Origin of the sequence: Streptomyces sp. NPDC015125, assembly GCF_043080045.1 — a bacterium.
In the GTDB taxonomy this organism is placed as follows: Bacteria; Actinomycetota; Actinomycetes; order Streptomycetales; family Streptomycetaceae; genus Streptomyces.
Genome location: NZ_JBIBVF010000011.1, coordinates 1 through 56,624 on the forward strand (window position 1 = coordinate 1; position 56,624 = coordinate 56,624).

At 71.1% G+C, this 56,624-nt stretch carries 49 protein-coding genes and 1 pseudogene (1 of these 50 running past the window's edge); 27 read left to right on the forward strand and 23 right to left on the reverse strand.

From position 1 onward, the window contains the following. Positions 1-220 precede the first annotated feature (220 nt). Together ACF088_RS22755 and ACF088_RS22760 are read right to left on the reverse strand one after the other, a co-directional pair. Positions 221-1,246, reverse strand: a complete 1,026-nt coding sequence (locus tag ACF088_RS22755) for an NUDIX domain-containing protein (protein ID WP_392377606.1) — start codon at positions 1,244-1,246, stop codon at positions 221-223. A 719-nt stretch (positions 1,247-1,965) separates the two neighbouring features. Then, positions 1,966-2,429, reverse strand: a pseudogene (locus tag ACF088_RS22760) (sugar ABC transporter permease); the annotation flags it as partial. A 352-nt stretch (positions 2,430-2,781) separates the two neighbouring features. Here ACF088_RS22760 and ACF088_RS22765 point away from each other — a divergent pair. Continuing rightward, positions 2,782-4,839, forward strand: a complete 2,058-nt coding sequence (locus ACF088_RS22765) for an NPCBM/NEW2 domain-containing protein (RefSeq protein WP_392377607.1) — start codon at positions 2,782-2,784, stop codon at positions 4,837-4,839. 239 nt (positions 4,840-5,078) lie between these two features. Here the strand turns inward: ACF088_RS22765 and ACF088_RS22770 are convergent, their stop codons facing one another. Then, complete coding sequence (locus tag ACF088_RS22770) at positions 5,079-6,035, reverse strand: ROK family protein (protein ID WP_392377608.1); 957 nt, start codon at positions 6,033-6,035, stop codon at positions 5,079-5,081. A gap of 141 nt (positions 6,036-6,176) precedes the next feature. Here ACF088_RS22770 and ACF088_RS22775 point away from each other — a divergent pair, with 141 nt between their 5' ends. Beyond that, positions 6,177-7,217, forward strand: coding sequence for a LacI family DNA-binding transcriptional regulator (locus ACF088_RS22775; protein WP_392377609.1), 1,041 nt, complete (start codon positions 6,177-6,179; stop codon positions 7,215-7,217). A gap of 268 nt (positions 7,218-7,485) precedes the next feature. Here ACF088_RS22775 and ACF088_RS22780 read toward each other — a convergent pair whose 3' ends face one another. Next, complete coding sequence (locus ACF088_RS22780) at positions 7,486-8,796, reverse strand: DUF6986 family protein (protein ID WP_392377610.1); 1,311 nt, start codon at positions 8,794-8,796, stop codon at positions 7,486-7,488. Positions 8,797-8,991: 195 nt separating this feature from the next. On the opposite strand from ACF088_RS22780, the gene ACF088_RS22785 reads away from it, so the two are divergent. After that, positions 8,992-9,510: a DinB family protein gene (locus tag ACF088_RS22785; RefSeq protein ID WP_392377611.1), complete on the forward strand. Its 519-nt coding sequence runs from the start codon at positions 8,992-8,994 to the stop codon at positions 9,508-9,510. A gap of 109 nt (positions 9,511-9,619) precedes the next feature. On the opposite strand, the gene ACF088_RS22790 is transcribed toward ACF088_RS22785, so the two are convergent. From ACF088_RS22790 to ACF088_RS22805, 4 genes are all read right to left on the reverse strand, one after another. Further along, on the reverse strand, positions 9,620-10,582 hold the full coding sequence (locus tag ACF088_RS22790) for an electron transfer flavoprotein subunit alpha/FixB family protein (RefSeq protein WP_392377612.1): 963 nt from the start codon (positions 10,580-10,582) through the stop codon (positions 9,620-9,622). Between the two features lie 49 nt (positions 10,583-10,631). Beyond that, a complete protein-coding gene (locus ACF088_RS22795; RefSeq protein WP_392377613.1) occupies positions 10,632-11,417 on the reverse strand; it encodes an electron transfer flavoprotein subunit beta/FixA family protein in 786 nt (261 codons plus the stop codon). A 212-nt stretch (positions 11,418-11,629) separates the two neighbouring features. Further along, a complete protein-coding gene (locus ACF088_RS22800; protein ID WP_392377614.1) occupies positions 11,630-12,136 on the reverse strand; it encodes a flavin reductase family protein in 507 nt (168 codons plus the stop codon). 225 nt (positions 12,137-12,361) lie between these two features. Continuing rightward, the gene (locus ACF088_RS22805; protein ID WP_392377615.1) at positions 12,362-12,781 is read right to left on the reverse strand and encodes a TlpA family protein disulfide reductase; all 420 of its coding nucleotides are present in this window, start codon (positions 12,779-12,781) and stop codon (positions 12,362-12,364) included. Positions 12,782-12,856: 75 nt separating this feature from the next. Between ACF088_RS22805 and ACF088_RS22810 the strand changes: the two genes are divergently transcribed. Together ACF088_RS22810 and ACF088_RS22815 are read left to right on the forward strand one after the other, a co-directional pair. After that, positions 12,857-13,273 (forward strand): DUF4395 domain-containing protein, encoded by a 417-nt coding sequence (locus tag ACF088_RS22810; protein ID WP_392377616.1) that lies wholly within the window; start codon positions 12,857-12,859, stop codon positions 13,271-13,273. Positions 13,274-13,431: 158 nt separating this feature from the next. Continuing rightward, positions 13,432-14,148 (forward strand): lysophospholipid acyltransferase family protein, encoded by a 717-nt coding sequence (locus ACF088_RS22815; RefSeq protein ID WP_392377617.1) that lies wholly within the window; start codon positions 13,432-13,434, stop codon positions 14,146-14,148. Positions 14,149-14,212: 64 nt separating this feature from the next. On the opposite strand, the gene ACF088_RS22820 is transcribed toward ACF088_RS22815, so the two are convergent. The 5 genes from ACF088_RS22820 to ACF088_RS22840 all read right to left on the reverse strand — a co-directional run bounded on the left by ACF088_RS22820 (position 14,213) and on the right by ACF088_RS22840 (position 18,905). Then, positions 14,213-14,938 (reverse strand): B3/4 domain-containing protein, encoded by a 726-nt coding sequence (locus tag ACF088_RS22820; protein WP_392377618.1) that lies wholly within the window; start codon positions 14,936-14,938, stop codon positions 14,213-14,215. A 12-nt stretch (positions 14,939-14,950) separates the two neighbouring features. Then, on the reverse strand, positions 14,951-15,529 hold the full coding sequence (locus ACF088_RS22825) for a transglutaminase family protein (protein ID WP_392377619.1): 579 nt from the start codon (positions 15,527-15,529) through the stop codon (positions 14,951-14,953). A gap of 90 nt (positions 15,530-15,619) precedes the next feature. Then, positions 15,620-16,708, reverse strand: coding sequence for a threonine aldolase family protein (locus tag ACF088_RS22830; RefSeq protein ID WP_392377620.1), 1,089 nt, complete (start codon positions 16,706-16,708; stop codon positions 15,620-15,622). Further along, positions 16,687-17,448: an SDR family NAD(P)-dependent oxidoreductase gene (locus tag ACF088_RS22835; RefSeq protein ID WP_392377781.1), complete on the reverse strand. Its 762-nt coding sequence runs from the start codon at positions 17,446-17,448 to the stop codon at positions 16,687-16,689. Before ACF088_RS22835 ends, ACF088_RS22830 begins: the two co-directional genes overlap by 22 nt. A gap of 59 nt (positions 17,449-17,507) precedes the next feature. Continuing rightward, positions 17,508-18,905, reverse strand: coding sequence for a DUF6421 family protein (locus ACF088_RS22840; protein WP_392377621.1), 1,398 nt, complete (start codon positions 18,903-18,905; stop codon positions 17,508-17,510). A gap of 489 nt (positions 18,906-19,394) precedes the next feature. On the opposite strand from ACF088_RS22840, the gene ACF088_RS22845 reads away from it, so the two are divergent. The 4 genes from ACF088_RS22845 (at position 19,395) to ACF088_RS22860 (ending at position 22,925) form a co-directional block, all read left to right on the forward strand. Continuing rightward, entirely contained in the window at positions 19,395-20,078 is a 684-nt protein-coding gene (locus tag ACF088_RS22845; protein WP_392377622.1) for a glycerophosphodiester phosphodiesterase, read from the forward strand. Positions 20,079-20,293: 215 nt separating this feature from the next. Next, positions 20,294-21,175, forward strand: coding sequence for an ABC transporter substrate-binding protein (locus ACF088_RS22850; protein ID WP_392377623.1), 882 nt, complete (start codon positions 20,294-20,296; stop codon positions 21,173-21,175). A gap of 50 nt (positions 21,176-21,225) precedes the next feature. After that, entirely contained in the window at positions 21,226-22,110 is an 885-nt protein-coding gene (locus tag ACF088_RS22855; protein ID WP_392377624.1) for an amino acid ABC transporter permease, read from the forward strand. Further along, positions 22,107-22,925: an amino acid ABC transporter ATP-binding protein gene (locus ACF088_RS22860; protein ID WP_392377625.1), complete on the forward strand. Its 819-nt coding sequence runs from the start codon at positions 22,107-22,109 to the stop codon at positions 22,923-22,925. The genes ACF088_RS22855 and ACF088_RS22860 overlap by 4 nt, the downstream gene beginning before the upstream one ends. A gap of 153 nt (positions 22,926-23,078) precedes the next feature. Here ACF088_RS22860 and ACF088_RS22865 read toward each other — a convergent pair whose 3' ends face one another. Next, on the reverse strand, positions 23,079-23,624 hold the full coding sequence (locus ACF088_RS22865; protein WP_392377626.1) for a GNAT family N-acetyltransferase: 546 nt from the start codon (positions 23,622-23,624) through the stop codon (positions 23,079-23,081). A 141-nt stretch (positions 23,625-23,765) separates the two neighbouring features. On the opposite strand from ACF088_RS22865, the gene ACF088_RS22870 reads away from it, so the two are divergent. From ACF088_RS22870 to ACF088_RS22890, 5 genes are all read left to right on the forward strand, one after another. Continuing rightward, positions 23,766-24,152: a VOC family protein gene (locus ACF088_RS22870; protein WP_392377627.1), complete on the forward strand. Its 387-nt coding sequence runs from the start codon at positions 23,766-23,768 to the stop codon at positions 24,150-24,152. 117 nt (positions 24,153-24,269) lie between these two features. Beyond that, entirely contained in the window at positions 24,270-24,962 is a 693-nt protein-coding gene (locus ACF088_RS22875) for a DUF5134 domain-containing protein (RefSeq protein WP_392377628.1), read from the forward strand. A 243-nt stretch (positions 24,963-25,205) separates the two neighbouring features. Continuing rightward, complete coding sequence (locus ACF088_RS22880; RefSeq protein WP_392377629.1) at positions 25,206-26,141, forward strand: M56 family metallopeptidase; 936 nt, start codon at positions 25,206-25,208, stop codon at positions 26,139-26,141. 47 nt (positions 26,142-26,188) lie between these two features. After that, positions 26,189-26,962 (forward strand): phosphatase PAP2 family protein, encoded by a 774-nt coding sequence (locus tag ACF088_RS22885; RefSeq protein ID WP_392377630.1) that lies wholly within the window; start codon positions 26,189-26,191, stop codon positions 26,960-26,962. Next, positions 26,959-27,666: an HAD family hydrolase gene (locus ACF088_RS22890; protein ID WP_392377631.1), complete on the forward strand. Its 708-nt coding sequence runs from the start codon at positions 26,959-26,961 to the stop codon at positions 27,664-27,666. Before ACF088_RS22885 ends, ACF088_RS22890 begins: the two co-directional genes overlap by 4 nt. 407 nt (positions 27,667-28,073) lie before the next feature. Here the strand turns inward: ACF088_RS22890 and ACF088_RS22895 are convergent, their stop codons facing one another. Then, complete coding sequence (locus ACF088_RS22895) at positions 28,074-30,293, reverse strand: NADP-dependent isocitrate dehydrogenase (RefSeq protein ID WP_392377632.1); 2,220 nt, start codon at positions 30,291-30,293, stop codon at positions 28,074-28,076. A gap of 505 nt (positions 30,294-30,798) precedes the next feature. On the opposite strand from ACF088_RS22895, the gene ACF088_RS22900 reads away from it, so the two are divergent. Then, positions 30,799-31,578 (forward strand): SDR family NAD(P)-dependent oxidoreductase, encoded by a 780-nt coding sequence (locus ACF088_RS22900; protein WP_392377633.1) that lies wholly within the window; start codon positions 30,799-30,801, stop codon positions 31,576-31,578. Positions 31,579-31,668: 90 nt separating this feature from the next. On the opposite strand, the gene ACF088_RS22905 is transcribed toward ACF088_RS22900, so the two are convergent. Next, the gene (locus ACF088_RS22905; protein ID WP_392377634.1) at positions 31,669-32,241 is read right to left on the reverse strand and encodes a hypothetical protein; all 573 of its coding nucleotides are present in this window, start codon (positions 32,239-32,241) and stop codon (positions 31,669-31,671) included. A 576-nt stretch (positions 32,242-32,817) separates the two neighbouring features. Here ACF088_RS22905 and ACF088_RS22910 point away from each other — a divergent pair. Both ACF088_RS22910 and ACF088_RS22915 read left to right on the forward strand, forming a co-directional pair. Next, positions 32,818-33,945, forward strand: a complete 1,128-nt coding sequence (locus ACF088_RS22910) for a sensor histidine kinase (RefSeq protein WP_392377635.1) — start codon at positions 32,818-32,820, stop codon at positions 33,943-33,945. Continuing rightward, positions 33,942-34,598 carry a response regulator gene (locus ACF088_RS22915; RefSeq protein WP_392377636.1) on the forward strand — a complete coding sequence of 219 codons (657 nt, stop codon included), beginning with the start codon at positions 33,942-33,944 and terminating at the stop codon, positions 34,596-34,598. Before ACF088_RS22910 ends, ACF088_RS22915 begins: the two co-directional genes overlap by 4 nt. A 2-nt stretch (positions 34,599-34,600) precedes the next feature. On the opposite strand, the gene ACF088_RS22920 is transcribed toward ACF088_RS22915, so the two are convergent. Continuing rightward, entirely contained in the window at positions 34,601-35,410 is an 810-nt protein-coding gene (locus ACF088_RS22920) for an ABC transporter permease (RefSeq protein WP_392377637.1), read from the reverse strand. 41 nt (positions 35,411-35,451) lie between these two features. Then, a complete protein-coding gene (locus tag ACF088_RS22925) occupies positions 35,452-36,369 on the reverse strand; it encodes an ABC transporter ATP-binding protein (RefSeq protein ID WP_392377782.1) in 918 nt (305 codons plus the stop codon). Positions 36,370-37,244: 875 nt separating this feature from the next. On the opposite strand from ACF088_RS22925, the gene ACF088_RS22930 reads away from it, so the two are divergent. Further along, the gene (locus tag ACF088_RS22930; protein WP_392377638.1) at positions 37,245-38,186 is read left to right on the forward strand and encodes a hypothetical protein; all 942 of its coding nucleotides are present in this window, start codon (positions 37,245-37,247) and stop codon (positions 38,184-38,186) included. A gap of 68 nt (positions 38,187-38,254) precedes the next feature. Next, complete coding sequence (locus ACF088_RS22935; protein WP_392377639.1) at positions 38,255-39,787, forward strand: amino acid permease; 1,533 nt, start codon at positions 38,255-38,257, stop codon at positions 39,785-39,787. Between the two features lie 203 nt (positions 39,788-39,990). Here ACF088_RS22935 and ACF088_RS22940 read toward each other — a convergent pair whose 3' ends face one another. The 3 genes from ACF088_RS22940 to ACF088_RS22950 form a co-directional block, all read right to left on the reverse strand. Then, the gene (locus ACF088_RS22940; RefSeq protein WP_392377640.1) at positions 39,991-40,533 is read right to left on the reverse strand and encodes a putative immunity protein; all 543 of its coding nucleotides are present in this window, start codon (positions 40,531-40,533) and stop codon (positions 39,991-39,993) included. A gap of 216 nt (positions 40,534-40,749) precedes the next feature. Further along, positions 40,750-40,986: a hypothetical protein gene (locus ACF088_RS22945; protein ID WP_392377641.1), complete on the reverse strand. Its 237-nt coding sequence runs from the start codon at positions 40,984-40,986 to the stop codon at positions 40,750-40,752. A 184-nt stretch (positions 40,987-41,170) separates the two neighbouring features. Next, on the reverse strand, positions 41,171-42,307 hold the full coding sequence (locus ACF088_RS22950; protein WP_392377642.1) for a substrate-binding domain-containing protein: 1,137 nt from the start codon (positions 42,305-42,307) through the stop codon (positions 41,171-41,173). Positions 42,308-42,926: 619 nt separating this feature from the next. Here ACF088_RS22950 and ACF088_RS22955 point away from each other — a divergent pair. The 7 genes from ACF088_RS22955 to ACF088_RS22985 all read left to right on the forward strand — a co-directional run bounded on the left by ACF088_RS22955 (position 42,927) and on the right by ACF088_RS22985 (position 50,971). Beyond that, positions 42,927-45,389, forward strand: a complete 2,463-nt coding sequence (locus ACF088_RS22955; protein ID WP_392377783.1) for an ATP-binding protein — start codon at positions 42,927-42,929, stop codon at positions 45,387-45,389. Next, complete coding sequence (locus ACF088_RS22960) at positions 45,370-45,846, forward strand: roadblock/LC7 domain-containing protein (protein ID WP_350249739.1); 477 nt, start codon at positions 45,370-45,372, stop codon at positions 45,844-45,846. The genes ACF088_RS22955 and ACF088_RS22960 overlap by 20 nt, the downstream gene beginning before the upstream one ends. Before the next feature lie 153 nt (positions 45,847-45,999). Continuing rightward, the gene (locus ACF088_RS22965; protein ID WP_392377643.1) at positions 46,000-46,416 is read left to right on the forward strand and encodes a DUF742 domain-containing protein; all 417 of its coding nucleotides are present in this window, start codon (positions 46,000-46,002) and stop codon (positions 46,414-46,416) included. Further along, a complete protein-coding gene (locus ACF088_RS22970) occupies positions 46,364-46,978 on the forward strand; it encodes an ATP/GTP-binding protein (protein ID WP_392377644.1) in 615 nt (204 codons plus the stop codon). The genes ACF088_RS22965 and ACF088_RS22970 overlap by 53 nt, the downstream gene beginning before the upstream one ends. Before the next feature lie 267 nt (positions 46,979-47,245). Beyond that, complete coding sequence (locus ACF088_RS22975; protein ID WP_392377645.1) at positions 47,246-47,947, forward strand: response regulator transcription factor; 702 nt, start codon at positions 47,246-47,248, stop codon at positions 47,945-47,947. 196 nt (positions 47,948-48,143) lie between these two features. Next, complete coding sequence (locus tag ACF088_RS22980) at positions 48,144-48,803, forward strand: DUF4255 domain-containing protein (RefSeq protein ID WP_392377646.1); 660 nt, start codon at positions 48,144-48,146, stop codon at positions 48,801-48,803. 5 nt (positions 48,804-48,808) lie between these two features. Then, positions 48,809-50,971, forward strand: a complete 2,163-nt coding sequence (locus tag ACF088_RS22985) for an ATP-binding protein (protein ID WP_392377784.1) — start codon at positions 48,809-48,811, stop codon at positions 50,969-50,971. A 51-nt stretch (positions 50,972-51,022) separates the two neighbouring features. On the opposite strand, the gene ACF088_RS22990 is transcribed toward ACF088_RS22985, so the two are convergent. Both ACF088_RS22990 and ACF088_RS22995 read right to left on the reverse strand, forming a co-directional pair. Then, positions 51,023-52,375 (reverse strand): hypothetical protein, encoded by a 1,353-nt coding sequence (locus tag ACF088_RS22990; RefSeq protein ID WP_392377647.1) that lies wholly within the window; start codon positions 52,373-52,375, stop codon positions 51,023-51,025. A 152-nt stretch (positions 52,376-52,527) separates the two neighbouring features. Further along, positions 52,528-55,362 carry a BTAD domain-containing putative transcriptional regulator gene (locus ACF088_RS22995; RefSeq protein ID WP_392377648.1) on the reverse strand — a complete coding sequence of 945 codons (2,835 nt, stop codon included), beginning with the start codon at positions 55,360-55,362 and terminating at the stop codon, positions 52,528-52,530. A gap of 357 nt (positions 55,363-55,719) precedes the next feature. Here ACF088_RS22995 and ACF088_RS23000 point away from each other — a divergent pair, with 357 nt between their 5' ends. Then, positions 55,720-56,624 carry the 5' portion of a hypothetical protein gene (locus ACF088_RS23000; RefSeq protein WP_392377649.1) on the forward strand. The gene runs 346 nt beyond the window's last position, so only the first 905 of its 1,251 coding nucleotides appear in the window; the start codon lies at positions 55,720-55,722; its stop codon lies beyond the right edge, outside the window.

Genomic DNA, 56,624 nt, shown 5'->3' on the forward strand with positions numbered 1-56,624 from the left:
GGCCGGAGCGGGTGGGGTGCCGGACGTAAAGCGAAGCAGTCCGGCACCCCACCCGCGCAGGCCCGTCACCGCACCCCGACAGCCCCGCGCAGCGGCAACGCCCCGCGCAGCGGACCCGCCCCGCGCAGCGGACCCGCCCGCCGCCAGGCGAAACGGCGAGAGAGCCGAAAACGGGCCGAGGCAAAGCCCAGCGGACCGGCGAGAGAGCCGAAACGTGGGGCTACCCCACGGGAACCCCCGCCTCCAGGTGGAGCGGACACCCCCGCTCCCGGGCGCGCAGCGCCCACCGCAGGCGGTTCCACCGCACCGGCGGCAGCATCTTCTCGGCCTCGGCCTCGGTGGCGAAGCGCCAGTCGCGCAGTTCCGCACCGGGCAGCAGCAGTTTGCTGATCCGCTCGTCGGTCAGGGTGCCGCCGTCGTAGAGCAGCCGCAGGCCGCCGAAGCCGGGCGGATTGGGAGCTTCCCAGTCCAGTACCAGCAGCCGGGGCGCACGGGGCAGTTCGATGCCGAGTTCCTCGGCGACCTCCCGTACGCCGGCACGGGCGGGCGCCTCGCCGCGTTCCACGACGCCGCCGGGGAACTCCCAGCCGGCCTTGTAGGTCGGGTCGACGAGCAGCACCCGGTCCTGGTCGTCGAAGAGCAGTACGCCGGCGGCGAGCGTTTCGGCGGTCGGTTCGGGGGTCTGCACGATGTCGCAGGCGCCGGCGCCGGTGCGGACGGCCTCGGCGACCCGCTCGGCGGTCTGCCGGGGGGTGAGCCGGGTGGTGTCGACGACATGGGCGTCGCCCTGGAGCCAGGGCAGTGCGTCGGCGTACGGACCCAGGTGTTCCGGGCTCCACCGGCGCGCCGGCGCGGTGTCCCCAAGAGCGTCCTCCCGCTCCGCCATCCGGGCTCGCAGGATCGTTTCCTCCGCATGCAGCAGGACATGCCGTACGGGTATCCGGCGGGCGGCGAGGGAGCCGAAGATCTCGTCGCGGTACTCCTGGCGCAGCAGCGTCATCGGTGTCACCAGCGGGCCCGGCACCTCGGTGAGCAGGGCCGCTGCGGTGTCGACGACCATCCGCCGCCAGGCCGGGAGGTCCTGGTAATCGTCGATCTCCTCGAACCGCTTGGCCGGCAGCATCAACCGCAGTCCGCTGCCGAGGAGTTCGGGGTCGTAGAGCGTGCTTCCGGGAAGCAGGTCTAGCAATTCATGAGCCGTAGTGGTCTTGCCCGCACCGAACGTGCCGTTCAGCCAGACGATCACGGTTTCCCCTCTTCCCTAGACCCAGGTGAGTTGCCCGCCACACCCTGCCACGGAAACGCTCGGGGTCAGGGGCCGCGCGCACGACCGGGAACGTTGCGCATTCGACCATCGGCGTGGCCAGGGAGGTTTCCCGCCCCCGTGGACACACCGGTCGCGAAATGCGTCGCGCGGAGGATGCCGGTCACTGCATCCGCCGCCGCGAGCCCCCGGCAAACAAGCGCTCCCCCGCCCCTCCAGTACCGAAACCCTCACCCGCATACCGAGTTTCCGGGCCGCCGCCGGCCCGGAGACACCGCATATGACGGCGGCCCCTCGTGCAGACGGCGGCGGGTTCCGCGCGGTCGGCCACCCCTTGTTGGCGCCGAGGGTCAGTCCGGCGATGAAATGCCGCTGGAGGAGCAGGAAGACCACCACCGTGGGCAGCGCGACGAGGACGGAGCCCGCGGCGAGAGGGCGCATTCCATGAGAAATTGGCTGTGCAGATTCAGGACGAGGGCGCCGCGAATTCGCAGCCGGGACACGGCGAAGGCCACGAACTTGAGGCCAGGAAAAGGGTGAGCAGGACACCGGGGACGGCGATGCGGAGCGAGTGAGAAAGTACCTGCTCATCCCGGAGTCGGGAAGGCCTGGTGGTAGTAGTCGATGGAGAGGTGGCGCGGGAGGGAGAAGTAGCCGTATTTCGCGGTCTCTTCGTAAGGGCGCAGCGAGGCGTAGACGGCCAGCAGCAGCGGGGCGAGGAAGGCGAGTGAGACCGTGGAAAGGAAGAGAGGGACGCCGTACCGGCCGGCTTCCCCGATGAAGTTGTCGGTGACCAGCACGGACAGCAGCTCCAGGCCGTTGCGGCCCTTGTTGATGGCGTAGACGAGTCCGGGATCGACGGATTTCAGTCCGGCGAGGTAGCCGATCAAGACATAGCCGGTGTGCCGCCGGCAGGCGGCCGGCAGGCGGCCGGCAGCACCGTCCAGACAGTGAGTCCGGGAATTCCCAGCCAGTCGGTGGGATTCCTGCCGCCGAGGACGGCGTTCAGTGCGCCCTGGTCCCGGGAGAGGATCAGCTGGGCGATAAAGCCGACGACGGCGAGTGAGAGCACCACCGGGATATAGAGCGTCGACTGGTAGAAGCGGCTGAAGCGGACACCGCGGTCGATGAGCACGGCGAGCAGCAGGCCGAAGGGGGCGGCCACTGCTGCAGGCGGTGAGCAGGGACGGGAGGGCCGCGGCCCCCGCGCCGAGCGCCGCGCTCCTCAGCAGCGTCCGGCGGGACATCCGAGGTCCGGCCGCTCCCCCGTACGTATCCGAGCCGCGGCTCGTTGACCGGACCATGTCCCCCTCCTCAGGGGTGGAAACAAACAGAACCGAACGCGAGTGGCGGGATCTCACTCCGAACTGCAGGTCCAGGCAAGGGTTTTGGTAGGCGATACAGGAACCGCCACCGCTCCTCTTCCAACAGACTCCAACAAGCCCTACCGTAAACACTCGCACGCGACCGGTACACGACCCCACCAACGCCTCTCGCGAAGACGGAGGACGCGAACCATGCGCGTTCAGATCCGCACCACCCACCGGCGAGGTCACCGAAGAATCGTCGGAGCGCTGTCCGCCGCGCTGCTGTGTACGGCAGGGCTGACCGCCCTGCCCGCCGCGGCCCGTACACCCGACGCTCCGGAAGCCGGCCCCGCCCGCACCGCCCCCGCTCCCCGGCTCCCCGACGGCCTCGCCAAGACGCCCCCGATGGGCTTCAACAACTGGAACTCCACCGACTGCCGGGCCGAGTTCAACGAAGAGATGGTCAAGGGCATCGCCGATCTCTTCCTTGCCAAGGGCCTCAAGGACGCCGGTTATCAGTACGTCAATCTCGACGACTGCTGGGCGCTGCCCACCCGCGACGGGAACGGCAAGCTCGTACCGGATCCGCAGCGCTTCCCCCACGGCATCAAGGCGGTGGCCGATTACGTCCACTCCAAAGGCCTGAAATTCGGCATCTACACGAGTGCCGGTATCAAAACCTGCAACCCGGCCGGATTCCCCGGCGGCCTGGGCCATGAGAAGTCCGACGCCCAGCAGTTCGCCGACTGGGGCGTGGACTACCTCAAGTACGACAACTGCAATAACCTCGGTGTGGACGCCAAGCAGCGGTACCGCACGATGCGGGACGCGCTCAAGGCCACCGGGCGGCCCATCGTCTACAGCATCTGCGAATGGGGCGAGAACAAGCCCTGGGAGTGGGCGTCGGACGTAGGGCATCTGTGGCGCACCACCGGCGACATCAGTGACTCGTGGTCCAGCATGCTCGGGATCGCGAAGCAGAATCTGCCGCTCGCCCCGCACGCCGGGCCGGGCAACTGGAACGACCCGGACATGCTGGAGGTCGGCAACGGCGGCATGACCGACACCGAGTACCGCAGCCACTTCTCCCTGTGGTCGATGATGGCCGCCCCGCTGCTGATCGGCTCCGATCTGCGCAAGGCCGGCCCGGAGACGTTCGAGATCCTGGCCAACAAGGACCTCATCGCCATCGACCAGGACCGGCTGGGCAAACAGGCCACGGTGTTGAAGTCGGAGTCCGGCCGCTGGACGCTGGTGCGGCAACTGGCCGACGGCGCCCGCGCCGTGGCGCTGTTCAACGAGACCGACCGGCCGCAGCGGATCACCACCACCGCCAAGGAACTGGGCCTCCCACAGGCCGACGGCTACCGGCTGCGCGATCTGTGGCGGCACCAGGACACCCACACCACGGGCACCGTCTCGGCGACCGTCCCGGCGCACGGCACCGCCGTCTACCGCGTCGTTGCCGACAAGCGCTGGGCCACCTACCCACCGGCCGTCGAGACCGGCACCGACCGTACGGCGCTGGTCGAGGCCGGCACCCCCGCCGGCCTCCGCTCCACCGTCCGCAACCTGGGCGGCACCCCCGCCCAGCACGTCGCCGTCACGCTGAAGGCCCCGCAGGGTTGGCGGGCGCGGGCCACCTCCCCGGCGACGGCCCGCGCGCTGCCCGGCGGCCGGACGCTCACCACCGGCTGGAAGATCACCGCACCGGCCGGCACCGCGCCCGGGGCCTACGATCTTCCGCTCAGCGCCGACTACCGCTCACCCCGCGGCGAACGGATCACCACCACGCTGCCCAACACCGCCCATGTCGTGGTGCCACCGCCGTCCGGGACCGCGTACGCCGCCGAACTCCCCTGGCTCACCGCCGCCAACGGCTGGGGGCCGGTCGAGAAGAACACCAGCGTCGGGGAGCGCGACGCCGGGGACGGACGGCCGATCGGGATCGGCGGCACCGGCTTCGCGAAGGGCCTCGGGGTGCATGCGCCCAGCGAGGTGAGCTTCTACACCGGCGGGCGGTGCTCGGTGTTCACCGCCCAGGTCGGCATCGACGACGAGTCCGGTGACCGGGGGTCGGTGGGCTTCGAGGTGTGGGCCGACGGCAAACAGGTCGCCGCGAGCCCCTCGGTGACCGGGACCGATGCCGCCAAGGCCGTCAGCGCCCCGGTCGTCGGAGCACAGACCGTCCGGCTCGTCGTGACCGACGGCGGGGACGGTATCGACTACGACCACGCCGACTGGGCGGATGCCAAGTTCCGGTGCTGAAGGTCAACTACCGCTCATACAGGCGGGGTTGATACTGCCGGGCGGGCCCTCCGGCCCGCCCGGTCCCGCACCTGGAGGGGTCGGCAGGTGGGCAACCCGGGGACGGGCCGATCATTCGCGCGCAGGAACTCGACCGCGACCTCGCGGCCCGGCACTCGTCGACGGCGCGGCAGACCACGACGCCCATGCCGCCGCGCCCGATCCGGCCGGTCGCGGGCGCACGGGGCCCGTGGCGGGCGTCAGGGCGTGGGGACGAAGGCATCGGGACGGGACCGTTGCCCGGCGGCAGCGGCGGCGCCCACCACCCCGGCGTCCGTTCCCATTTGGGCCGGTACGACCGTCAGGCCCGACACGAACGACAGCGTCGCAAAGTCCCGCAGGGCCGCACGCAAGGGGGCGAAGAGGACCTCTCCGGCGCCCGCGACTCCCCCGCCGACGACCGCGATGTCTATCTCCACGAGCGTGGCGGTGGCGGCGATCCCGGCGGCCAGCGCCCGGGCGGCCCGCTCGAAAGAGCGGAGGGCGACCGGGTCACCGGCGTGCGCTGCGGCGGCGACGGCCGCCGCGCTGGTGTCACCGTCGGGGCCGGGCTGCCAGCCGTTGGCCAGCGCCCGGCGGGCGATGTTGGGGCCGCTGGCGATCCGCTCGACACAGCCGCGGGACCCGCACGGGCAGGGGTCACCGTCGACATCGACGCTGATGTGACCGATGTGCCCGGCGTTCCCCGTGGGGCCCGGGTGGAGCCGGCCGTTGAGGACGAGTCCGCCGCCGACGCCGGTGGAGACCACCATGCACAGCGCATTGGCGTGACCGCGCGCGGCACCCTGCCAGTGCTCGGCCGCGGTCATCGCGACACCGTCGCCGACCAGCACGACCGGGCGCTCCCCGACGAGCGCCCGCACCCCGGCGACCAGCGGGAAGTCGCGCCAGCCGGGGATGTTGACCGGGCTGACGGTGCCGGAGGAGGCGTCGACCGGGCCCGCGCTGCCGATACCGACGGCCGCCACCCGCGCCCAGTCGGGCCCCGCCGCCAGCTCCGCGACCACATCGGCCACCGCACGCATCACCGTCGCCCCGTCCTTGTCGGCGGGAGTGGGCCGGGCGGCCCGTTCGACCAGTCTGCCGCGGGCATCCACCAGAGCGCCGGCGATCTTGGTGCCGCCAATGTCCAACGCTGCGCTGAGGTCGGTCTGCATCGGTGTGGAATCTCCTGGTGGGCCCGGGGGCCGAGCGTACCGGCCCGGCGTGAGAACGCCAGTCTTCCTTCGATTGACAACGTTGTCTAGAGGCTATGCTCGACGCCACACCTGACGCCGACAGAATCAGGACCGCACACCGTGACCGACACCGCGCGGGGCACCTCCCGCCGCTATGGCACCCGGCCCACGATGAAGGATGTCGCGGCGCGCGCCGGGGTCGGCCTCAAGACGGTCTCCCGCGTGGTCAACGGCGAACCGGGCGTCACCCCGGACACCGAACGACGCGTCCAGGAATCGATCACCGCCCTGGGGTTCCGCCGCAACGACTCGGCCCGGATCCTGCGCAAGGGGCGTACCGCCAGCATCGGTCTGGTGCTGGAGGATCTCGCCGACCCGTTCTACGGCCCGCTCAACCGCACCGTCGAGGAAGTCGCCCGCGGCCACGGCGCGCTGCTGATCAACGGCTCCAGCGCCGAGGACCCGGCCCGCGAACAGGAGTTGGTGCTCGCGCTGTGCGCACGGCGGGTCGACGGGCTGGTCATCATCCCGGCCGCCGACGACCACCGCTATCTGGAACCCGAGATCGCGGCCGGGATAGCGACCGTGTTCGTGGACCGCCCGCCCGGCCGGATCGATGCCGATGTGGTGGTCTCCGACAACTTCGGCGGCGCCCAGGACGCGGTGGCCCATCTCATCGCGCACGGCCACCGGCGGATCGGCTTCATCGGTGACCAGCCGCGGATCCACACCGCGCGCGAAAGGCTGCGCGGCTACCGCACGGCAATGGCCGCAGCGGGCCTGACCGTTGACGACTCCTGGGTGTCGCTGGGCCCCACCGCGCCCGAGCGCGTACGCGCCGCCGCCACCGCGATGCTGGACGCCCCCGAGCCGGTCACCGCCCTCTTCGCGGGCAACAACCGGGTCACCGTCACCGCCGTACGCGTCCTCGGCGAACGCCCGCGCCCGGTCGCACTGGTGGGCTTCGACGACTTCGAGCTCGCCGATCTCGTCCGGCCCGCGATCACGGTCGTCGCCCAGGACCCGGCACGCATGGGCCGGACGGCCGCCGGTCTGCTCTTCCGGCGTCTGGAGGGCATCGAGGATCCGCCGCAGCACAGGGAGATCCCCACCCGCCTGATCGCCCGCGGCTCGGGCGAGATCCCGCCTTCGGAGAGCTGAACCCCGCGGCGGCCGGGCGCCGGACGCCCCGCGGACACGGCGGGGCGGGCCCGGGGAAGCTCCGGGCCCGGGGAAGCTCCGGGCCCGGGGAAGCTCCGGGCCCGGGGAAGCTCCGGGCCCGGGGAAGCTCCGGGGCCGGGGAAGCTCCGCACGACGAGGCCCCGCCGATCGGGCGGGGACCTCGTGGGGCGGGCCGGGCCGCAAGCGGTCACGGCGGCCAACTGCCTGCGCTGCACGGCCCGTCGAACCGCACAGCAGGCCCGCGCCCTCAGGCCGTGGCGGCCGGGCGCCCGGCGAGCGCATCCAGGTCGGCGCGGGTCAGCCCGGTCAGCCGGGCGACCTCGGCGGTGTCCACGGCACCGCAGTCCAGACCGCGCAGCAGATAGCCGCTGAGCGCCTTGGCGGTGGCGGGCTCGTCCATGACGTCGCCGCCGGCCTTGGCGACATAGGCCGCGAGCCGGGCCGCGGCCTGCTCCAGGCCCTCGCGGTAGAAGGCGTAGACCGCCGCGTAACGGGTGGGCAGATGGGCCGGGTGCATGTCCCAGCCCTGGTAGTAGGCGCGGGCCAGCGACCGGCGGACCAGGCCGTAGTGCAGTCGCCAGGCGGCGTGTACGCGGTCGGTGGGTCCGACCGGCAGGACGTTGGTGGACCCGTCGGAGAGCCGGACGCCGGTGCCCGCGGCGGCGACCTGCATCACGGCCTTGGCGTGGTCGGCCACCGGGTGGTCGAGTGACTGGTGGGCGGCGCTGACGCCACAGGAGGCGCTGTAGTCGAAGGTGCCGTAGTGCAGGGAGGCGGCCCGGCCCTCGGCCGCCTCGATCATGCGGGCCACGGTGGCGCGGCCGTCGGCACCCAGGATCGACTGGGTGGTCTCGATCTGGATCTCGAAGCCGATCCGGCCGGCCGCCAGGCCGTGCGCCTTCTCGAAGGCTTCCAGCAGCCGGACCATGGCGGTGACCTGCTCGGCGTAGGTCACCTTCGGCAGCGTCAGCACCAGGCCGTCGGGCAGGCCGCCGGCCTGCATGAGGCCGGTGAGGAAGATGTCCAGCGTGCGGATACCGCGGTCGCGGACGGCGGCCTCCATGCACTTCATCCGGATGCCCGTGTAGGGGGCGGCGGTGCCTCCCCCGGCCTCCGGCCGGGTGGTGCCCCCACGGTAGGCGGCGGCCACCAGAGCGGCGGCACGGGCCGCGGCCTCGTCCTCCTCGGCGTCCGGGCGGGGGCCGTACCCGTCCTCGAAATCGATGCGCAGGTCCTCGACGGGCTCACGGGTCAGCTTGGCGCGGACCCGGTCGTGGACCTCCACGGCGAGTGCGTCGGGGATACCGAGAACGACGGCGAGCGCACCGGCGTCGGGGGCGTGCTCGTCGAGGGCGGCGAGCGCCTGGTCCCCCCAGGAGCGCACGGTGCCGGCGGCGACGACATCACCGGGGACGTAGACCGTGTGGACCGGCTGGCGGGTGCCGGGGTCGCCCGGGTAGCGCCGCGCCAGATCCGCGTCCACCTGGGCGAGAGCGGCTCCGATTCCCTCGCGTACGGTGTCCGCGAGGCTCGTCGCCACGCTCTCCTGCTGCCCCATTCGATACCCTCCCGGTGCGCACGCCCGTCGATCGAGCATTTTCCGCTTAACGGAATCAACAATCCGTATAGCGAAGTTAACTGTGTCCTTTTGCCAAGGTCAACACCCTTCCCGTGACGGCGCAGGTCACGGGCGTACGGCAGGACTTCAAAAACTCCGTGGCGGGGCGGCCACGGCGCCGCCAGACTCGCCCTCATGACGTGGATCGCACCCCCTGTCGAACGCAGAGAGCTCCCGACCGTGGCCGGCGAACGGGAGATGCTGCAAGGCTGGCTCGACTACCACCGTGACACCCTGCTCGCCAAGTGCGCGGGCCTGACGCCCGACCAGCTCGTCGAGGCGAGCGCCGCACCTTCCACCCTCACGCTGCTCGGCCTGGTGCGCCATATGGCAGACGTCGAACGCACCTGGTTCCGGGTGCGCTTCCTCGGCCGGCGGATCGGCGATCTCTACTTCACCGAGGACAACCCGGACGCCGACTTCCATGACGCGGACCCGGCCGCCGCCGAGCGCGATGTCGCCGTCTTCCGTGCCGAGACCGAGTCCTGCGACAAGGCGGTGGCGGACCACGGGCTGGACGAGACCTTCTCCCCGCGCGAGGGGCGCACCCTGAACCTGCGCTGGATCTACGTCCACATGATCGAGGAGTACGCCCGGCACAACGGCCACGCGGACCTGCTGCGCGAGCGGATCGACGGGGTCACGGGCGCCTGACGGCCCGGCACCGGCCCGTCGTCGGTGCCGCCACAGCACGAGGCCCCGTACGCACCGCGCGTACGGGGCCTCGTGCGAGGACCGGAGCCGGGCCCCGGCGGGACGGCGGTCAGCCCTTGCGGGTCTTGACCTCGTCGGTGAGGGCCGGGACGACGTCGAACAGGTCGCCGACCACGCCGTAGTCGACCAGGTCGAAGATGGGTGCCTCTTCGTCCTTGTTGATGGCGACGATCGTCTTCGAGGTCTGCATACCGGCACGGTGCTGGATCGCACCGGAGATGCCCGCCGCGATGTACAGCTGCGGCGAGACCGACTTACCGGTCTGGCCGACCTGGTTGGTGTGCGGGTACCAGCCGGCGTCCACCGCGGCACGCGAGGCGCCGACGGCCGCGCCGAGCGAGTCGGCGAGCGCCTCGATGACCGGGAAGTTGTCGGCGCCGTTGACGCCACGGCCACCGGAGACCACGATCGCGGCCTCGGTCAGCTCCGGGCGGCCGGTCGACTCGCGCGGGGTGCGGGAGACGATCTTGGTGCCCTTGGAGGAGTCGGCGACGGTCACCGCGAGCTGCTCGACGGTGCCGGCGGCCGGGGCGGCCTCCGGGGCGGCGGAGTTGGGCTTGACGGTGATGACCGGGGTGCCCTTGGTGATGCGGGACTTGGTGGTGTACGAGGCCGCGAAGACGGACTGCGTGGCCACCGGGCCCTCGTCGCCGGCCTCGACGTCGACGGCGTCGGTGATGATGCCGGAGCCGATGCGCAGCGCGAGGCGGGCACCGATCTCCTTGCCCTCCGCGGAGGACGGCAGCAGCACGGCCGCCGGGGAGACCGCGTCGTAGGCGGCCTGCAGCGCGTCGACCTTGGGGGCGACGAGGTACTCGGCGAACTCGGGCGCATCGGCGGCCAGCACCTTCACGGCGCCGTGCTCACCGAGGATCTTCGCGGCGTCCTCGGCCTTCGCACCGAGGTGCACGGCTACCGGCTCGCCGATACGGCGGGCGAGGGTGAGCAGTTCGAGGGTGGGCTTGCGGACGGCGCCGTCCACGTGGTCGACGTAGACAAGGACTTCAGCCATGGGATTGCTCTCCTGCGGGAAGAATGAGGGCGGTGGAAAGGACTGCGGCTCAGATGAACTTCTGGCCCGCGAGGAACTCGGCGAGCTGCTTGCCGCCCTCGCCCTCGTTCTTGACGATCGTGCCCGCGGTGCGGGCCGGACGCTCGGCGGCGCCGTCGACCTTGGTCCAGGCGCCCTCGAGGCCGACCTCGTCCGCCTCGATCTCCAGGTCCTCCAGGTCCAGGGACTCCACCGGCTTCTTCTTGGCGGCCATGATGCCCTTGAAGGAGGGGTAACGCGCCTCGCCCGACTGGTCGGTGACGGACACGACGGCCGGCAGCGCGGCCTCCAGCTGCTCGGTGGCGGTGTCGCCGTCCCGGCGCCCGGTGACCTTGCCGCCGTCGACGGAAACCTCGGAAAGCTGGGTGACCTGAGGGACGTTCAGACGCTCGGCGAGCAGCGCGGGCAGCACACCCATCGTGCCGTCGGTGGAGGCCATACCGCAGACGACCAGGTCGTAACCCGTCTTCTCGATGGCCTTGGCCAGCACCAGCGAGGTGCCGAGCGCGTCGGTGCCGTGCAGGTCGTCGTCCTCGACGTGGACGGCCTTGTCGGCGCCCATCGACAGCGCCTTGCGCAGCGCGTCGTTGGCGTCCTCGGGGCCGACGGTGAGGACCGTGATCTCCGCGTCGTCGGCAGCTTCCTTGATCTGCAGGGCCTGCTCGACGGCGTACTCGTCGAGCTCCGAGAGCAGACCGTCCACATCGTCACGGTCGACGGTCAGGTCCTCGGCGAAGTGCCGGTCGCCGGTGGCGTCGGGCACGTACTTCACACAGACAACGATCCTCAGGCTCACGCCGGCTCTCCTACCTGCTTCGTCTCTTCAGAACTGCCTTGTGCTGGCAGCATAGGCGCCTGTCGGGGCGGCTCCCGGTCGGTTGCGGTTCCCCACGCCGACCGTCATATTACTCGCCAGTACATCGACTCTCCTGCCCCGAAGCAAGGCCACCGAAATGTGACCTTGCCAACGGCCCTCACCCGGGAACGACGAAGGAGAACGGGAACCCGTCAGTCCCGCAGCGCGTTGAAGCGGCCCTGGTGGTACAGCAGCGGACGGCCGGGCCCCGCGGGGTCGCCGACGACGGGCCGGGCGAGCACGATGCGGTGGTCACCGGCCGGGACCCGCGCCACGACCTTGCACACCAGCCAGGCCAGGACGCCGTCCAGGAGGGGCACACCCTCGGGGCCGGCGCGCCAGGACGTGGCGGGACCGAAGCGGTCGGCGCCGCTGCGCGCGAACGTGGCGGCCAGTTCCTGCTGATGCTCGCCGAGTATGTGGACGCCGATGTGTTCGGCCTCCGAGACGGCCGGCCAGCTGGAGGCGCCGGTACCGATGCCGAACGAGAGCAGCGGCGGGTCGGCGGCGACCGACGTGAGGGACGTGGCGGTGAAGCCGACGGGGCGGGAGCCGTGCGCGGTGATCACCGCAACGCCGGCGGCGTGCTGCCGGAAGACCGAGCGCAGCAGCTCGGGGGAGGCGGTGCGAGGCGTGCCGAGGTCGGGCGAGGCCGTCATGGAATTGTCCTTCTGCTGTGGTGTACGAGCCCGGGAAGAGCCGCCGACGGCTGTGCAGCGGTCGGCGGCGATGGTGTCGTCGCCGCTCACTCGCCCGGACAGCGGGCGCTGGCAGTCCGCAGAAGGTCGACGTGGGCGCGTCCGTACAGAAGGGTTCCTGGCCGCATCACGTCAGAGTGACGACGTGTGACCCACAGCGTCAAGGGGCGCCTGCCTTCTGGGAGATCAATCACGGACGGCCGCGCCCAGCGCAGCGATGACGTCGGCCTTCCGGGGCTGCCCGGCGGCGCGGCGCACGACCGCGCCGTCCGCGTCGAGCACCAGCACCGTGGGAGTGCGCAGCACGTTCAGGTGGCGTACGAGGTCCAGATGGTCCTCCGCGTCGATCTCGACATGGGCCACCCCCTCGACCATGCCGGCGACCTCGGCCAGGGTGCGCCGGGTGGCCCGGCAGGGCTGGCAGAAGGCGCTGGAGAACTGCAGCAGGGTGGCCCGCTCCCCCAGCTCCGCGCCGATCTCGGCGGCACCCAGCCGCGCCCCGTCGTCCCGCTTGTGCACCATCGGCCTCCCCTTACGGCGTCGGTGCCACATGCCGAAAGCGCTCGCCGTCGCGAGCACCGCGATGCACACCATGAGTCCAGTCATCGACGGGTGCAGCGTTCACGAGACCGCAAAGATTCCCCGGCCCCCGTGCGGCCCGGTCTGCGGGAGGGTGGGGACATGACTGTCGACACTGTGGACGTACGGGGCCCGAGGTTCGCGGCAACGCTGACCACTGTCGTGCTGGCGGCCGTGCTGATCACCGGGAGCGGTGGGCTGCTGGCCTTCCAGACGCTGGTCTTCGCGCTCGGGGCGCTGGCGGGCGTCCAGCGCTCGCCCTATGCCTGGCTGTTCAGGGTGGCGGTGCGTCCGCGGCTGCCCGCGGCAACCGGGTTCGAGGATGCCGCCGCGCCGCGCTTCGCCCAGAGCGTCGGGCTGTTCTTCGCGGTGGCGGGACTGGCCGGTTACGTCGTGGGGCCGCAGTGGCTGGGGCTCGCGGCCACCGGCTGTGCGCTCGCGGCGGCCTTTCTCAACGCCGCCTTCTCCTACTGCCTGGGGTGCGAGATGTATCTTCTGCTGCGGAGAGCGGCCGGCTGAGCGGGTCTCCACGTGACAAGAATCTCCCGGTCCTGGCGGCCGTCGCGCTGGCCGCCACGGCCGACATCGGGCACGATCTCCCGAAAGTCGCAGTTACGGCTGCGTAGGTTTCCGCCGGGAGAACCCTCCCCAGGCGTGGAAAAGGGGTCCTCCGGACAATGGCAGAGCTCGTCTATCCGCCGGTGATCGGCGCCGCCCGCACCCTCTTCAAGGCGCTCGATCTGCAATTCGACATCGCCGGGACGGACCACATTCCGCGCCGCGGCGGGGCGGTTCTGGTGAGCAATCACATCGGGTACCTGGACTTCGTCTTCGCCGGGCTGACGGCACGCCCGGCCAAGCGGCTGGTGCGCTTCATGGCGAAGGAGTCGGTGTTCCGGCACAAGGTGTCGGGGCCGTTGATGCGCGCGATGAAGCACATCCCCGTGGACCGTGCGCAGGGGATGCACGCCTACAAGCACGCGCTGTCCGCCCTGCGTTCGGGCGAAATCATCGGAGTCTTCCCCGAGGCGACGATCTCCGAGTCCTTCACCCTGAAGACCTTCAAGTCGGGTGCGGTACGGCTGGCCCAGGAGGCCGGGGTGCCGCTGCTGCCGGTGGCGCTGTGGGGCACCCAGCGGCTGTGGACCAAGGGCCACAAGCGCGATCTGGGCCGGAACCACCTGCCGATAACGATCCGGGTGGGCGAGCCGATGGAGGCCGATCCGGCCGAGCAGGCCGAGAAGATCACCGACCGGCTGCGGGCCCGGGTGCAGGACCTGCTGGAGGCGGCGCAGCGCGCCTACCCCGTACGCCCCAAGGACGCCGAGGACACCTGGTGGATGCCGGCCCACCTCGGCGGCACGGCGCCCGCCGCGCCCGGGACCGCCGGATAGCGGACCCGGGGGCCGGAGCGCACCGTCGCCCCGGCGGTCGGGGCGGCCGGTGCGGCGGACCCGCTCACGGGGTCCAGCTGTCGCCGACCTCGATACGGGCGTCGGGGCAGGCCTTCTGCAGCGTCTCGGCCAGTTCGGCGCCCGCGGCGGTCAGCGCGTCGAGGCTCATGGGAGCCATCCGCTCCAGCAGGAAGAGGGCGCTGACCGAGTCCTCGGTCAGGCGGGTGCGTACGCCCTGCCGCCAGTTCCAGCGGCGGCAGGTGACGCCCTCGTCGTCACACCAGACGACCTCGCCCGCATCGGGGTGCTCGACGGTCTCGGCGCCGCCGGCCGCGGTCACGAAGGGCTCGTCGCCGGTGGCCCGCACGAGCCGCATACCGCCCTGGATACGGTCCAGGTCCTCGCCGCCCACGGGGATGAGGTGGGCGACGCTGAGCGCGTTGTAGAGGTCGACGAGGCGGTTGATGCGGGGCAGACCGCCGTCCGCGAGCGCCCGCCTGGCCAGCGCCTCGGCGGAGTTGCGGGTGCGCGAGGGCTTGCTGCCGAAGGCGGTGTACGCGGCGCGCCAGGCGGCGAGGTGCGGATCGTCCTGCGGGGCACGCCCGTCCAGACGCTCGGCGAGGCGGCGGGTGGCCTCGTCCAGGAGCGCCGCGCCGGCCTCGTCACTGGGCCCGTTGGTCAGACCGCGGGCTTCGACGGCGAGGTAGCCGAAACCGGGCGCCAGTTCCCGCACCTCGTCGGAAACATGCAGGCGACAGGTCGTGCCGGAGACGTGCGAAGAGCTGGGCATCGGGGCCGTTCCTCAGAGATCGGTGGGGAGCATCTGCCAGAGGTGAGGCCGGTCGACGGCCTCCTGGAGGCATTGCAGCACGACAGGGTGTGGTTCAGCAAACAGCACCGGCAAGTCCAGTTCGTTGCACTCGGGTCGCACGGGAAAGGCCAGCTGCTCCCGATCCAGACGGAACTGCGCGTCGACGCCCGGCTTGTTGCCCCGTGGATCCTGCCGCGCCCAGCGGTCCGCGCCCGGCAGCTTCACGGCCATCAGGCCGTGGATGACGTCGAGCTTCTGGTAGCACAGCCCGGCGGGGATGCCCTCCGCGCGCAGCAGGGCCACGAGCGCATGCGCCTTGGCGTGGCAGCTACCGGTGCGCCGCGCGAGCACGTCCGAGGCGCGCCAGGTGACCCGCGGGTCCCCGGCGTCCGCGCTGTGCGGGATGGTGTCGCGGACGAACTCGAAGGCGGCCTTGGCGTATGTATATGCATCGGAGGCATCGACCGCGATGCCGGCTGCGGTAGCCCGGACGCGTGGATGGTCATGGTCGATGACCTCGCCAGACGCCAAATAGGCGGATATTTCCGGGGTGCCCTGAATCAGCTCCATGCCCGGGGAGCGTAGCGATGCGCCCGGCCGAGAGTCAATGACTATTCGACCAGGCGCATTACTATTCCATCTGGGGACTGCGGTCCGGAGCTACCGGCCGATCTCCTCGCGGAGTGCGGCGAGGAAGCCGTCGACGTCCTCCTCGGCGGTGTCGAACGCGCACATCCAGCGCACCACACCGGCCGATTCGTCCCAGAAGTAGAAGCGATAGCGCTTCTGCAGCCGCTCGCTCACATCGTGCGGAAGCCGGGCGAACACGCCGTTGGCCTGCACGGGGTAGAGGATCTCCACCCCGTCGATCCCCCGCACCCCGGCCGCCAGCCGCTGCGCCATGGTGTTGGCATGCCGGGCGTTGCGCAGCCACAGATCCTTGGCGAGCAGCGCCTCCAGCTGGACGGAGACGAAGCGCATCTTGGAGGCCAGCTGCATGGACAGCTTGCGCAGATGCTTCATGGCGCGCACCCGGTCGGGGTTGAGCACGACCACGGCCTCGCCGAAGACCGCGCCGTTCTTCGTCCCGCCGAAGGAGAGGATGTCGACTCCCACGGCATTGGTGAAGGCCCGCATCGGCACATCGAGCGTCGCCGCGGCATTGGCGATCCGCGAGCCGTCGAGGTGCACCACCATGTTGCGCTCATGCGCGTGTTCACAGATCGCCCGGATCTCGTCGGGCGTGTAGACCGTGCCGAGCTCCGTGCTCTGGGTGATCGAGACGACCTGCGGCATGGCGCGGTGCTCGTCGTCCCAGCCGTACGCCTCGCGGTCGATCAGCTCGGGGGTGAGCTTGCCGTCCTCGGTGGGCACGGTCAGCAGCTTGAGCCCGCCGATCCGCTCCGGTGCACCGCACTCGTCGACATGGATGTGCGCGGACTCGGCGGCGATCACCGCCCCCCAGCGGTCGGTCACGGCCTGCAGGGCGACGACATTGGCGCCGGTGCCGTTGAACACCGGGAACGCCTCGGCGCGCTGCCCGAAGTGGCTGCGGAAGACCCGCTGGAGGTGCTCGGTGTACTCGTCCTCGCCGTAGGCGACCTGGTGGCCGCCGTTGGCAAGGGCGAGCGCGGCGAGCACCTCGGGGTGGGCGCCGGCGTAGTTGTCGCTGGCGAAGCCGCGTATCTCGGGGTCGTGATGCCGCCGGGCATCGGTCTTCGCTCCGGTCACGGCTCGGGGGTCAGCCACAGACGCTGTCCATTCACTTCCTGGGCGGGCCGGCTCCAGACCCCGGCGATGGCCTCGGCCAGCTCCGTGACATCCGTGAAGCCCGCGAACTTGGCGTTCGGTCGCTCGGCGCGCATCTGGTCGTTGACGAGCGCCTTCACGATCAGGATGGCAGCCGCGGCGCGCGGTCCCTGCTCTCCCCCCGACTTGCGGAAGCCGTCCGCCATGGCGAGCGTCCAGGCCTCGGCGGCGGCCTTGGCGGCGGCGTAGGCGGCGTTGCCCCCGGTGGGCTTGCCGGCACCGGCCGCGCTGGTGAGAAGGAAGCGGCCGTTGCCGCTGCGTTCGAGTGCTTCGTTGAAGGCGAGGGAGGTGTGCTGGACGGTGCGGACCAGCAGCTTGTGCAGCATGTCCCAGTCCGCCAGGTCGGTCTCCGCGAAGGTCGAGGAGCCGCGCCAGCCGCCGACGAGGTGCACCAGGCCGTCGATCCGGCCGAATTCCTTCTCCGTACGAGCCGCCCATTCGCGGGTCTGGTCGAGGTCGAGGAGGTCGACGGTGTCCCCTATCACCGTGGCGCCGCCATGGGCGTAGCGGGCCGCGTCCACGGCCTCCGCCAGCCGCTCGGGGTGGGAGTCCGAGCCGACCACCACCGCACCCGCTTCGGCCAGTCGCAGCAGGGTGGCCCGGCCGGCCGGTCCGGCCGCCCCCGCCACCGCGATGACCGCACCCTCCAGCGGCCCCTGGCCGCCCGTCGAAGTAACCATCTCCGTCGCCTCCTCGTCCTGCTCCTGGACGGCCTTCGGCCGGGTGTTCCGGTCGTTCGTCATGCCGCCGCCAATTCATCGCTGTGGGCCGTGATGCCCTTGGTGGATGCGATCACAGCGCGCAGCTTCTTGGCGAGCGCCTCGTAGAACATGCTCAGCGGGAACTCGTCGGGGAGCACGTCGTCCACGAGTTTGCGCGGCGGCTGGTCGAGGTCGAGGGCATCGGGGCCCTTGGCCCAGACCGAGCCCGGGTGCGGAGCGAGGTAGGTCGAGACGAGGTCGTACGCGGCGAACCAGTGGACCAGCTTGGGCCGGTCGATGCCGTCACGGTAGAGCTTCTCGATCTCGCCGCACAGCTGGTTGGTGACCTTGGGCGCCCGCTCCCAGTCGATGTGCAGTGTGTTGTCCGTCCAGCGTACGACGTCGTGCTTGTGCAGGTACGCGAAGAGCAGCTGGCCGCCGAGGCCGTCGTAGTTGCGGACCCGGTCGCCGGTGACGGGGAACCGGAACATCCGGTCGAAGATCACCGCGAACTGCACGTCGCGGGCCTGGGAGTACCCCTCGGCCTCCAGCTTCACGGCCTCCTTGAAGGCGGTGAGGTCGCAGCGCAGCTCCTCCAGGCCGTACATCCAGAACGGCTGGCGCTGCTTGATCATGAACGGGTCGAACGGCAGGTCACCGTGGCTGTGGGTGCGGTCGTGGACCATGTCCCACAGGACGAACGCCTCCTGGCAGCGCTCCTGGTCGGCGAGCATCTCGCGGATGTCCGCGGGAAGTTCGACACCGAGCGTCTCGATGGCGGCCTCGCTGACCCGGCGGAAGCGGGCGGCCTCGCGGTCGCAGAAGATTCCGCCCCAGCTGAACCGCTCGGGGGCCTCGCGCACGGCGATGGTCTCCGGGAAGAGCACCGCGGAGTTGGTGTCGTAGCCGGCCGTGAAGTCCTCGAAGGTGATGCCGCAGAAGAGCGCGTTGTCGTAACGGGTGCGCTCCAGCTCGGCGAGCCAGTCCGGCCAGACCATGCGCAGGACGACGGCCTCGAAGTTGCGGTCCGGGTTGCCGTTCTGGGTGTACATGGGGAACAGCACCAGGTGCTGGAGGCCGTCGGCGCGCTGCCGGGCGGGCTGGAAGGCGAGGAGGGAGTCCAGGAAGTCCGGCACCCCGAAGCCGCTGTCGGCCCAGCGGCGCAGGTCGGCGGCGAGGGCCTGGTGGTAGGCGGCGTTGTGCGGCAGCAGCGGGGCGAGTTCCCCGACGGCCGCGGCCATCTTGTCGACCTCCGCGCGGACGGCCTCGGCGGTGGGCGCGCCCTCCGCCTCCAGGTCTATGGAACCGTCCTTGGACTGCCAGGGGCGGATGGTCTCGACCGCATCCTTGAGCACGGGCCACGCCGGGTGCCCGACCACGGTCTCCGCGGTCGCGGTGGCCTCCCGGACACCCACAGGCGAAAGAATTTCCGTCATGACTGCCCTCCGGCGATAGATCGTGTTGTCAGAACACGGTAACCAGCCGAGGATGGCCCGCTCAAGAGGAGTCGTTGAAAATTATTCTGTCGACACCCCGCGCTCACGCGGTTTTTTCCTGTCGGTGACGGCTTGGACGACACTTCCTGCCAGTAGCGCCAAGGGTTTCGGCGGTTCCTCCGGCGCCCGCGACGACAAGGAAACCCCGCGGCCTTGTGGCATATGCCATACGACCGGCGCGCCGCGGACCGGCCGGCCCACGGCGCGCCGTCAGCGCGGCAAGGACTCGCCCACGCGAGGGTGAGGCGGTCTGAAGCCGGATATGGCGGGTACCCGTACTGGACACACCGCGGTCCGGTCCGGCAGCCCGTTTTCCGCCGGTCGGTCCCGTTAGGCTGTGCGCCATTTCGTAGCGCCGTTGCCGACAGCCGACGGTCGACACGTGTACAGAGCCGACAACAGCACCGAGCCGACAGAAGCGAGGCAGCCTTGTCCTTTCTCACCATCGGACACCGCGGGGTCATGGGCGTGGAGCCGGAGAACACCCTGCGGTCCTTCGTGCGCGCCGAGCACGAGGGCCTCGATGTCATCGAACTGGATCTGCATCTGAGCAAGGACGGCGCGCTCGTGGTGATGCACGACGCGGATGTGGACCGGACCACCGACGGCGCCGGGCCGATCGCCGAGCGCACCCTCGCCGAGCTCCGCGAGCTCGATGCCGGCCGGGGCGAGCGGATCCCGGTCTTCGAGGAGGTCGTCGAGGCGGTCAAGGCGCCGTTGCAGGCCGAGATCAAGGACGTGGCGGCCGCGCAGGCGCTGGCCGAGGTGATGCGGTCGCGCGATCTGGTCGGCCGGGTCGATGTGATCTCCTTCCACGACGAGGCGCTGGCCGCGATCCGGACCCTGCTGCCCGGCGTACGGACCGCGCTGGTCGGCAGCCGGTACGGCGCGGACGTGGTCGACCGTGCGCAGGCCGTCGGCGCGACGATGCTCTCGCTGAACATCCGCCGGCTCACCCTGGAACTCGTCGAGCGGGCGCATGCCGCGCAGCTGAAGGTCGTGGGCTGGACGGTCAACACGCATGATCAGCTGCGCCTCGCGCGCGGGCTCGGTCTGGACGGTGTGGTGACCGACCAGCCGGAGATCCGGCGGGCGGTCCGCTTCACGGCGTGAGGCGACGCAGATTCACAGCCTGAGGCGACGCAGGCTCACGGCCTGAGGCTGCGCAGAACATCATGAGCCGGGTGGGGCGTGCCGACTCTTCGGGCCCGCCCCACCTCCGGCATCCGGGAAATGCGCAGTTCACAGTGCTGCAATGCACTTCCAGCATGCGGACGTTTTCCCCGGTGATCTCGACAGATGGCCTCGCGCCCTGACACTCTCCCGCCATGCGCCTCGCCAACCGCCCTCTCCGCCTTGCCGCTTGCGCCACCGTCGCGCTGCTCGCCGCGGCCGTCGGCTGTGCCCCGCAGGACGAGTCCCCCGGTGGTCCGCGGGCCGCCGGGAAGGGCGAACAGAGCTGTGACCGCGGCAAACTGGCCACCGTGGCGGACGGCAAGCTCACCGTCGGCACCGACAAGCCCGCCTACGCGCCCTGGTTCCAGGACGACGACCCGGCCAGTGGCAAGGGCTTCGAATCGGCCGTCGCCTATGCCGTCGCCCGCCAACTGGGCTACGGCAAGGGCGCGGTGCGCTGGCGGACCGTGCCGTTCAACAACGCGTTCGCGCCCGGCCAGAAGACGTTCGACTTCGACCTCAACCAGATCTCCATCAGCGCCGCACGCAAGCGGGCCGTCACCTTCTCCTCCGGCTACTACGACGTGCGCCAGGCGGTCACCGCGCTCAAGGGCTCCCGGGCCGCGCATGCCAAGAGCATTGCCGCCCTCCGTCATCTCAAGCTCGGCGCGCAGGTCGGCAGCACCAGCCTGGACGTCATCAATGACACCGTCCGGCCGGATCAGCCGCCCGCCGTGTTCCAGAAGAACGACCTCACCAAGTCCGCGTTGAAGAACGGTCAGGTCGACGCGATCCTCACCGATCTGCCGACGGCCTTCTACATCACCTCGGCGGAGGTGAAGGACGCCGAGGTGGTCGGGCAGTTCGCGGCCACCGGCGCCGACAAGGAGCAGTTCGGCCTGGTCCTGGACAAGGAGAGCCGGATCACCGGGTGTGTGACGGCCGCGGTGGATGCGCTGCGCAAGGACGGCACCCTCGCCGCGCTGGAGAAGAAGTGGCTGACCGACGCCGTTTCCGTCCCGGTGCTCAAGTGACGCACGGAGAAGGCGTGACGCACGGAGAAGATGTGACGCACGGAGAAGGTGTGGGGAAGACCCTGGCGGCACAGGACGGGGCCGACGGCGGGTATGTGCCCTCCCCGCGGCGGATCGAGCGGGAGCGCTTCCGGCGGGCCAGGGCCCGGCGCGCCACCGCCGTTGCCGCGCTGAGCACCCTGGTCACCGCTGCCGTCCTCTACCTCGTCATCACCCGCTCCCCCGGCTGGCCGCGGACCCGGGAGACATTCTTCAGCGCCGAGTACGCCCGTAAGGCGCTTCCGAAGGTGCTGGAGGGACTGCTGCTGAATCTGCGGCTGCTGGTGGTGTGCGGGGCGGCGGTGCTGGTGCTCGGGCTGCTGCTGGCGGTGGCCCGGACGCTGCGCGGCCCGGTGTTCTTCCCCCTGCGCGCCCTGGCCACCGCGTACACCGACTTCTTCCGCGGCCTGCCGCTGATCATCTGTCTGCTGATGGTGGTCTTCGGGGTGCCGGCGCTGCGGCTGCAGGGCGTGACCACCGATCCCGTGCTGCTCGGCGGCTCCGCGCTGGTGCTGACGTACTCGGCCTATGTCGCCGAGGTCTTCCGGGCCGGCATCGAATCGGTGCACCCCTCCCAGCGGGCCGCGGCCCGGTCACTGGGGCTGACCAGCGGCCAGGCGCTGCGCTTCGTGGTGCTGCCGCAGGCGGTACGGCGGGTGGTGCCGCCGCTGCTGAACGATCTGGTCTCGCTGCAGAAGGACACCGGCCTGGTGTCCATCGCGGGTGCGGTGGATGCCGTCTACGCGGCACAGATCATCGCCGGCCGGGACTTCAACTTCACTCCGTATGTCGTGGCCGGGCTCGTCTTCGTGGCGCTGACGATCCCCATGACGCGGTGCACGGACTGGGTCACGGCCCGGATGGACCGCAGGCGCGCCCAGGGAGGACTCGTATGAGCACGACGGACGACGCACCGCGGCCGGCCGACGGAACGGCCGGGTACGGGAAGGCGGCGCCCGGCGGCGGCCCGGTGCTGCGGCTGGAGTCCGTACGCAAGACGTACGGACGCGGCACGGTCGTGCTGCGGGATGTGGATCTGGCGGTCCCGCCGCACACCGTGACGGCGCTGATCGGTGCCTCGGGGTCGGGCAAGTCCACACTGCTGCGCTGCGCAAATCTGCTGGAGGAGATCGACGACGGTGCGATCTTCCTGGACGGAGCGGAGATCACCGATCCGCGGGCGGACGCGGACGCGGTGCGCCGCCGGATCGGTGTGGTCTTCCAGGCCTACAACCTCTTCCCGCACCTGACCGTGCTGGACAACATCACGCTGGCGCCCCGCCGGGTGCACGGGGTACCGCGCGCCGAGGCGGAGGCGCGGGCCCGCGAGCTGCTGGAACGGCTCGGGCTCGGCGGGCGGGCCGGGGAGTACCCGGACCGGCTCAGCGGCGGTCAGCAACAGCGGGTCGCCATCGTCCGGGCGCTGGCCGGACGGCCCCGGCTGCTGCTGCTCGACGAGATCACCGCGGCGCTCGACCCCGAGCTGGTCGGGGAGGTGCTCGGCGTGGTCCGCGATCTCAAGGAGGAGGGCATGACCATGGTCATCGCCACCCATGAGATGGGCTTTGCGCGGGAGGTCGCCGACCAGGTGTGCTTCCTGGACGGCGGGGTGGTGGTGGAACGCGGGGCGCCGGAGCAGGTCTTCGGGGACCCGCAGCAGGACCGTACCCGGCAGTTCCTGCGGCGGATCATCCAGGCGGGAAGGCTGTGATCGACCGGGCCTTCGCCGTCATCGCCCCGGCGTTGGACGCCGTCGCACAGCGGGCTCTGTCGCGCACGCGCCCCGCGGTGGATCGTGCCCGCCCCTCGCGGTGCGGATCACCCCGGGCCCGCGACGCCCGGCAAGGACACGCCCTGGCCGGCCCTAACCGAGCGGCTGACCGAGCGGCTTGACCAGCAGCTCGAACTCCAGGTCGGCGCGCTGCGGAATGCCGAACCGCTCATCGCCGTAAGGGAACGGGGTGAGCTGCCCGGTGCGCCGGTAGCCGCGGCGCTCGTACCAGGCGATCAGCTCGTCGCGCTGCCGGATGACGGTCATCCGCATCTCGCCGGTGCCCCAGAGGTTCCGGGCGGTCCGCTCGGCCTCCGCGAGAATCACCTTGCCGAGGCCGCCGCCCTGGAGCTCCGGGCGCACCGCGAACATCCCGAAGTACACATGGTCCCCGCGGTGTTCGAGCTGACAGCAGGCGATCAGGGCGTCATCCCGCTCGGCGACGAGCAGCCGGCCGCTCTCGCCCCGCACCACGGCGGCGACGCCCTCCGGGTCGGTCCGCTGTCCCTCCAGCAGGTCCGCCTCCGTCGTCCAGCCGGCCCGGCTCGCGTCCCCTCGGTACGCCGACTCGATGAGGTCGACGAGCCCGGGGATATCGGCGTCGCGGGCGGTACGGAAGGTCAGCTCGCTGGTGGGCATGGTGTGCGGAGTCCTCTCGGGGCCGGACGAATGGCTGAGCGGAGGCTAACAAGCGGCGTGGACGTCAGGTCAGGGCCATTCGTCACGACCCCCCGGCGGCAGCGGCCCGGTGGCACGGCTCCGGCGGCGTAGGGTCCTGCCATGGTGCACGTATTGAGCAGCAGGGTGCTGGTGCGGCCGTCCGACCCCGAGCGGTCGCGGGCGTTCTACGGCACGGCGCTGGGTCTGGAGATCTACCGGGAATTCGGTACGGGACCCGCGCGCGGCACGGTCTACTTCCTCGGCGGCGGCTTCCTGGAAGTCTCCGGCCACGCCACGGCTCCGGCCACGGACACCCTCCAGCTGTGGCTCCAGGTGGCGGACGCGGCAGCGGCGCACGAGGAGCTCCTGGCCCACGGAGTGAAGGTGCTGCGGCCGCCCGTGAAGGAGCCCTGGGGGCTCATCGAGATGTGGATCGCCGACCCGGACGGCCATCGGATCGTGCTGACGGAGGTTCCGGCGGACCATCCGCTGCGCTACCGGCCCTGAAGCCTGAGAGGCCGCCCGCGCTCCCCCTCCGTGCGTCCGTGCGCTCCCATGTGCCGGGGCCCGGCCGGGCATTCTGCACCCGATCCGTGCGACAGGCGGTACTCGGGGAGGTGGGCCGTGCACGCACCGCCGTTGGTCGGCTGGCTGCTGGTGCTGCTGTGTGCCGCGGCCGGCGCGTACTGCCTCGTCCGGGCGCGTACCGGGCCGGACGCCTACCGGGGGGATGCCCGCGGCGAAGGCCTGATGGCGCTGGGCATGGCAGCGATGGCGCTGCCCGCGTCCGCGGTGACACCGCCTCAGTGGTCACCCTGGATGTTCACCGTGGTGTTCGCGGCGGCCGGTGTGTGGGCGCTGGCCCGGCGGCATCTGCATCATGCGGTGGGCACGTTCGCCATGGTGTACATGGCGCTCGCGATGGCCGTGCCGTCGGATCGGATGAACCCGACGGGCTCGGTGGGCCAGACGGGTTCGATGAGCCCCATGGGCTCGATGGGCTCGATGGGGCCGGCGGAGTCGATGGGGGCGATGGGGGCGATGGAGCATGCCGGGCCGGGTGGGGTGCCCCTGCTGACGGGCCTGTTGCTCGCCTACTACACGGTGTACGTGATCGCTGCCGGGGTCCGGCTGGTGCCGGCGGGCGTCCGGACGGCGGACTCCCCCACGGAGGGGATGACGGAGGGAATGGAGGGGCCGGAGGGCACGGAGGGCACGGTGGCGGACAAGCCGGCGGACGCCGGGCCGCCCGGTGTGCTGCGGGCTTGCCGGGTGGCCATGGGCATCGGGATGCTGGCGATGCTGCTGGCACTGTGAGCTGCGGGCTGCGGGCTGCGGGCTGCGGGCTGCGGGCTGCGGGCTGCGGGCTGCGGGCTGCGGGCTGCGGGCTGCGGGCTGCGGGCTGCGGGCAACGCTCTCGCGTACGGCTGCGCTCTCGCGTACGGCTGCGGGGCGTGGGTGCGCGCGGGGCCGCGGTTCACACCTGTGACGCGGGTGGTATGGGTCACATCCCACACCTGGCTGTACCTACGAGTAGCCGTGCGCTCATAGGCTGACGGCATGATGGTCCCTTTCGCGCTGATGATTCTCGGCGTGCTGGCCGCGGCAATGGCGCCGCGCCTGATGGCCCGTTCCGACTGGCCCGACCGTGAACCGGTGCTCGCCCTGTGGGTGTGGCAGTGCGTGGTGGCCGGTGTTCTGCTGTGCTGTGTGCTCGCGATGTCGCTGAGCGCGGCCGCCGCCTGGGAAGCCGTCCGCGGCCCGGTGTTCGGCTTCGCCCCCCGGGTGGTCGTCGAGGCGTATGCGCTCCAGGGCTACGGGCCGTGGGCCGGGGTACTGGCCCTGCTCCTGGCGGGCGGCGGCGCCTGGACGGCCGTCACCCTGACGCGTGAGGTACGCGCGGCGCGCGCCCGCCGTCGGCAGCGCCGGGCCGAACTCCTGCTCCGTGCACCGCTGCTGCCCGGCGAGGAACCTCTCCAAGAGCGTCTGGTCGTCCTGGAGGGTGACCGCCCGGAGGCCTGGTGGCTGCAGCACTCCTCGCCCCAACTGGTCATCACCACTTCGGCGTTGCGGCGCCTGAAGGGGCGTCAGCTCGATGCGCTGATCGCCCATGAGCAGGGCCATGCGCGGGCCCGGCACGATCTCCTCCTGTACAGCGCCTCGGCGCTCGCCGTCGGCTTTCCGCAGATCCCGGTCTTCGCCGCGTTCCGCGATCAGGTGCACCGGCTGGTCGAGCTGGCCGCCGACGATGTGGCCTCGCGCCGCTTCGGGCGGCTGACGATCGCCCTGGCCCTGGTCGAACTCAACGAGGATCGCGGGGTGTTCGGCCCCTGCCCGACGCAACTCGCGCAGGTACCCCAGCGGGTGGACCGGCTGCTGTCCCCCGCGCCCCGCTTCACCCCCGGCCGCCGGCTCCGGATGACGGCGGTGGCGACGCTGGTGCCGGCCGTGCCGCTGCTGGTCACCTTCGTCCCGGGCCTGAGGGCGCTGACGTAGGGCGCGGTCCCTCGCTCGGGGCGCGGGTCATGGGCGAGGATCGCTCCATGCCCTCGACGCCGCTCCCCACCGCCCGTACGTCCGCCGTGGATGACGACAACCGCCGGGCCTTTGCCCCTCTGCCCCCCTTCCGCTCCTGCCTCTCCTGCGCCGTGCTGTGCACGCTCCTCTTCGGCCTGCTGCTCACCCTCGTCGTGGCGCGCTGGGGCCCCTTGATGTCCCTGGACACGGCCCTCGCCGGCGCACTGCACCGGACGGCCGTGGCCGCGCCCGGCTGGACCCGGCTCAACCGGGTGTTCAGCGACTGGGTCTGGGACCCGTGGACGATGCGCGCGGTGCTCGCGGTGGTGGTCTGTCTGCTCGTACGGCGTGGCGAACGCCGGCTCGCCCTCTGGGTGGCGGCCACCGCGCTCACCGGTACGGCGTTGCAGCAGGCGGTGAAGGCGCTGGTCGGCAGGGACCGCCCCGTCTGGCCGGATCCGGTGGCCGCCGCGCACTACGCGGCGTTCCCTTCCGGGCATGCGCTGTCCGCGCTGGTCACGGGCGCCCTCGTGCTGTGGCTGCTGCGGCTGGCCGGGGCGCGTCCGCTGTGGCGCCGGACGGCCCGGGTGGTGGTCGGAGTCTCGGTCGTCGGTGTCTCCTTCACCCGGCTGTATCTGGGCGTGCACTGGCTGTCGGATGTCGTCGGGGGCTGGCTGCTGGGCGGGGCCCTGGTGGCCGGATCTGCGGCGGTGTACGGCGCATACACGTCCCGGACGGAGGTGCCCGGCGCATACACGTCCAGGACGGAGGTGCCCGGCGCCGCACCGCGGGCAGAATGACGGTCATGACGACAACCAAGGGTGTGCTGTTCGACTTCTCCGGGACCCTGCTGCGTATCGAGTCCGCCGAGTCATGGCTGCGTGCGGCGCTCACCGCTTCCGGCACGGCCATGGACGAGGCCGAGGTCGCCCGCTCAGCGGCCGCACTGGAACGGGCCGGCGCACTCCCCGGCGGCTCCTCGCCCGTCGAGGTCCCCGCCGAACTGGCCGGCCTGTGGGAGATCCGCGACTGCGAAGCCCGCCACCACCGCGCGTTGTACACCGGGCTGGCCCGCCAAGTCCCGCTGCCCGACCCGGAGTTGTACGACGCGCTCTACGACCGCTCCAGGGCGGCGGAGGCCTGGCAGCCGTACCCCGACGCCGCCGAGGTGCTCGCGGAGCTGCACCGGCGCGGCCTCCGTACCGGCGTACTGAGCAATATCGGCTGGGATCTGCGGCCGGTGCTGCGCGCCCACGGCCTGGACCGCTATATCGACATCTGTGTGCTGTCCTACGAACACGGCATCCAGAAGCCGGACCCCCAGCTCTTCGCCCTCGGCTGCCGGGAGTTGGGGCTCGACCCGACAGCCGTTCTGATGGTCGGCGACGACCGCACGGCCGACGGCGCCGCGACGGCGCTGGGCTGCTCCTTCCTGCCGGTGGACCATCTGCCGGTGGACCGCCGCCCGGACGGGCTGCGGCCCGTGCTCGACCTCGTGGGCTGAGGGCCGGGGCAGGATCAGGCGGCCGCGCGCAGTTCCGTCCTCTGCCCTGGCTCGCTGATGTTCCCGGCCGGGTCCTTCGGGTGGGCACCCCGCATGACCTGGGCGAGTTCCCTCGATACCCCGGGGTCGATACCCCGGGGTCGATACCCCGGGGTCGATACCCCGTGAACGACACCGCGTGAGTGATCGCCGGTCGGTGTGCAGGCCGACGCGACTCGCTCACGGGGCGTCGGCCTCCGCCGGCCCCGCCGCCCACTGCCGCAGTGTCGTGAAATCGTCCGGGAGCAGGCCCTTCGCCGGATCGACGCGGTGCGGGAGGGCACGGCCTCGGCGCTGCCCGCGGAAACGGAACCGCCCCGGCCGGCAGGGCGCCGGCCGGGGCGGAAGGGCCTTCCGCGGTTACCGCATCAGCTGAGGGTCGCGAGGGCCTGGTTGAGGGTCGTCGACGGGCGCATGACCGCCGAGGCCTTCGCCACGGACGGCTGGAAGTAGCCGCCGATGTCGGCCGGCGAACCCTGCACCGCGATCAGCTCGTCGACGATGGTCTGCTCCTGCTCGGTCAACGTCTTGGCGAGTGCCGCGAACGCCTCCGCGAGCTGGGTGTCGTCGGTCTGCTTCGCCAGCTCCTGCGCCCAGTAGAGCGCCAGGTAGAAGTGGCTGCCGCGGTTGTCGATGCCACCCAGCTTGCGGCTGGGCGACTTGTCCTCGTTGAGGAAGGTGCCGGTGGCGCGGTCGAGGGTGTCGGCGAGCACCTGGGCGCGCGCATTGTCCGTGGTCTGCGCCAGGTGCTCGAAGCTGACCGCGAGCGCGAGGAACTCGCCCAGGCTGTCCCAGCGCAGGTAGTTCTCCTTGACCAGCTGCTGGACGTGCTTGGGCGCGGAGCCGCCGGCACCGGTCTCGAACAGCCCGCCGCCGTTCATGAGCGGGACGACCGAGAGCATCTTCGCGCTGGTGCCCAGTTCGAGGATCGGGAAGAGGTCGGTCAGGTAGTCACGCAGCACATTGCCGGTGACCGAGATCGTGTCCTCGCCACGGCGGATGCGGTCGAGGGAGAACGTGATCGCATCGACCGGCGACAGGATCTCGATCTGCAGGCCCTCGGTGTCGTGCTCGGGGAGGTAGGCCTTGACCTTGGCGATCAGCTGCGCGTCGTGCGCACGGCCCTCGTCCAGCCAGAACACCGCCGGGTCGCCGGTGGCGCGGGCGCGGGTGACGGCGAGCTTGACCCAGTCACGGATCGGCGCGTCCTTGGTCTGGCACATACGGAAGATGTCGCCGGCGCCGACGACCTGCTCGAGCACCGCGTTGCCGTTCTCGTCGAGGACCCGGACGGTACCCGTGGCCGGGATCTCGAAGGTCTTGTCGTGGCTGCCGTACTCCTCGGCCTTCTGCGCCATCAGGCCGACGTTCGGCACCGAACCCATCGTCGACGGGTCGTAGGCGCCGTTCGCCCGGCAGTCGTCGATGACGGCCTGGTAGATGCCGGCGTAGCTGCTGTCGGGGATGACCGCGAGGGTATCGGCCTCCGCGCCGTCCGGGCCCCACATGTGACCGGAGGTGCGGATCATGGCCGGCATGGAGGCGTCGACGATGACATCGCTCGGCACGTGCAGGTTGGAGATGCCGCGGTCGGAGTCGACCATGGCGAGCTCCGGGCCCTCGGCGAGCTCGGCGTCGAAGGACGCCTTGATCTCCGCGCCGTCGGCCAGCGACTCCAGGCCCTTGTAGATGCCGCCGAGGCCGTCGTTCGGGGTCAGTCCGGCGGCCGCGAGCGACTCGCCGTACCGGGCGAACGTCTTCGGGAAGAAGGCGCGGACCACGTGGCCGAAGATGATCGGGTCGGAGACCTTCATCATCGTGGCCTTCAGGTGCACCGAGAACAGCACGCCCTCGGCCTTGGCACGGGCGACCTGCGCCGTGAGGAACTCGCGCAGCGCGGCCACCCGCATCACGGAGGCGTCGACGACCTCGCCCGCGAGGACCGGTACCGACTCACGCAGGACGGTGGTGGAGCCGTCGTCACCCGACAACTCGATGCGCAGCGATCCGTCGCGGTCGATGACCGCGGACTTTTCGGTGGAGCAGAAGTCGTCGACGCCCATGGTGGCGACGTTCGTCTTCGAGTCGCCCGTCCAGGCACCCATGCGGTGCGGGTTGGACTTGGCGTAGTTCTTGACCGACGCCGGGGCCCGGCGGTCGGAGTTGCCCTCCCGCAGGACGGGGTTGACGGCGCTGCCCTTGACCTTGTCGTAACGGGCGCGGATGTCCCGCTCCTCGTCGGTCTTCGGGTCGTCCGGGTAGTTCGGCAGCGCGTAGCCCTGCTCCTGCAGCTCGGCGACCGCGGCCTTGAGCTGCGGGATCGAGGCCGAGATGTTCGGCAGCTTGATGATGTTCGCGCCGGGAGTCTTGGCCAGCCGGCCGAGCTCGGCGAGGGCGTCCTCGATACGCTGGCCCTCCTCCAGGTGCTCGGGGAAGCTCGCGATGATGCGCCCGGCCAGGGAGATGTCACGGGTCTCCACGCTGACGCCGGCCGTCGACGCGTATGCCTGGATCACAGGCAAGAACGAATACGTCGCCAGGGCCGGGGCCTCGTCAGTGTGGGTGTAGATGATGGTCGAGTCAGTCACCGGGTGCTCCGCTCCACGTCTGCAACATTGCTCGACATCAAGATATCTCGTGACCGGCCCCCTCTCGACAGGACCCCGCCCCGGATAAGAGTGGAGGAATTGGTTCCGATCGGATCCGATCGGGGGAATGACTGCCCGACCAGCGGGGCGGCCACTCCGCGCCGGGCCCGCCCCGGCCCGTTCCCGACGCTCCGGGGACGGGAACGGGCCGGGCCGCGGTGTACTGACGGCCGGTATCGACCGGTCGACGGCGAGATCTCACCCCTGGGCTGCGCACGGACCGTCACGCGGAACGTATCCACTTCGTGGCAGACGGTAAGCGGTGGGATGCCATGCGCAGCGGCATCCACCGGCGGATACGGACCCGCGGCAGGATTGCCCCGCACCGGCACGGAGCATGATCGTCCCGGCGGCACACCGGCCCCCACCCGCAGCCCCGCTCCCCACGGGCCGGCCCCCACGAGCCCGCCCCCGCACCGGCCGAACATCAGGAGGATCGCCCGCCATGACCGCCGGCCCCTACCTCGACTCGCTCTTCTCCCTCGCCGGGCGTACCGCCCTGGTCACCGGCGGCAGCTCCGGTATCGGCCGGGCCATTGCGGGGGCACTGGGGCGCGCCGGCGCCGAGGTCGTCCTGCTGGCCCGGAGCGCCGACCAACTGCGGTACGCCACCGCGGAGTTGCAGGCCGCGGGCGCGACTGCACACTGGGTCGATGCCGACCTCGGCGATCGGGACGCCCTGCACCGGGGCGCGGAGGAGATGGCACGGCGGCACGGCGAACCCGACATCCTCGTCAATGCCGCCGGGGTCAACCCCCGCCCGCCGATGGACGAGCCGGCCACGCCCGACCGGGACCGCACCATGGCCGTCAACCTCGATGCGCCGTTCCTGCTCGGACAGCGCTTCGGGCCCGGCATGGCGGACCGCGGCTGGGGACGGATCATCCACATCGCCTCCCAGCAGTCGGTCCGGGCATTCGGCAACAGCGGTGCGTACGGCGTGTCCAAGGCCGGACTCACCGCGCTCACCCGTTCCCAGGCGGAGGCCTGGTCCCGGTACGGGGTGAGCGTCAATGCGATCGCCCCCGGCTTTGTCCGCACCCCGCTGAACGAGGCGGTCTTCGCCGATCCCGGGCGCACCGAGGCGATGGCCCGCCGCACGATGGCCGGGCGCAATGGCGAACTGGACGATTTCGCGGGCGCGGCGGTGTTTCTGGCCGGGCCGGGGGCGGCGTATGTGACGGGGCAGACGGTGTTCGTCGACGGTGGATTCTCGGTGACCTGACCGCCGGGCGCGCCGCCGGGCGGATCGGAGGGGGCGGCACGGCGACGGGGTGCGGCCGCGGAAGGCCCGGCCCCGGGCAGCGGCGGCCGGTCACCGGACCTTCGTCCACTCCTTGCAGCCGCTGGTCTCGAACGTCTCCCCTTTGTTGACGGTGACGCGGGCCGGACCCTGAGGGGTGCCATTGGCGATGATGCCGTCCAGCTCACCGCTGGAGTCCTTGGCGCGTGCCCAGTAGCACAGCGGGACATCGGACGCGGCGGGGCCGCCGGTCTTGTAGGTGCCGGCGGCGATGTCCTCCCCCACGAGGTAGCTGCCCTGACCGACCGTGGTGTCCGGGCCCGCGGGCGCCGGCGCCTTCTCCGCGGGCTTCGCAGCGCTCTTCGGCTTCTCCGGCTCGGCCCTGGTGGTCTTGGCTGTGACGGTGACCGTGACGGTGGGGGCAGGCTTCGCCCTGGCCTTCTTGGTGCCGTTGCTGCCGCTTCCGACCGCGGCTCCGAGCCCGAAGACGATGAGCGCACAGACCACACCCACGGCGATGCCGAGTGCGGAGTGCCGGCTCTTCGGCGGCTGCGCGGCCGGCGGCGGGGACGGCGGCAGCGCGAAGGGGAGGGCGTACGGGAGGGGCTGCTGACCGAATGGCGCGGGCTGCTGCGAGTGCGACATGCGCAATCCCCCATTCCTCTGTGATGGTGTCGTGAAGACCGCCCATTGCCGTCGAAGGTTGTACGGCCAGGTGCCGCACGCGCCGCGCCTTGGGCATGCACCCGCCCGCCTCGCGTGAGCGAGCTCAAGCCACTCCGTGCCGACGTCACGCCGCTCCGCGCCGACCTCATGCCGACTTCATGCCGACGTCACGCCACTCCGTGCCGACCTCATGCCGCTCCGCAGTCCTACCGCCCGGTACGTCGATCGGCCGATGCCTCGATGGCCCGATTGCTGCATGCTGGTCCAACCGACCGAGCAATTGGTTGAAACGAGAATCATCAGCACGGGCAACCAGGCAGAAACGGGCAGGGCACGGCCCCCCCCCACCGCCGGTGAAGACCCCTCACACCGCTGGAGGATGGAGCTGCCATGCGACTTCGCGACGCCACACCGGCCGAGCCGCAGGTTCCAGGCCCCCCTCCGGCCCCGTCACCCCCGCCCACGAGCGCACACCGCTTCCCGCCCGCCGACCGGCACCGGTGGCGCCCGGCGGTCCTCCCTGCGCGGCCGCTCTGGTGGGAGAACCGCCGGGGCATGGTCTTCGACATCCTGGTCGCGCTGGGCTGTGCGCTGTTCCCCACGGTCCTCGTGGACGTCCACGGGACGTACCCGCTCGGGCTTCCCGCGCCGGCCTACTTCGCGCTGGCGGCCTTGACCGGGCTGGCAATGGTGGTGCGGCGGCGGTGGCCGACGTGGTTGTGCGTGGCCGTGATCCTGGCCATACCCGCCGAGGTCTTCTTCCCTGCCCTCACCGTCTGCCTGTACTCCCTGGCGAAATACGGTCGCAGCCGACGCATCCTGGCCGCGGTGTCCACGGTGGCGCCTGCCGCAACCGGCGCCTACCTGCTGCTCACCGACAGGCGCGAGCTCACCGTCGAAAACCTGACATCCGGCCTACCGCTCCTGGGCCTTTTGATGGTCGTGCCCGTCCTGGCCGGCTTGTACGCGAGGACGCGGCGGATGGTGGTGGAGAACCTGCGCGAGAAGGCCGAACGCCTGGAGCGCGAGCAGCGCCTGCTGGCCGCGCAGACCCGCATGGAAGAGCGGGCCCGGATCGCGCGGGAGATGCACGATGTGGTCGCCCATCGGGTCAGCCTCATGGTCATTCACTCCGGAGCCCTGGAAGTCACCCCGGCGGAGCGCGATCACACCACCCAGGCCCGGCTCATCGGCGAGATCGGCCGGCAGGCGCTGGACGAGTTGCGTCAGGTACTGGGCGTACTCCGCGTCGACGAAGGCGAGAAGTCCGCACCCCGCGCGCCGCAGCCGACCCTCAACGACCTGTCCAGGCTGGTCGACCAGTCGCGCGCCGCGGGCATGCGGATCGAACTGACCACGTCCGGCCCCTCCCGGCCGCTGGACGCGACCGCCGAGCGCACCGCGTACCGGCTGGTCCAGGAAGCGCTGACCAACGCACACAAGCATGCGGGCACCGCCGCCACCCGCGTTCAGCTGCGGTACGTGCCCAACGAACTGCACATCACCGTGGACAATGAGATGCCCAGCGCCCCGTCGACCGCTCGGCTGCCCAGTGGGGGCCACGGCCTGGTCGGGCTCCGCGAACGCGTCACCGTCCTGGGCGGGGCCTTCGAGGCCGGGCCGAGACCGGACGGCGGCTTCCGGGTCTCGGCCGTGATACCCACGAGGGAAGAAGCACCATGACCGTTCGCGTTCTGCTCGCCGATGACGAGGACCTGGTCCGGTCCGGCTTGAGCATGATCCTGGAGGCCGACCCCGGCATCAGCATGGTGGCCGAGGCGGGCAACGGGGTGGAGGCGGTGCACCTGGCGCGCCTGCACCGGCCCGATGTGGTGTTGATGGACATCCGTATGCCGGTCATGGACGGGCTGGCCGCGACCGTGGAGATCAGCCGGTTGCCCGACTCGCCCAAGGTGGTGGTCCTCACCACCTTCGATCTCGACGAGTATGTGCATGCAGCGCTGGAGGCCGGCGCGATGGGCTTCCTGCTCAAGAACACCCCGCCCCGCGACCTCGCCCGCGCGGTCCGGACCGTCCACGACGGGGATGCCATGCTGGCCCCTTCGGTGACCCGCCGGCTGATCTCCAACTTCTCCGCCCGCGGTACGTCGAGGGCCCACCACGCACGGCGCCGCACGTCTGTCCTGACCGACCGCGAAGGCGAGGTGCTGCGCCTGGTCGGCGAGGGCATGTCCAACGCCGAGATAGGTCTCTGCCTGCACATGAGCGAGTCCACCGTGAAGACCCATATGAGCCGTCTTCTCGCCAAACTTGAGTGCACCAACCGCGTCCAGGCGGCGATCCTCGCCCACGATGCCGGCCTCCTTGAGGCGTAGCGTCAGGCGTCGCGCTTGTCCAGCAGATACACCGCGCCCGCCATCGCGACCGCCGCCCAGGCGCACAGCACCCCGAAACCGGCCCACGGGCTGAGGCCGTCCAGCATCGGACCGGGCTGCATGATCGTCCAGCCGGCGCTGCCGGGCGCGAGGCTGCCGGGCAGGAGAGGTGCAAGGCCGCTGAGCGCCGGGGCGGAGGCGAGCCCTGGCACAACGAAGATGAGCGTGAACATCACGACGATGCCGCCGACCGTGCTCCGGAGCACGGCGCCGACCGCCAACGAGAGCACGGCCAGCACACTCAGGTAGAGCCCGCCGCCGAGAACGGCCCGGACGACCGAGGGACCGGTGACCGATCCGGAGACAGCGGGTGCGGATGCGTACTCGACGGCGAAGCAGACGATGCTCAGCAGCATCCCGGTGACCAGCACCAGCGCGGCCGTGACCAGGGCCTTGGCCAGGAGCCACGGCCCGCGCCACGGTATGGCCGTCAACGAGGTGCGGATGGTCCCGGTGCTGTACTCGCTGCCGATGGCCGTCACCGCGAGGACCACTACGGCGAGCTGGCCGACGCCGAAGCCCATATGACTGTTGATCACCAACTGGCCGATGGGTTGCGGGCCTTCCTTGTCGATGGCCGTTGCCACGATGACGCTGATGCCAACCGCTACCGCCGCGGTGGCGAACAGGCAGCACACGGTGGCACGGACGGTGCGGAGCTTGGCCCACTCGGACCGGATCAGCCGGGAGAAGACGGGCCCGGGGCGAAGGGCGGACGACCGGTGCTCGGTCGCGGGGATGGTTACGGACATGGGGCTACCTCCTGGGTCGGGATGTGGCTATGGCGCGGAACTCAGGCCGGTGGCAGCGATTCGGTGCGGTACTCCACGCTGTCCTCGGTGAGCTGCATGAACGCCGTCTCCAGCGAAACGCGCTGCTGTGACAGCTCGTGCAGTGCGGCCCCGCACGCCGCGGCGGCCGCCGAGACCTGCACCGGGTCCAGGCCGGTGACCAAAAGCGCGCCTTCGTCGTCCGCGGTGACCTCCCCGCCGGCCTCCCGGAGTCTTCCGGCGAGCTGAATGGCCTGCGGGGAGCGCACCTTGACCATGTCCCGTGAACTGCCCGCGAGGAAATCGCGCACACCGGTGTCGGCGATCAGTCTTCCTCGGCCGATCACGACGAGATGGTCGGCCGTCACCTCCATCTCGCTCATCAGATGGCTGGACACCAACACCGTGCGCCCCTCCGCGGCGAGTCCCCTCATGAGAGTGCGGATCCAGCGCACGCCCTCGGGATCGAGACCGTTGACCGGCTCGTCGAAGAGCAGCACCTGCGGATCACCGAGAAGAGCGGCGGCGATCCCGAGCCGCTGTCCCATCCCCAGCGAGAAACCGCCTACCCGCTTGTTCGCCACCTTCGCCAGGCCGGCGATCTCCAGGACCTCCGCCACCCGCCTGCGGCCGATCCCATTGCTGTACGCAAGGCCCAGCAGATGCCCGTACGCACTGCGGCCGGGATGGACAGCCTTGGCATCGAGCACGGCACCGACCTCGCTCATGGGGTGGCGCAGCTGGTGGAAGGGCTTGCCATTGATCAGCGCACTGCCTGCTCCGGGGCGGTCCAGGCCCAGGAACATCCGCATGGTCGTGGACTTGCCCGCCCCGTTCGGGCCCAGGAAGCCGGTCACCCGGCCGGCATGCACGGTGAACGACAGGTCGTCCACCGCCGGCTTCTTGCCAAAGCGTTTGGTCAGCCCTCTGGCCTCCAACATCCCGACGCTCACGAACACGCTCCGTTCCCGCACCACTGCGCTGGACTTCTCCGTCCCCAGCACCGTAGGAACGCAGCCCCGTCCGGCGGATCGCCGGAAAGGCCGGACTCCGCTGCCCGATCGTCTCGATGCGTGACCCGCCCACTGCGACCATCGACCGACCACCGGGTCGGCCGGCCGATGGACACCGCCCGAGGCGCACCGCACCGACCGTTACCGCGCCCGCGGCGCCGGCCGCGCCATCCGCCGGCGCGGTGGCGCCCATAGGCAGTCACCGGACCCGGCGGCACGGCCGGCCGGGCCCCACGGGAGCGCGTACGACCCCACACGCCTCCCAGGACGCCCCTCGCATGAGGTTTCTCACCAAAGGAATGTGCGCCACCGCGCATCAGTGAATAGTCTTCTTTCTCAAGTCAGCACTTCATGACCGAAGTTGACCGCCCGCTGACACAGGCCCATGTACCCCCACGTACAGGAGATTCCGGTGATTGCCCCTCAAGGTCACCTCGGGCTTTCGCCTACGGACGAGACAGCACCGCAGCACGGGCCGGACCCAGGGCTCACGGGCACCGTCCCCGAACCCCACCGGCGTTCCGTCAGGCGTCCCACCAGCGGTGCGGGACCGGTGCGACGCCGCCCCGCCCGGCCCCGTCGCCGCCCCGCCCGGCACCCTTGCCGTCCCACCTGTCAAGGTCGCCGCGCATCCGAGGCCTGCCGGCCCCCTGGCCGTTCGCTCGGCACGACGCGCTCCCCCCTACGTCGGTGTCCGCCGCGGCGGACGCCCACCCGGAGGCCCGAACAGTGCCTGTTCACACCGCCCCTGCGCACGGTGAGGAACTGCCTCCCTCACCCGAGAAGACCGTGACGGGACAGCCGTGAGACGCCCACCGGCATTCGACCGGCATCCGGCGCGGGACGACTCCCGGTTGCGCGCAGTCGTGGAGGACGCCGCCATGGGCAGATGGGAGAGCGCACGCGAACTGCTGGCCGCGACCGGTGCCGACTGGGACCGTCGTCTCTTCCGTCTCCAGGTGCTCGCCCGCGCCGGGGCCCGGCTCACCTTCGCCGACACCTGGGCGCAGGCCGAACCGCATTCGCCGCATGCCCTGGCCCTCCTCGCCACCGTCCAGGCCCTGCGCTCGATGGCCGGCCCGCGGGGACAGGGCAGCGGCGCGGAGATGGCGGAGGCGTGGGAGAGCTGCCATGCCGCCGGTGACGCCCTGCCTGCCGATCCGACGCCCTACGTCGTCATGCTCGCCCTGCTGCGCTACCACTCCCCCGACCGCGACCGGCAGTGGCGGGAGACGGTGCAGAGTGTGTGGCAGGAGGTCGAGTCACGCGACCCGTGGAACAGGGAGGCGCACCACGAGATCCTCACCTACATGTTCCCCGACTGGCACGGCGTGGCGGGCGAGATGTTCCACTGGGCGCAGGAACGGTGCGCCCACGTCCCCCGCGGGATGCCGCTGCACGTCTTGCCGCTGGTCGCGCTCGCCGAGTCGCACCGCACGCGGATGAAGAAGGAAGGGCACCGGTACGGGCTGACGGTCCATCCGTGGACGGACAACCCGTCGACCCAGCAGGCATGGGCGAACTGGTGGACCTACCGGGCCCCTTCCCTGCCGCACGCCGCCTTCCACGAGGACGCCAACTACCTGGCCCACGCACTGTCCTTCGCAAATCAGCACCGGGCGGCGGCCGAGGTGTTCGATGCCATCGGCCCGTACGCCACGGATGTGCCGTGGAGCTACTGCGGGGACGCCCAGCAGCTCTTCACCCGTCATCGGAAGTGGGCCGTCAAGGGGGCCGCACCGTAGCGACCGGGGCCGCGCAGACCCATGTTGTGCCGCAATGCACCGCGCCACCACCAGGAGAGGGGCCAGCCATGCCATTGGACATTCCCAGCGTCACGCAGACGGAGGAGGAACGCCTCGCCGAGCTCGGCATCACCCAGACCTTGGACCGCTCGATGTCCGGGCGGCAGAACTTCGCCGTCTCCTTCACCATCATCAGCATCCTGTCCGGCTGCCTGACCATGTACGGGTTCGGTATGAACACCGGCGGGCCGGCCCTGATCATGTGGGGCTGGGTTCTCGTCGGCCTGATGACCCTGTTCGTCGGCCTGGCCATGGCCGAGGTCTGCTCCTCCTATCCGACGTCCGCCGGCCTCTACTTCTGGGCCCACAAGCTCGCCCCGCAGAAGTCCGCTCCGGCCTGGGCCTGGTTCACCGGCTGGTTCAACACACTCGGCCAGGTGGCCGTCACCGCGGGCATCGACTTCGGTGCCGCGTCCTTCCTCAACGCCTACCTCAACCTTCAGTTCGGCTACGCCGCCACCCCCGCCCACACGATCACGCTCTTCGGCGTGATCCTCCTGCTGCACGCCGTCGTGAACACCTTCCGCGTGCGCGTCGTCGGCTTCTTCAACACCATCTCGGTGTGGTGGCATCTGATCGGCGTCGTGGTGATCGTCGGAGCCCTGCTGGTGATCCCCGACAAGCACCAGTCCCCCGGATTCGTCTTCACCGAGTTCGTCAACAACACCGGCTGGGGCTCCGCGGTCTATGTCGCGCTCATCGGTCTGCTGATGGCGCAGTACACCTTCACCGGCTATGACGCGTCCGCCCATATGACGGAGGAGACGAAGAACGCCTCGGTCGAGGGACCGAAGGGGATCGTCCGCTCGATCCTCGTGTCCTGGGCCGCCGGATTCGTGCTTCTCTTCGGTCTGACCTTCGCCATCCAGTCCTACACCGGCGCCCTGAAGTCGGACACCGGTGTGCCGCCGGCGCAGATCTTCCTGGACGCACTCGGTGCGAGCACCGGCAAGCTGATGCTGCTCATCGTCATCGGCGCCCAGCTGTTCTGCGGTATGGCTTCCGTGACGGCCAACTCCCGCATGATCTACGCCTTCTCCCGCGACGGCGCGCTGCCGTTCTCCGCCGTCTGGCACAAGCTCCACCCGGGTACCCGCACCCCCACCAACGCCGTGTGGCTCGCCGCCGGCGGTGCCTTCCTCCTCGGCCTGCCGTACCTGTTCAACACGACCGCGTACGCCGCCGTCACGTCCATCGCGACGATCGGCCTCTACATCGCGTACGTGGTGCCCACCCTGCTGCGCCTGCGCCAGGGCGACAACTTCAAGCGCGGTCCCTGGCACCTGGGGCGCTGGTCACGGCCCGTGGGCCTGATCGCGGTCGGCTGGGTCGTGGTCATCACGGTGCTGTTCATGCTGCCCCAGCAGAGCCCGGTGACCCTTGAGACGTTCAACTACGCGCCCGTCACCGTGGGTGTGGTGCTGGTCTTCGCCGGCGCCTGGTGGTTCGTCTCCGCCCGCAAGTGGTTCCTCAACCCGCGGCACCCGCGGAACAACCCGTCGCAGACGTCGGTCCCGGAGCGAGCGGCCTCCACTCCGTAGGTGCCTTCGTCCGCCCCGCCGGCCAACGGCCCGCGGCCCCGTCCCAGGGCCTTGCTCCCTGCACACGGGGCCGCGGGCCGCAAACCGGCGACCACGCACGCCGAAACGGCCCCGGCCCCCCCATCCGGTCCACGTGGTGTGGGAGTCGTCCAGCAATACGGTGCGTGGAGCAGGTCAACTCTCGGGAGTCCGGGAGGAGTCCCTCAGCGGGACGCGCGCAGAGAAGCGTCCAAGGCGGTCATCAGTTGCGCAACGCGGTTCTTGCCGGACGGCGCGAGGGGATACCGATGCAGCACATCGATCACGACCGGTGTGGCGCGCTGCCGAGCCTGCTCGATCAGCTTTTTCCCGGCTTCGGGATCGTCGCCTGCGTTGATTTCCGCTATGCGCGCGGTACTTGCAGCGGCGCGCAGGATGTGGCCCACCTGGTGAGCTTTTGCGATCGGGTGGAGGTACGCGGCAGATGCGGCATCGCCGGCAGCGCACGCAGCGAGGCGTGAGGCTTCGGTGGAAGCTTCTTTTGCTGCTCGGTGTGCGTCCAACGAGGTGACACGCTGCAGCTTGGTCCTTTTCGCACCGTTGACGAATTCCCATGCGGCATCAAGGGCTGCGCGAGGCCGAGAATCACTGGGGTTGGCGTCCACGAACACCGGGAGGACTTCCTGAGCGGTCTCTGCCACGTAGCGTGCCACGGCTCGCAACTCGTCCATGGTCAGCTCGAAGTCACCGGACACGGTCGCCGTCATGCCATCAAGCATCTCACGGGCGTCCCATCTGTTCGCCGGTCGCGCGACGACACCACGAGTTCAACCTCGGCAGGCACCGCTCTCCCCTGGAAGCAACAATGCTCGGTCGTGATCTGATGCTGTCGAGCGATTTCACGAATTCCTGCCACGGCGCCCGCGAGCGCGCGTCCCAAGGTATTGAGTTGCGGAAGGCGCTGCTCCCTGTCGGGAGGACGCTTACCGCCTCCCAGCGTGGCGGTAAGCGTCCTCCAGATCCCACACCGCCTCAACAATTCCCGCACGCTGATCCAGTGACAGGCCGACCGGACCCTGTATGCCCATGCCGAGTTGCGCCCTGGCCGCAATGACCTCGCCGACCAGCCGGACATGCCCCGCTCCGACTTTTTCGCTCAGCAGGATCTCGACGAGAACAGCGTCATGGTGTTCCTGGTGTTCCTCACGCCCCGGCATCATGTGTCTCCCGGTCCGGAATTCTCTTGCGTCTGTTCCTTCCTCGTGCACCTGACGGCATCTCGTGCACCTGACGGCATGCGGCGGGTGGTGTGCCCGTCATCGACGTCCCGGCGCACCGTCGCGCGCCCGCCGTTCCGAGGTCACCCCGTCCGGTCCCAGGTGGAGCCTCAGCCGGGAGAGCGCATCATTCGCCCCAGATCTTGCGGTAGGCCTGGCGGTAGCCCTCGGAGTCCCAGGACAGTGCGCCGCCGGTGTTGGCGGCGGTGGCGATGTGGACGGGGGCGACGTAGCCGCTGTCCGGGGCGCCGGTGAAGGCGCGGTTGAACTCGTCGACGATCTGCCAGCCCTGTTCGGAGAGGGGCTCGGGCACGGTGGCTGCCTGGAACTCCTTGCCGTTGACACGCTGGAAGGCCGACGGGTCGCCGTCACCGGCGCCGATGCTGAAGGGGGCGCCGGCGCCGTCCTTACCCGCGGCACGCAGGGCGGGGGCGGCGTGCTGGAAGTACAGGTCGTTGATGGCGGCGGAGTAGGTCCACTTGCGGCCGAAGCGGGACAGCAGGGAGCGGACTTCCCCGATGGAGCGCCTGTTGGCCTGGGGAATGGGCATGTTGGTGTAGCTCAGCAACTTGGTGCCGGAGCAGGTGGCGAGTTGCTTCTTGATGAGATCGGACTTGCGCTTGGCGAAGGGCGCCGTGGCGTCGGTGAACAGGACGACGCCGGCGCGGCCGTGGGACCGGGCGATGATCCAGTCGGCGCTGATCTTTGCGACGTCCTCGACCCGGGAGGTGATGTTGCTGAAGAGCTGTGGATCCTTGCTGGGACCGGGAGCCGCGGTGGAGTGCCAGCCGATCAGCGGAATTCCCGCCGAATGAGCCTTTTTGACCTCCTCTGCGGTGACCCCGGGGTCAAAACCGCTGAGGACGATGCCGTCCGGCTTGAGGCGGAGGGCCTGCTTGAAGGCGGCCCGGAGGCCGCCGGGCGTGCCCTGGCCGTTGAGGGTGCGGGCGTGCCATCCGACGATCTTGGCCGCTTCCTGGACCCCTTGGGCGACCCCGGTGACGCCGGGGTTGGTCAGGGTCTGGGCGATGTAGACGACGGTCTTGCCGTGGACGGCCCGGGGTCCGGTGGTAGGGCCCCTCCAGGGGGCGTTGACCTCCTCGGCCTTCTTGACCGCTCGCTTGGCGCTGGAGAGGGCCGCGGGGCAGCCGGGCTGGGCGGAATTCCGGTGGGATGCGGTGGTGCCGCTGCCGGATTCGCAGCCGGCGGTGGCCATGACCAGGAGTGCGGCGGCTGTCACGACCGCCTTGCGGGTGGGCTGCACGGGTCTCCTCGCAGGGCAGGATGAGGATACGGGTTGGGGTGGGGGGAGACAGGTTACGGGTGGCGGTTCAACGGGGGGCAGCCGCCTTCGGGAGGTACCGCTTCGCCGCCGGAGCCGGGCCGGCCCGGTGCGGTGCGGCCCGGTGCGGTGCGGTGCGGTGCGGTGCGGTGCGGTGCGGTGCGGTGCGGTGGGAAACGATCCGGTCACGTCCTACTCCCCTGCAGGCTTCGGCCCATCGGTCGGCATGGTGCACCACAAGGGGGTAACCGGCCAAATGTGACAAAGAGTTGAATTCCGTTTGGCCATTGGTGGTCATGTGTTGCATGCGCATGCACAAGCGGTAATGTTCGCGGCCGGTTGGGATGTGGCGCGATCTTTTCGCTCCCTTGGGACGAATGCATGGCAAGCGTCACGTTCCCCCGCTGTCGGCGGTCGGCAACAACACCACCTCGGTCACCGCTCAGAAGCACGTCGTAAGGAGGCCCGGGTGTCTGTGGACACAGTGGACCCGCCACACGAACTGGACTCGTCCCTGCGTTCACCGATGAAGCCGCGGTTCCGCCGGCAGGCGGGCGCCTTCCTGGACCGATGGCCGTTCCGCCGGAAACTCAACGTTCTGGTGATCGCACCCGTCGCCGTCGTCGGCGTGCTTCTGGCCATCGGCGTCAGCACGCAGATGGAGAAGGCCCGGGACGCCGGCCGGAGCGCCGAGCTCGTGCGCGACAGCGAGCAGGTCACAAAGCTGATCAACGAGGTACAGGCCGAACACCGGCAGGCGCTCCTGCTGTCCGTGGAGCAGGAGTCGGCCCGGCCCGGCACCGCCCTGCCGTCCACCGCCGCCTACCGCCAAACACAGCGCGCGACCGACGAGCAGGTCACCGCCGTGCGTTCCGGGTTCGGGGCAGGCCTGCCGACAAAGGAGAGGCGGGCTCTCGACTACATCCGGGGCCTTGCCGTGCTGCGCGACAAGGTCGAACGGGGCTCGGTTCCGGCCGCCGGCATCGACCCCGCGTACGCTGCCGCGGTCGGCTACCTGATCGACGGGATCGGTCTCGACCGCTTCGTGGGCACGTCGTCGTCCTCGGTCACCTATCTCCTCGACACGGTGCTGCGCGCCGACGCCGCCCACGCGGCATTCGAAAGCGGGGTCTTCTCCGCCCAGACCCGGGATGCCAACGCGCTCACCGAGTACACCCGCGCGGTCGGCGCGCACAAGCTCTACGAGGAGCAGACAGAACGTTTCGGCAGGATCGCCGACCCGGATCAGGTCCTGCGCCTGGACGGGATCGAGCGGGATGCCGAGGAGAACGGCATCGAGGCCCAGTTCGCGGAGCTCCAGATCGATCCGGGCTCCCTGCAGGGCCAGACCCCGCATCAGCTGCGCCAGGCCGTCTCCGCCGGAACCCGGCAGGCCGAGGCCCGCCTCGACATCACCCGGTCGCTGATCGACCAGATCGCCGCCCGGGCCGACGGCCTCTCCCGAAGTGCCCTGTACAACGCGCTGGCCATGCTCGGCCTCGCCCTGCTCGGCTTCGCCTCCTGGCTGGCCTTCTCCGTCCTGGTCCGGCGCTCGGTCGTACGTCCCCTGTCGGTCCTGACCGGCGCCGCGCAGCAGGTGGTCGACGTGGCCGGCGAGGAACTCGCCAAGGTCGAGGACGACGAGTCGGCGGAGCACACCCCGCTGCGGCCGCGGCCGATCCCCGTCCCGGTCCGCGACGAGATCGGCCACCTCGCCGAGGCGTTCAACCAGGTGCAGGTCACCGCCGCGGCGCTGCTGGAACGGCAGGTGCTCAGCCGTCGCAACGTCGCCGAGATGTTCGGCAACGTCGGACGCCGGGTCAGCAACCTCACCGGCCGCCAGCTCATGCTGATCGACGCCGTGGAACGAGAGGAGACCGACCCCGGCGTCCTGGAGCGGATGTACCGCATCGACCACATCGCCGTACGCCTCCAGCGCAACGCGGACAGCCTGATGCTGCTCGCCGGAATCCGGGACCTGGAAATGGATGCCCGGCCGACCACCCTGGTCAACGTCATTCGGGCCGGGCTCGGCCAGATCGAGGGATACCAGCGGGTGTCCCTGCGGTCCGAGACGGAGGTCACCGTCGCGCCCGACATCATCGACGATCTGACGCTGATGCTTGCCGAACTGCTGGAGAACGCCGTCTCGTTCTCCCCGTCCGACACGCCCGTCGAGGTCGTCGTCCGGCCCGGCACGGACGTGACCGTGGACGGTGGTGCGCTGATCGAGGTCATCGACCACGGCCTCGGGATGAGCGCGGAGCGCCTCGACGAGGAGAACTCCCGGCTGGTCCGCCGGGAACGGCTCGACCTCGTCCCGACCAAGGTCCTCGGCCTGTTCGTGGTCGGAAACCTCGCCCGGCGCTCGGGCATCCGGGTCGCCCTGAGCCGTACGCCGGGCGGCGGGGTCACCGGCACCGTCTGGCTCCCCTCCGCACTGCTGCTGACCGTGAACCCGGCCGCCACACCGTCCCCGGCTGCGGACGTGGCCGGGACCGCGGCCGAGGACGTGGCCGAGACTGAGACCGCGGCCGAGGCTGAGACCGCGGCTGAGGCTGAGGCGGCGTCAGAGCACCCGGCAGCGCCCGAGCCGGTGTCCACCGGGCCCGCCCCTGAGCCCGGCCGCGGGCCCGCAGCGGCCTCCGCCGCCCCCCTGCCGGTGCGGACGCCCGCCGCCACGCCCGAGCGGCGGCCCGCCGCCCCCTTGCCACGAGGCGAGCTCCCCCGGCGCCTTGCGCCCCGCACGGACACCGAGCAGACCGCCCCCGCGGGCGAGCCGGGCCCCGCACCGTCCGGCCGGCCGCTGCGACGGCGGGTACGGGGAGCGACGCTCGACATGACCGCCCCGACGGCCGACCGCGGGGCCGAGGCCGCGCGCCGACCCGTCGACGCCGAGGCGGTCCGTTGTGAACTCGACGAATTCGAGGCCGCCGTACGCAGGGCGGAGCACAAAGCGGGACAAGAAGCGGAACGAGAAGTTGCCGCTGCCCCGAAGGATCCAGCGCCATCGCCACACCAGCAACCCCGGAAGGAGTCGGGCAGTGACCACGCCGACAGGTAAGACCAGTTCCGAGCGGGAGGAAGCCACTGATCTGACAGCCGCCGCGGCCGACTTCACCTGGCTGCTCGACCGGTTCGCCACCCAGACCGCCGGCGTCGTCGACGCCATCGCGGTGTCCTCCGACGGCCTGCTGATCGCCGTCTCCCAACTGCGCGAGCAGGCGGACTCCGAGCGGCTGGCCGCGATCGTCTCGGGCGTCACGAGTCTGGCCGCCGGCGCATCCGGCAACTACGGCCTCGGCGGCCTCAACAAGGTCATCATCGACCTGGAGGGCGGCCATGTGCTGGTGTCGGCCATCGGCTGCGGTGCCGTCCTCGGCGTGGTGACGTCGAAGGAGGCGAAGCTCGGCAACATCGCCTACGAGATGACCCTCTTCGCCAACCGGGCCGGCAGCGCGCTCACCCCCCAACTGGTGCTGGAGCTGAAGAGGACCACCGGCGCCGCACCGGCGCGCTGACCCGTCCCACACCACGGAGGCAGGGGTGCAGGGCTTGAGAAGAGGAACATGATGGCCGCCGGTGAACCAGGACCGGACGAGGGCGGGGGTCCCCCCTGCTCATGGGGATCCCCCCGCTCGGGCGAAGCCGAGAGGGGGGTCGGAGCCGAGAGCTTGGGGGAGGGCAGCTCCCCGGGCCCGTCCGAGCCCGCCGGCCGCGCTCCCGCGATCCGGCCTTTCCTGCTGACCGCCGGCCGGGTGGCGGGGGGTGGCGCGGGCCCCCCGCTCCCGGTCGAGACCCAGGTCGTGGCGACCTCGTCCGGTCTCCGCGTCCTGCGCTCGCTCGCCTTCGAACAACACGACATCGTCGCCGCCTGCCGACGGCCGCAGTCGGTGGCGGAACTGGCCGCCCGGCTGCGCCTCCACCTCAATGTGGTCCGGGTACTGGCGGAGGACCTGTGCGCCGCCGGACATCTGGCGGTCCACGTCCCGGACGCCAGGACAGCCCAGGACATCTCCGTACTGCGAAGGGTTATCGATGGTCTCCGCACCGTCCCCGACTCACGGGACACACTCCGTGACAGCGGTTGAACAGCCGCCGGTACCGGTCAAGTTGGTCATCGCCGGCGGCTTCGGCGTCGGCAAGACCACGGCCGTGGGCGCGATCTCCGAGATCCGGCCGCTGACCACGGAAGCCGCCATCACGGAGGTCGCGGCGGGCGTGGACGATCTCTCCCACACCCCCGGCAAGACCACCACCACGGTCGCCATGGACTTCGGCTGCATCACCATCGACCCGACGCTGAAGCTCTATCTGTTCGGCACTCCGGGCCAGGACCGGTTCGGGTTCATGTGGGACGACGTGGTCGAGGGCGCTCTCGGCGGGCTGGTGATCGTGGACACCCGCCGCCTGGACGACTGTTACGCCGCAGTGGACTACTTCGAGCACAAGGACATTCCGTTCGCCGTCGCCGTCAATGCGTTCGACGGCGAGGTCCAGCACCACCTCGACGAGGTGCGGTGGGCGCTGGATGTCTCCGACCACGTACCACTGCTCGTCTTCGACGCACGCCACACGGGCTCGGTCCGGGATGCACTGCTGGTCGTCCTCGAAGTCGCCCTCTCCCGCGCACAGAACACGGCGGCGGGCTGATCCCCGGGCCTCCTTCCGGGCAGACCCGCAGACCCGCTGATCCGCTGATCCACACGGACCGGTATCGCCACGTCGGCGCTCGTCGACCGCGCGCCTGGTCGCCCGCAGGTCCGGGGGGCCGGGTGTGGTGCCGGGTGTGGTGCCGACGCCGGCCGGCTCTCCCGACCGAAGGGTTGGCTTCCGGTGTTAATCACCCGGTAAGCGTTTGTTGATTGCTTTCACGGACTCTACGGCAGTCGGTAAACGGGGGCGAGGCGAGGAACGTAAGTGCTGGATACACGTGTCACGGTGACGGTGCATGCCGCCGACCCGCTCGGTCGGGCCGGAGTCGTCAGCCACTTGCAGCACCAGCCCAGCGTCGAGATCGTCCAGGACCAGGGCGGCGCGGCGGCCAGGGAGCGGGTGGAAAGAGCAGAGCGCGGGAGAGAGAAGGAAGGCGGTGGGGAAGCGGTCGGGACCGTGGCGGTCACGCTCATCGACCGGTTCGACGAGCTCGCCGCGGCAGAGCTGAGACGGCTGGCACGGGGTGGCGAGCAGCGCGTGGTGCTGATTGCCCGGGATCTACGCGAGCCGGAGCTGATGACGGTCGTGGAGTACGGCGTGCGGGCCATCCTGTGGCGTCATCAGGCCACCCCCCAGCGGTTGTTGCGGGCGGTGCAGAGCGCGGCGCGCGGCGAGGGCGACCTGCCGCCGGACCTGATCAGCAGGCTGCTCACACAGGTGGGACGGCTGCGGCGGTCCGCGGTGGCATCCCCCTCTGTCGCCTTGGCACCGACGGTCGGAATGGCGCCGCGCGAGGTGGATGTGCTGCGGCTGGTCGCGGAGGGGCTGGACACCCGGCAGATCTCCGAGAAGCTCGCCTACTCCGAACGCACCGTCAAGAACGTGCTGCACGCCCTGATGACGCGCCTTCAACTGCACAACCGCGCCCACGCTGTCGCGTACGCGCTGCGCGAGGGATACATCTGATGAGGGCGGAAGCAGTCACGGATGCGGGTGCCGAAGCAGGCACGGATGCAGGCACGGATGCAGGCACCGATACGGGTGCGGCAGCTGACAGGGAAACGGGTGCGGAGACAGGTGCGGGTGCGAAAGCAGAGGGTGACGCGGTGACGGAGTTCTCCGAGGAAGTTCGGACGCCGGGTCACCGGGCGGGGGAACAGCGGTGATGCACGAAGTCGATGAGGCGATGCGGAGGGTGCTGCGCGGCGGGGTGCTGCCGGACGGCGCCGGGGACATCGCATTCGAGGCGCCCACCCGCGACTGGGCGGCGCGGCGCAACGCACCCACGCTCAATGCGTATCTCTACGACATACGCGAGGAGGTCGCCCGCCGCGAGCGCGGAGCGATCTCGGAGCGGGATGCCAGTGGTGTGGTCGTGCGCAGACATCAGCCGCCACGCTGGTTCCGGCTGTCCTACCTGGTCACGGCGTGGACCACGCGCCCGCAGGACGAGCACCGGCTGCTGTCGGCCGCGCTGGGCTGCCTGCTCTCGCACGAGAGGCTGCCGGTGGCCGCACTGCCGGACGCGCTCCGCGCGCTGAAGGTGAGCATCCCGCTCACGGTGGCGGTGCCGCCTCCCGAGTCCCGCTCGATCGCCGATATCTGGTCTGCGCTCGGCGGCGAACTCAAGCCGTCCCTGGACGTGGTGATCACCGTGCCCTTCCCGGTCTCGCCCGCGTACGAGGTGGCGCCGCCGGTTACGGAGGGCGCGGTCACGGTCGTCCGCGGACTCGACGGCATCCCCGGCGACTCCCGGCCCCGGATGCTCCGGTCCGCTCCGGGTGCCTCGCCGACCACAACGGCCGGCGAGGAGGAAGGGTGAGCGGCATGGAGGGCAACAGCATGGAGGTGAACGGCACGGCCGTGAGCGGCACGGCGGCGAACGAGAACGCGAGCGTCGCGCTGCTCAACCGGCTGGCGGGGCTGCGCGAGCGGGTGGCCGGGCTGGTCGAGCGGCGCAGCGCCGACGATCCGACGGCTTCGGACCCGCTGCGCGGGCTGTATGTGACCCCGGAGACGGCCAGACGGCTGGCCGCGCTGCCACCGGCGGGCGGCACGGACGGGGCGGCACATACGGCGGGCGGGAGGTATGCGGGTAAGGCGTATACGGGCGAGTCGGATGGGGAGGGAGCGGACGGCGAGGCGCCGGACGCCTCGGACACCCCGGACGCCTCGGACCGATCGGCCGCGCTCGCCGCGCGGTTCGGCCTGTCGGCCCTGGACCTGCATATCCTCCTGGCCGCGCTCGCGCCCGACGTGGACCGGGGCTTCGAGCCGCTGTACGGCTACCTCAACGACGATGTCGGGCGCCGTCGCGCCACGGTCGCGCTGGCGCTGGACCTCGCGGGTACCGGCCCGTACGAGCCCGCGGCCCGTGCCCGCTTCCATCCCGCCGCGCCACTGCTGTCCGGTGGGCTGCTGGTCATCGAGGACGAGGACCGGCCACTGCCGGGACGGGCGCTGCGGGTGCCGGAGCGGGTGGTGGCCCATCTGCTGGGAGACGACGGCCTGGATCCTGACCTCGGCGGAGAAGAGGTGGAGTTGCTGCCCGCGGAACAGCCTGCCGCCGGCCGCACAGGAAGCGATGCCCGTACCGAAAACCCGTCGTTTGCCGACCGGCTCGCCGTGCTCGCGAGCGAGCGGCCGCTCGCCGTCCATCTGCGGGAGCGCCGGCCCGGTACCGCCGCCGCGCCGGTGACCGACGGGCTGCGGAGCGCCGGCCTGCCCGTGCTGCGGTACCGGCCGGATGGTCGGCACGGTGCGGGTGCGGGCCTGGCGGGCGCCCTGCTGCGGGAGGCGCGGCTGCGCCGGGCCGCGATCGTCGTGGGTCCGCTGCCGGAGCGGCCTCAGGGGCTCGTCAGGGCGCTGGCCGGCGGGGACGTCCCGGTGGTCCTCTTCGGAAGCGAGCCGTACGACCCGGGCTGGGCCCCCGATTCGGGGCTGTTCGCGCTGGACGCACCGGACGACGGGGCGGCGGCGGGTGAGGTCTGGAGCACCGAACTCGGCTCCGTGGACGTGGCCGCCGGCTTCGACCTCGCTGCGGCCGTTGCGCCGTACCGCCTGGGTGCCGCGCAGATCCGGCGAGCGGCCCGTGCGGCCACCGCCCTCGCCGCCTTCGACGGGACGCCGCTGACCACCGCCCATATCCAGCACAGCGCACGCCAGCAGTCCGCGCCGCTGCTGGACCGGCACGCCCGGCGCGTACGGCCCGCCGTCGGCTTCGACGGGCTCGTCCTGCCGCCCGGACCGCTGGCCCTGCTGCACGAATTGGTGCAGCGGGCGCGGCATCGGGAGAAGGTGCTGGGCCAGTGGCGGCTGCGCACCGGCGGCGGGCGCGGCAGGGGCGTGGTGGCCCTGTTCGCCGGGGACTCCGGTACCGGGAAGACGCTCTCCGCCGAGGTCGTGGCCGGTGAACTGGGCCTGGATCTCTATGTGGTGGAACTGTCGGCGGTGGTGGACAAATACATCGGGGAGACGGAGAAGAACCTGGAGCAGATCTTCTCCGAGGCCGACCGCACGGACGCCGTGCTCCTCTTCGACGAGGCCGATGCCGTCTTCGGTAAACGTTCGGAGGTCAAGAGCTCGCACGACCGGTACGCGAACCTGGAGAGCGCCTATCTGCTGCAGCGGCTGGAGGCGTTCGACGGGATCGCCGTCCTCACCACCAACCTGCGGGCCAACATCGACGATGCGTTCACCCGGCGGCTGGATCTGGTGGTCGACTTCCCGTTCCCGGACGCCGCGCAGCGGACCGCGCTGTGGCGTTCCTGCCTGGCGGCCACCCCCTGCGCGGACGACCTCGCACTCGACGTCTGTGCCAAGGAGTTCGAGCTGTCCGGCGGGTCGATCCGGTCGGCCGCGGTGACCGCCGGATACCTCGCCGCGGGGCGCGGCGAGGCGGTGTCGGCCGAGGACGTACGGGCCGGTGCCAGGCGCGAGTACCGCAAGATGGGGCGGCTGGTGCCGGACGCGTCACCGTTGTGGGACTGAACTCCGGCTGCGGCCGGGGCCGGGCGAGGTGTCGTCCTGCCCCGGCCGGCCTCACGGTCCTTCGGCGATCTTCCAGTCCTGCCGGTCCCAGGGCCCGTCGGCGCACTTCCCGGACAGCGAGCCCTTGTCGTTCTGCAGATCGGTCAGGCACTCCTGGTTGCGCATGTTGATGATGCGGGTGCGGCCGTCGCCCGTGTCCTCCAGCCGCCACTTCTGGTGGGGCGGCAGCCTGCCCGACTTCAGTTGCTCCGGGTCGGCCGCCCAGAGCTCAACCTCGTTGGTGTCCGGCTTCAGCTGGGCAACACTGCCGGGGGCGCTGGCCGACTCCAGGGCGACCGTGTTGTCCTCGGCGTAGTGGTGGATGATCCACCACTGGTTGCGACCGAACTGTTCACCCGTCCACTGCGGGCTCTGGCCGATCTGTGTGCCGTCCACCTGGCTGCCCCCGTTGGCCTGGAGGTACCAGCCGCCGTCGATGTTGGACCGGATGGTCTGCGCCTTCGGGCCCTCCTCCTCGGGTGGCTTCTGCTCGGGCGGGGGCGGCGGCGGGGGCGGGGGCGGGGGCTTCTCGGACGGCTTGTCGGACGGCGACGGGGCGGGCTCGGGTTTCTTCCCCTCCTGCGGGAGTTTGCTCCCGGCCGGGGCCGGCTTCTCCTTCGCGCTCGTCAGCACCTTGGGCGCGGCTTGGAACCACAGCGCCACGAAGGCCAGCGCCGCCACGAGCAGCAGCGAGCACACCGCCATCACCCAGCGCGGCAGCACGGACGGCTGGATGTAGGTGCCGCGCAGCTCGGTCGGCTCCGGCGCTCCGGCTCGCTGCACGGAGAGGGTGAAGGGGTGCTTACTGGTGCCACCGACCCAACTGACCGTTCCGGGGCGGATGGCGAGCTGCGCAAAGGCGGCACGGCCCGGCGCGGCCTGGACCGAGGTCGGCTCGGGCTCGACGGTGAGGGCGTCGCCGTTCTCGCGGCCGGAGAGGGAGACCGTCAGCGGCTGGTTGCCGAGGTTGTCGACGGCAACCGCCGCTTTGGCGCGCCAGCGGCCGCGTACGGCCAAGGGCACCAGCTCGCAGCGGAGTTCGGCGAACGGCCCGACCGTGACCTGTCCCTCGACGACATCACGGATCTCGGGGTGCTCGGCCGGTTCGACGCGTATCCCGACGGGCGTCGGACCGGCCACGGCGTCGGACGTCCGCGGGGGCGCGAATTCGACCTGCGCCGTGCCCTCGGCCCCGGGGTACAGCCGCAGCACGTCGGGCTCCACCCGTGTCCAGCCCGCTGCAGCGCCGGCCGGCCGCAGCCGGTACTCCTCGACGGTGTCACCCGTGTTGCGTACGCGCAGCCTTACGCTCGCGACGGAACCGGGGTCGACGGTGATCGCGGCCGGTTCCAGGGAAGTCCACATGCTCACCAGGGCAGTCAACCGGCGAAGCCGGCCCGGGTCAGCGTCCGTAAGGGCAGAACCGGGGGCAGAGCCGGATGTCCTTACGGCTCAGTAGGGTCGCCTGCTCGGTGGCCGCACCCGGACCGGATCACCTGAGGGACCGGCGGCGCCGCTCAAGGCGGTACCCCCGCTGCGACTGCGGAAGCCGGACCGCCGCCGGCCACCGACGTCCGTCCCGCAGCAGCACACAGCCGGCCCGGTACCGGACCTGCGCGAGCGCGCACTCGCTCCCCGGCTCCCGTGGCCCGGAGAGCTTCGGCGACGGCCTCGTGAACGGCCTCGTCCGCATCGGCGGACCGGCCCGAGGCCACGTACGCGGGTGCCGTGTGGACGAGGACACGGTTTGCCTCGGCCCCGCGGCCCAGGGCGGCGAACCGGTCCCGGGCCCCTTCCGGCAGGGGCAGCGCAGCCCGTTTCCGGCCCATCGCCACGAGCACGACGGCCAGTTCGTGTGCGGCCTCGGCCCTGGCCAGTCGATCGCCGGACGACGTGGCCGGCCGCAGTCCCTTCCCGGGCGCGCGCTCCGCCCGTCCGTGAGTTTCGGTGCCGTGGTCCGGGGCTTCGAGAAGGCGCAGGGCGCGCGTCGTGGCCAGGTCGTCGCCGTGCCGCCGGGCGCTGTCCACGGCGCGGCGAACGAGCGGTTCGAGGTCGCGGTGACGCGCGGTACCGCTGAGCGCATGCGACCACGCGGTGAGGAGGTCCACGGCGGGACCGAGCAGACCGGGCGCCGCGTCCGCGGCCCGCTCCACGGCCGCGTACAGCCGCGTGTGCGCGATGTCGAGCCATGCGCGCGCGTCGTCGGCATCGGCGAGCGCACGGCCCGGGGAGTCGGGGCGGCGCAGCAGATCGGGCAGGGCGCGGTGCGGTCTGCTCAGCCGCGCCGCGGTCAGGACGGTGGCCAGCACATAGTCGAAGAAGCGGTGCTGCGCCGCCTGCCGTTCCCCCGGGCTGTCGTGCGCCTCGCCCAGCCGCCGCGCGAAGAGCCCGACCAGTTCGTGATAGCGGTAGCGGTCGTCGCCGTGCAGTTCCACGAGCCCGGCGTCGACCAGCGTCTCGACCGCCGCCTCCGCCTCGTCGTCGGTGGTGTCCAGCAGCGCGGCCGCGGCACCCCGGCAGAAGGTCGGCATGCTGCACAGGGCGAAGGCGCGGAAGGCGTGGGCGAGGCCGGGCGCGAGCGCCTCGTAGCCGCCCCGGAAGGTCTCCTCCACGCCCAGGTCGCCCACCCGCAGTTCGTCCAGCCGCCGCCGCTCATCGCTCAGCCGGGCCACGAGGTCGGCCATGGACCGGCCCGGCCGGGACACCAGACGGGCGGCGGCGATGCGCACGGCGAGCGGCAACCCGCCGCAGGCGGCGACCACTTCGCGCGCGGCATCCGGCTCGGCGGCCACCCGCTGCGCCCCCACGATCGCACCGAGCAGCCCCAGCGCCTCCCCTTCGTCCATCACCTCGACGTCGACACAGTGGGCACCGGGCAGCGCGAGCGTCCGCACCCGGCTGGTGACCAGCACCGCGCACCCCGGCGCCCCGGGCAGCAGCGGCCGTATCTGTGCACTGTCGCGGGCGTTGTCGAGGACGACGAGGACCCCGCGGTCGGCGAGCAGCGAGCGGTACAGGGCGGCCTTCTGCTCCAGCCCGTCCGGAACGGCACTCTCCGGGACGCCGAGGGCGCGCAGGAAGTGCGTCAGAGCGGCGCTGCTGTCGGCCGGAGCCAGGTCGGTGCCCTGCAGGTCCGCATACAGCTGCCCGTCGGGGAAGTGGGCCCGTACGGTATGCGCGACGTGCACGGCCAGCGCCGTCTTGCCGACCCCACCGAGCCCATTGAGCGTGGCCACCACCGGTGCCCGTCCGCCGGCCGCCGCCCCGCGCAGCGCCGAGGCCAGGTGGGCGACGGCCTCCGCACGCCCCGCGAAATCGGCGATGTCGGGCGGGAGCTGAGCCGGTACGGGCGAGGGCGGGCCGACAGGCGATGTGCCCAGGGGAGGGTGAGGCGGGTGGGGCCGGCAGTCATGGCTGTCATCACGATGGTCACCGTCAGGCCGGGCCCGATCACCGAATGGGCCGAAACCGGGCCCGGACACCGCATCGGGCCCGGCCCCATATCCCCCCGACCCGTCGCGCAACGCTTCGTACAGTGCACGGAGTTCGCCGCCCGGCTCGGCGCCGAGTTCGGCGTCGAGGGTGCGGCGGGTGGCCGCGTACACCGCGAGGGCCTCCGCCCGGCGGCCCTCGCGGTACAGAGCCAGCATCAGCAGGGCCTGGGCGCGTTCGCGCAGCGGATGCTCGGCGGCGAAGGCGCGCAGTCCGGCGATCGAGTCGGTTATCGAATCGACCTGCCGGCCCAACTCCACCACGCAGTCGAAGAGCTCCTCCTGAGCGGTGACGCACAGTTCGGTGAGCCGGTCGCGCTGCCGCTGAGCGTACGGTCCGGGCAGGCCGGCCAGCGCCACGCCCTCCGGGAGTGCCAGCGCACCCCTCAGCTGCATGTACGCGCCGGCGGTGTCGCCCGCCGCCCGTAACCGGCGCGCGGTGACCAGCCGTCCTTCGAACCCGATCGAATCCAGTGCCTCGTCCGGCACCCGCAGTGCGTAGCCGCCGGCCGACGACACCAGCAGACGCGAGGGCTGCCGGGGCTTGCGGTTCGGTTCCAACAGTCCGCGCAGCCGCGAAACGTAGGTCCGCAGGGTTCCCACCGCCCGCGGTGGCGGCCGTTCGCCCCACAGCGCGTCCACCAATTGCGCTACGGATACGGGCCGGCCCCCGTGCAGAAGCAGCACCGCCAGCATGGCGCGCTGCTGCGCCGGGCCGAGATCCAGCGGACGGTCCCCCCTCCAGGCCCGCACCGGTCCGAGCACCTGGAACCGCAACCGGTCCCCCCGGTCCGGGCTGCTCGCCTCCGCCCGGCCCTCCCACTCGTCCACAATGTCCACCACGTCCGCGTCGCCGAGCACTACCAGCTCGCTCCCCTGCCCCTGTCGACCTGCAACGCCACCACCCTTGGGACCAGCACTGATGTACCGGCCTTACCAAACTAGCTCAGCGCACGGACAGAAGAGACCAGAAAATGTCCGATATTGACCCAACGGTAAATCCTCCCTTTTTCTCCGACCCTCAGGGCTTCGCGCCGGTCCTCGCCGGTGCTTCGCCAGTACCCGCCGACACTCAGCGGTGTCCGGCAGGGCAACTGCTCTGCCCGTTCGGCTCCCCTCCCGCCTCTGGAGGCGACGACCACTGCGACCGAAAATCGCAACGGGGCCACCCAGAACGAACCAACGAACCAACAAGCCACCGGCCGCCGGAACGGAGCCATGGTGCACGCACGCGAACGGCGGGTCACGGGAGAGGAACCGGCGAAACGCACCGCGGCCCGCGGCTCCGAACGCCCCCGCACCCCCGCCTCTGCCCCCTCCCTCCAGCGGCCGGATGCGCTGCTCGCCCTCCAACGGACAGCGGGGAATGCGGCGGTCGCCCGCGCACTGGCCCCGCTGCAGGAGAACACCGGAGCCCCCCGGCACCCACAAGATCCACAGCACGCACGGCGCCCACCACACACGCAGCACATACAGCGGTACGCGGAGGGGGAGGCCGCCCTCGGCTTCGACAAGGTCTCCGCACATGGCGGCATCGCGATCCGGGGCCGCTACGAGGCATACGCCGACGCCGACATGATCGCGGCCGCCGCACGCGATCTCGACGCTCAGGACCGGGTGGCGATCACCCTGGAGCGCGGGGCAGCGGTGCAGGTCGGTGAACGCACCCTGCACCGGGTGCTGCCCGTCTACAAGGACTCGGCGAGGGCGGAGGCCGCCGTACGGGCCGCGGGCCGGAACCCGGAGGACGCCGGTCACGAGCCCGTGCGCGGGGACAGCACAGCACGGCGCGGCGAAAAACGGGCCGCCTACCAGCGGTCCCTGACCGACCCCCCGGAAGTCAGGCAGCTCGTCGCGCTCACCCAGCGCATCGTGACGGCACTCCAGGCACGGACCGAACCGCCGGGCCCCACGGTCGACGGCCTGCGGGCCGAAGCCATGAAGCTTGCGTTGGCCACCATGGGCGGCGGCTGGATCGCCACGCGGTTCCCCTACCCGGAACGTGCCGGCCGGGAGGGGCTGACGGACCTCGCCGTCCTCATGCCGGGCCTGACCGCCGCCTTCCTCTCCGGCCTCCCCTCGGTCGAGAACCAGGAGGCCCTCGTGCACGAGCTGCTGATCAC

What these genes read in the sequence shown, in the direction of transcription:
- ACF088_RS22840 (WP_392377621.1), bottom strand. Translation starts at nt 18,905, where the DNA reads ATGACGGAAATTCTTTCGCCTGTGGGTGTCCGGGAGGCCACCGCGACC.
- ACF088_RS22865 (WP_392377626.1), bottom strand. Translation starts at nt 23,624, where the DNA reads ATGCCCACCAGCGAGCTGACCTTCCGTACCGCCCGCGACGCCGATATC.
- ACF088_RS22920 (WP_392377637.1), bottom strand. Translation starts at nt 35,410, where the DNA reads ATGTCCGTAACCATCCCCGCGACCGAGCACCGGTCGTCCGCCCTTCGC.
- ACF088_RS22925 (WP_392377782.1), bottom strand. Translation starts at nt 36,369, where the DNA reads ATGTTGGAGGCCAGAGGGCTGACCAAACGCTTTGGCAAGAAGCCGGCG.
- ACF088_RS22970 (WP_392377644.1), top strand. Translation starts at nt 46,364, where the DNA reads ATGGTCTCCGCACCGTCCCCGACTCACGGGACACACTCCGTGACAGCG.
- ACF088_RS22905 (WP_392377634.1), bottom strand. Translation starts at nt 32,241, where the DNA reads ATGTCGCACTCGCAGCAGCCCGCGCCATTCGGTCAGCAGCCCCTCCCG.
- ACF088_RS22850 (WP_392377623.1), top strand. Translation starts at nt 20,294, where the DNA reads ATGCGCCTCGCCAACCGCCCTCTCCGCCTTGCCGCTTGCGCCACCGTC.
- ACF088_RS22835 (WP_392377781.1), bottom strand. Translation starts at nt 17,448, where the DNA reads ATGGTTACTTCGACGGGCGGCCAGGGGCCGCTGGAGGGTGCGGTCATC.
- ACF088_RS22880 (WP_392377629.1), top strand. Translation starts at nt 25,206, where the DNA reads ATGATGGTCCCTTTCGCGCTGATGATTCTCGGCGTGCTGGCCGCGGCA.
- ACF088_RS22805 (WP_392377615.1), bottom strand. Translation starts at nt 12,781, where the DNA reads ATGACTGGACTCATGGTGTGCATCGCGGTGCTCGCGACGGCGAGCGCT.
- ACF088_RS22780 (WP_392377610.1), bottom strand. Translation starts at nt 8,796, where the DNA reads ATGGGGCAGCAGGAGAGCGTGGCGACGAGCCTCGCGGACACCGTACGC.
- ACF088_RS22815 (WP_392377617.1), top strand. Translation starts at nt 13,432, where the DNA reads ATGGCAGAGCTCGTCTATCCGCCGGTGATCGGCGCCGCCCGCACCCTC.
- ACF088_RS22770 (WP_392377608.1), bottom strand. Translation starts at nt 6,035, where the DNA reads ATGCAGACCGACCTCAGCGCAGCGTTGGACATTGGCGGCACCAAGATC.
- ACF088_RS22890 (WP_392377631.1), top strand. Translation starts at nt 26,959, where the DNA reads ATGACGGTCATGACGACAACCAAGGGTGTGCTGTTCGACTTCTCCGGG.
- ACF088_RS22790 (WP_392377612.1), bottom strand. Translation starts at nt 10,582, where the DNA reads ATGGCTGAAGTCCTTGTCTACGTCGACCACGTGGACGGCGCCGTCCGC.
- ACF088_RS22990 (WP_392377647.1), bottom strand. Translation starts at nt 52,375, where the DNA reads ATGTGGACTTCCCTGGAACCGGCCGCGATCACCGTCGACCCCGGTTCC.
- ACF088_RS22985 (WP_392377784.1), top strand. Translation starts at nt 48,809, where the DNA reads ATGGAGGGCAACAGCATGGAGGTGAACGGCACGGCCGTGAGCGGCACG.
- ACF088_RS22870 (WP_392377627.1), top strand. Translation starts at nt 23,766, where the DNA reads ATGGTGCACGTATTGAGCAGCAGGGTGCTGGTGCGGCCGTCCGACCCC.
- ACF088_RS22810 (WP_392377616.1), top strand. Translation starts at nt 12,857, where the DNA reads ATGACTGTCGACACTGTGGACGTACGGGGCCCGAGGTTCGCGGCAACG.
- ACF088_RS22900 (WP_392377633.1), top strand. Translation starts at nt 30,799, where the DNA reads ATGACCGCCGGCCCCTACCTCGACTCGCTCTTCTCCCTCGCCGGGCGT.
- ACF088_RS22945 (WP_392377641.1), bottom strand. Translation starts at nt 40,986, where the DNA reads ATGATGCCGGGGCGTGAGGAACACCAGGAACACCATGACGCTGTTCTC.
- ACF088_RS22785 (WP_392377611.1), top strand. Translation starts at nt 8,992, where the DNA reads ATGACGTGGATCGCACCCCCTGTCGAACGCAGAGAGCTCCCGACCGTG.
- ACF088_RS22915 (WP_392377636.1), top strand. Translation starts at nt 33,942, where the DNA reads ATGACCGTTCGCGTTCTGCTCGCCGATGACGAGGACCTGGTCCGGTCC.
- ACF088_RS22940 (WP_392377640.1), bottom strand. Translation starts at nt 40,533, where the DNA reads ATGACGGCGACCGTGTCCGGTGACTTCGAGCTGACCATGGACGAGTTG.
- ACF088_RS22820 (WP_392377618.1), bottom strand. Translation starts at nt 14,938, where the DNA reads ATGCCCAGCTCTTCGCACGTCTCCGGCACGACCTGTCGCCTGCATGTT.
- ACF088_RS22800 (WP_392377614.1), bottom strand. Translation starts at nt 12,136, where the DNA reads ATGACGGCCTCGCCCGACCTCGGCACGCCTCGCACCGCCTCCCCCGAG.
- ACF088_RS22860 (WP_392377625.1), top strand. Translation starts at nt 22,107, where the DNA reads ATGAGCACGACGGACGACGCACCGCGGCCGGCCGACGGAACGGCCGGG.
- ACF088_RS22910 (WP_392377635.1), top strand. Translation starts at nt 32,818, where the DNA reads ATGGTCTTCGACATCCTGGTCGCGCTGGGCTGTGCGCTGTTCCCCACG.
- ACF088_RS22885 (WP_392377630.1), top strand. Translation starts at nt 26,189, where the DNA reads ATGCCCTCGACGCCGCTCCCCACCGCCCGTACGTCCGCCGTGGATGAC.
- ACF088_RS22765 (WP_392377607.1), top strand. Translation starts at nt 2,782, where the DNA reads ATGCGCGTTCAGATCCGCACCACCCACCGGCGAGGTCACCGAAGAATC.
- ACF088_RS22935 (WP_392377639.1), top strand. Translation starts at nt 38,255, where the DNA reads ATGCCATTGGACATTCCCAGCGTCACGCAGACGGAGGAGGAACGCCTC.
- ACF088_RS22825 (WP_392377619.1), bottom strand. Translation starts at nt 15,529, where the DNA reads ATGGAGCTGATTCAGGGCACCCCGGAAATATCCGCCTATTTGGCGTCT.